This window comes from Xanthomonas sp. WHRI 6106 (assembly GCF_040202405.1).
GTDB classification, from domain to species: domain Bacteria; phylum Pseudomonadota; class Gammaproteobacteria; order Xanthomonadales; family Xanthomonadaceae; genus Xanthomonas; species Xanthomonas cannabis.
Genome location: NZ_JBEGFC010000005.1, coordinates 123,711 through 180,666, shown reverse-complemented (window position 1 = coordinate 180,666; position 56,956 = coordinate 123,711). Strand labels below are relative to the sequence as shown.

At 65.3% G+C, this 56,956-nt stretch carries 51 protein-coding genes and 2 tRNA genes (1 of these 53 running past the window's edge); 46 read left to right on the top strand and 7 right to left on the bottom strand.

Annotation, left to right across the window (positions count from 1 at the left end; genetic code table 11):
• Positions 1 to 968 carry the 5' portion of a hypothetical protein gene (locus ABQZ09_RS09855; RefSeq protein ID WP_349776777.1) on the bottom strand. Its footprint begins 304 nt before the window's first position, so only the first 968 of its 1,272 coding nucleotides appear in the window; the start codon lies at positions 966 to 968; the stop codon falls past the left edge of the window.
• A 224-nt stretch (positions 969 to 1,192) separates the two neighbouring features.
• Between ABQZ09_RS09855 and nudK the strand changes: the two genes are divergently transcribed.
• On the top strand, positions 1,193 to 1,792 hold the full coding sequence (nudK, locus tag ABQZ09_RS09850; protein WP_228314033.1) for a GDP-mannose pyrophosphatase NudK: 600 nt from the start codon (positions 1,193 to 1,195) through the stop codon (positions 1,790 to 1,792).
• A gap of 206 nt (positions 1,793 to 1,998) precedes the next feature.
• Here the strand turns inward: nudK and ABQZ09_RS09845 are convergent, their stop codons facing one another.
• Positions 1,999 to 2,520: a hypothetical protein gene (locus ABQZ09_RS09845; protein ID WP_349776776.1), complete on the bottom strand. Its 522-nt coding sequence runs from the start codon at positions 2,518 to 2,520 to the stop codon at positions 1,999 to 2,001.
• Positions 2,521 to 2,544: 24 nt separating this feature from the next.
• Entirely contained in the window at positions 2,545 to 4,050 is a 1,506-nt protein-coding gene (locus ABQZ09_RS09840) for a helicase HerA-like domain-containing protein (RefSeq protein ID WP_349776775.1), read from the bottom strand.
• Between the two features lie 283 nt (positions 4,051 to 4,333).
• Here ABQZ09_RS09840 and ABQZ09_RS09835 point away from each other — a divergent pair, with 283 nt between their 5' ends.
• Positions 4,334 to 5,917, top strand: coding sequence for a transglycosylase SLT domain-containing protein (locus ABQZ09_RS09835; RefSeq protein WP_039406173.1), 1,584 nt, complete (start codon positions 4,334 to 4,336; stop codon positions 5,915 to 5,917).
• 393 nt (positions 5,918 to 6,310) lie between these two features.
• On the opposite strand, the gene asd is transcribed toward ABQZ09_RS09835, so the two are convergent.
• Positions 6,311 to 7,153: an archaetidylserine decarboxylase gene (gene asd / locus ABQZ09_RS09830; RefSeq protein WP_349776774.1), complete on the bottom strand. Its 843-nt coding sequence runs from the start codon at positions 7,151 to 7,153 to the stop codon at positions 6,311 to 6,313.
• A complete protein-coding gene (locus ABQZ09_RS09825; RefSeq protein ID WP_349776773.1) occupies positions 7,150 to 7,800 on the bottom strand; it encodes an SCO family protein in 651 nt (216 codons plus the stop codon). The genes asd and ABQZ09_RS09825 overlap by 4 nt, the downstream gene beginning before the upstream one ends.
• 80 nt (positions 7,801 to 7,880) lie before the next feature.
• On the opposite strand from ABQZ09_RS09825, the gene prmB reads away from it, so the two are divergent.
• The 9 genes from prmB (at position 7,881) to ABQZ09_RS09780 (ending at position 16,837) form a co-directional block, all read left to right on the top strand.
• On the top strand, positions 7,881 to 8,807 hold the full coding sequence (gene prmB / locus ABQZ09_RS09820; RefSeq protein ID WP_228314029.1) for a 50S ribosomal protein L3 N(5)-glutamine methyltransferase: 927 nt from the start codon (positions 7,881 to 7,883) through the stop codon (positions 8,805 to 8,807).
• A complete protein-coding gene (locus ABQZ09_RS09815; protein ID WP_184555125.1) occupies positions 8,797 to 9,285 on the top strand; it encodes a hypothetical protein in 489 nt (162 codons plus the stop codon). Before prmB ends, ABQZ09_RS09815 begins: the two co-directional genes overlap by 11 nt.
• Positions 9,275 to 10,378 (top strand): chorismate synthase, encoded by a 1,104-nt coding sequence (gene aroC, locus ABQZ09_RS09810; protein ID WP_349776772.1) that lies wholly within the window; start codon positions 9,275 to 9,277, stop codon positions 10,376 to 10,378. Before ABQZ09_RS09815 ends, aroC begins: the two co-directional genes overlap by 11 nt.
• Entirely contained in the window at positions 10,371 to 11,444 is a 1,074-nt protein-coding gene (locus tag ABQZ09_RS09805) for a 2-hydroxyacid dehydrogenase (protein WP_349776771.1), read from the top strand. Before aroC ends, ABQZ09_RS09805 begins: the two co-directional genes overlap by 8 nt.
• A gap of 83 nt (positions 11,445 to 11,527) precedes the next feature.
• Entirely contained in the window at positions 11,528 to 12,553 is a 1,026-nt protein-coding gene (locus tag ABQZ09_RS09800; RefSeq protein ID WP_039566622.1) for an aspartate-semialdehyde dehydrogenase, read from the top strand.
• A gap of 276 nt (positions 12,554 to 12,829) precedes the next feature.
• The gene (locus ABQZ09_RS09795) at positions 12,830 to 14,830 is read left to right on the top strand and encodes a motility hub landmark protein FimV (RefSeq protein ID WP_503018847.1); all 2,001 of its coding nucleotides are present in this window, start codon (positions 12,830 to 12,832) and stop codon (positions 14,828 to 14,830) included.
• Entirely contained in the window at positions 14,827 to 15,219 is a 393-nt protein-coding gene (locus tag ABQZ09_RS09790; protein ID WP_349776770.1) for a VOC family protein, read from the top strand. Before ABQZ09_RS09795 ends, ABQZ09_RS09790 begins: the two co-directional genes overlap by 4 nt.
• 179 nt (positions 15,220 to 15,398) lie before the next feature.
• Positions 15,399 to 16,172, top strand: coding sequence for a tRNA pseudouridine(38-40) synthase TruA (gene truA, locus ABQZ09_RS09785; RefSeq protein WP_039406190.1), 774 nt, complete (start codon positions 15,399 to 15,401; stop codon positions 16,170 to 16,172).
• Positions 16,169 to 16,837: a phosphoribosylanthranilate isomerase gene (locus tag ABQZ09_RS09780; protein ID WP_184555109.1), complete on the top strand. Its 669-nt coding sequence runs from the start codon at positions 16,169 to 16,171 to the stop codon at positions 16,835 to 16,837. Before truA ends, ABQZ09_RS09780 begins: the two co-directional genes overlap by 4 nt.
• 350 nt (positions 16,838 to 17,187) lie before the next feature.
• Here the strand turns inward: ABQZ09_RS09780 and ABQZ09_RS09775 are convergent, their stop codons facing one another.
• Positions 17,188 to 18,114: a LysR family transcriptional regulator gene (locus ABQZ09_RS09775; protein WP_349776769.1), complete on the bottom strand. Its 927-nt coding sequence runs from the start codon at positions 18,112 to 18,114 to the stop codon at positions 17,188 to 17,190.
• A gap of 107 nt (positions 18,115 to 18,221) precedes the next feature.
• Between ABQZ09_RS09775 and trpB the strand changes: the two genes are divergently transcribed.
• The 10 genes from trpB (at position 18,222) to ABQZ09_RS09725 (ending at position 29,155) form a co-directional block, all read left to right on the top strand.
• Positions 18,222 to 19,439 (top strand): tryptophan synthase subunit beta, encoded by a 1,218-nt coding sequence (gene trpB, locus ABQZ09_RS09770; protein ID WP_349776768.1) that lies wholly within the window; start codon positions 18,222 to 18,224, stop codon positions 19,437 to 19,439.
• Positions 19,440 to 19,486: 47 nt separating this feature from the next.
• Positions 19,487 to 19,954, top strand: a complete 468-nt coding sequence (locus ABQZ09_RS09765; RefSeq protein WP_166745099.1) for a hypothetical protein — start codon at positions 19,487 to 19,489, stop codon at positions 19,952 to 19,954.
• Positions 19,951 to 20,769 (top strand): tryptophan synthase subunit alpha, encoded by an 819-nt coding sequence (gene trpA, locus ABQZ09_RS09760; protein ID WP_179454116.1) that lies wholly within the window; start codon positions 19,951 to 19,953, stop codon positions 20,767 to 20,769. The genes ABQZ09_RS09765 and trpA overlap by 4 nt, the downstream gene beginning before the upstream one ends.
• Positions 20,770 to 21,256: 487 nt before the next feature.
• Positions 21,257 to 22,144 (top strand): acetyl-CoA carboxylase, carboxyltransferase subunit beta, encoded by an 888-nt coding sequence (gene accD / locus ABQZ09_RS09755; RefSeq protein WP_039563622.1) that lies wholly within the window; start codon positions 21,257 to 21,259, stop codon positions 22,142 to 22,144.
• Positions 22,141 to 23,490, top strand: a complete 1,350-nt coding sequence (gene glmM / locus ABQZ09_RS09750; protein WP_184555100.1) for a phosphoglucosamine mutase — start codon at positions 22,141 to 22,143, stop codon at positions 23,488 to 23,490. Before accD ends, glmM begins: the two co-directional genes overlap by 4 nt.
• A 123-nt stretch (positions 23,491 to 23,613) precedes the next feature.
• Positions 23,614 to 24,552 (top strand): isopenicillin N synthase family dioxygenase, encoded by a 939-nt coding sequence (locus ABQZ09_RS09745; protein ID WP_184555097.1) that lies wholly within the window; start codon positions 23,614 to 23,616, stop codon positions 24,550 to 24,552.
• Positions 24,553 to 24,802: 250 nt separating this feature from the next.
• A complete protein-coding gene (locus tag ABQZ09_RS09740; RefSeq protein WP_184555094.1) occupies positions 24,803 to 25,486 on the top strand; it encodes a methylamine utilization protein in 684 nt (227 codons plus the stop codon).
• Complete coding sequence (locus ABQZ09_RS09735) at positions 25,483 to 27,858, top strand: putative bifunctional diguanylate cyclase/phosphodiesterase (protein ID WP_349776767.1); 2,376 nt, start codon at positions 25,483 to 25,485, stop codon at positions 27,856 to 27,858. The genes ABQZ09_RS09740 and ABQZ09_RS09735 overlap by 4 nt, the downstream gene beginning before the upstream one ends.
• Positions 27,855 to 28,727 carry a DUF3034 family protein gene (locus tag ABQZ09_RS09730; RefSeq protein WP_349776766.1) on the top strand — a complete coding sequence of 291 codons (873 nt, stop codon included), beginning with the start codon at positions 27,855 to 27,857 and terminating at the stop codon, positions 28,725 to 28,727. The genes ABQZ09_RS09735 and ABQZ09_RS09730 overlap by 4 nt, the downstream gene beginning before the upstream one ends.
• On the top strand, positions 28,727 to 29,155 hold the full coding sequence (locus ABQZ09_RS09725) for a group I truncated hemoglobin (protein WP_047693174.1): 429 nt from the start codon (positions 28,727 to 28,729) through the stop codon (positions 29,153 to 29,155). Before ABQZ09_RS09730 ends, ABQZ09_RS09725 begins: the two co-directional genes overlap by 1 nt.
• 206 nt (positions 29,156 to 29,361) lie before the next feature.
• On the opposite strand, the gene ABQZ09_RS09720 is transcribed toward ABQZ09_RS09725, so the two are convergent.
• On the bottom strand, positions 29,362 to 30,162 hold the full coding sequence (locus ABQZ09_RS09720) for an SDR family NAD(P)-dependent oxidoreductase (RefSeq protein ID WP_349776765.1): 801 nt from the start codon (positions 30,160 to 30,162) through the stop codon (positions 29,362 to 29,364).
• A gap of 112 nt (positions 30,163 to 30,274) precedes the next feature.
• Between ABQZ09_RS09720 and tpiA the strand changes: the two genes are divergently transcribed.
• The 25 genes from tpiA (at position 30,275) to pnp (ending at position 56,235) form a co-directional block, all read left to right on the top strand.
• Positions 30,275 to 31,030, top strand: a complete 756-nt coding sequence (tpiA, locus tag ABQZ09_RS09715) for a triose-phosphate isomerase (protein ID WP_349776838.1) — start codon at positions 30,275 to 30,277, stop codon at positions 31,028 to 31,030.
• Positions 31,031 to 31,063: 33 nt separating this feature from the next.
• Complete coding sequence (gene secG / locus ABQZ09_RS09710) at positions 31,064 to 31,537, top strand: preprotein translocase subunit SecG (protein ID WP_047693171.1); 474 nt, start codon at positions 31,064 to 31,066, stop codon at positions 31,535 to 31,537.
• A 49-nt stretch (positions 31,538 to 31,586) separates the two neighbouring features.
• Positions 31,587 to 31,671: transfer RNA gene (locus tag ABQZ09_RS09705), tRNA-Leu, on the top strand.
• A 102-nt stretch (positions 31,672 to 31,773) separates the two neighbouring features.
• Positions 31,774 to 32,130: an NADH-quinone oxidoreductase subunit A gene (locus ABQZ09_RS09700; protein ID WP_047693170.1), complete on the top strand. Its 357-nt coding sequence runs from the start codon at positions 31,774 to 31,776 to the stop codon at positions 32,128 to 32,130.
• Positions 32,121 to 32,675: a NuoB/complex I 20 kDa subunit family protein gene (locus ABQZ09_RS09695; RefSeq protein WP_010371165.1), complete on the top strand. Its 555-nt coding sequence runs from the start codon at positions 32,121 to 32,123 to the stop codon at positions 32,673 to 32,675. The genes ABQZ09_RS09700 and ABQZ09_RS09695 overlap by 10 nt, the downstream gene beginning before the upstream one ends.
• 36 nt (positions 32,676 to 32,711) lie before the next feature.
• On the top strand, positions 32,712 to 33,464 hold the full coding sequence (locus tag ABQZ09_RS09690; protein ID WP_039407413.1) for an NADH-quinone oxidoreductase subunit C: 753 nt from the start codon (positions 32,712 to 32,714) through the stop codon (positions 33,462 to 33,464).
• Entirely contained in the window at positions 33,461 to 34,768 is a 1,308-nt protein-coding gene (locus tag ABQZ09_RS09685) for an NADH-quinone oxidoreductase subunit D (RefSeq protein ID WP_349776764.1), read from the top strand. Before ABQZ09_RS09690 ends, ABQZ09_RS09685 begins: the two co-directional genes overlap by 4 nt.
• Positions 34,765 to 35,292 (top strand): NADH-quinone oxidoreductase subunit NuoE, encoded by a 528-nt coding sequence (gene nuoE / locus ABQZ09_RS09680; RefSeq protein WP_003485548.1) that lies wholly within the window; start codon positions 34,765 to 34,767, stop codon positions 35,290 to 35,292. The genes ABQZ09_RS09685 and nuoE overlap by 4 nt, the downstream gene beginning before the upstream one ends.
• A gap of 3 nt (positions 35,293 to 35,295) precedes the next feature.
• The gene (gene nuoF / locus ABQZ09_RS09675) at positions 35,296 to 36,630 is read left to right on the top strand and encodes an NADH-quinone oxidoreductase subunit NuoF (RefSeq protein WP_039407431.1); all 1,335 of its coding nucleotides are present in this window, start codon (positions 35,296 to 35,298) and stop codon (positions 36,628 to 36,630) included.
• Positions 36,627 to 38,861 carry an NADH-quinone oxidoreductase subunit NuoG gene (gene nuoG / locus ABQZ09_RS09670; protein WP_349776763.1) on the top strand — a complete coding sequence of 745 codons (2,235 nt, stop codon included), beginning with the start codon at positions 36,627 to 36,629 and terminating at the stop codon, positions 38,859 to 38,861. The genes nuoF and nuoG overlap by 4 nt, the downstream gene beginning before the upstream one ends.
• Positions 38,858 to 39,949 carry an NADH-quinone oxidoreductase subunit NuoH gene (gene nuoH / locus ABQZ09_RS09665; protein ID WP_184555076.1) on the top strand — a complete coding sequence of 364 codons (1,092 nt, stop codon included), beginning with the start codon at positions 38,858 to 38,860 and terminating at the stop codon, positions 39,947 to 39,949. The genes nuoG and nuoH overlap by 4 nt, the downstream gene beginning before the upstream one ends.
• Before the next feature lie 3 nt (positions 39,950 to 39,952).
• Positions 39,953 to 40,441 (top strand): NADH-quinone oxidoreductase subunit NuoI, encoded by a 489-nt coding sequence (nuoI, locus tag ABQZ09_RS09660; RefSeq protein ID WP_184555073.1) that lies wholly within the window; start codon positions 39,953 to 39,955, stop codon positions 40,439 to 40,441.
• 4 nt (positions 40,442 to 40,445) lie between these two features.
• Complete coding sequence (locus ABQZ09_RS09655) at positions 40,446 to 41,108, top strand: NADH-quinone oxidoreductase subunit J (RefSeq protein ID WP_184555456.1); 663 nt, start codon at positions 40,446 to 40,448, stop codon at positions 41,106 to 41,108.
• Positions 41,105 to 41,410: an NADH-quinone oxidoreductase subunit NuoK gene (gene nuoK / locus ABQZ09_RS09650; RefSeq protein ID WP_039407444.1), complete on the top strand. Its 306-nt coding sequence runs from the start codon at positions 41,105 to 41,107 to the stop codon at positions 41,408 to 41,410. Before ABQZ09_RS09655 ends, nuoK begins: the two co-directional genes overlap by 4 nt.
• 7 nt (positions 41,411 to 41,417) lie before the next feature.
• Complete coding sequence (nuoL, locus tag ABQZ09_RS09645) at positions 41,418 to 43,592, top strand: NADH-quinone oxidoreductase subunit L (protein ID WP_349776762.1); 2,175 nt, start codon at positions 41,418 to 41,420, stop codon at positions 43,590 to 43,592.
• A 20-nt stretch (positions 43,593 to 43,612) separates the two neighbouring features.
• Entirely contained in the window at positions 43,613 to 45,115 is a 1,503-nt protein-coding gene (locus ABQZ09_RS09640; RefSeq protein WP_039407449.1) for an NADH-quinone oxidoreductase subunit M, read from the top strand.
• Between the two features lie 35 nt (positions 45,116 to 45,150).
• Entirely contained in the window at positions 45,151 to 46,611 is a 1,461-nt protein-coding gene (gene nuoN / locus ABQZ09_RS09635) for an NADH-quinone oxidoreductase subunit NuoN (RefSeq protein ID WP_349776761.1), read from the top strand.
• A gap of 198 nt (positions 46,612 to 46,809) precedes the next feature.
• Positions 46,810 to 46,886, top strand: a tRNA-Met gene (locus ABQZ09_RS09630).
• 197 nt (positions 46,887 to 47,083) lie between these two features.
• Positions 47,084 to 47,674, top strand: coding sequence for a ribosome maturation factor RimP (gene rimP / locus ABQZ09_RS09625; RefSeq protein WP_047693160.1), 591 nt, complete (start codon positions 47,084 to 47,086; stop codon positions 47,672 to 47,674).
• Between the two features lie 4 nt (positions 47,675 to 47,678).
• Positions 47,679 to 49,190 (top strand): transcription termination factor NusA, encoded by a 1,512-nt coding sequence (gene nusA / locus ABQZ09_RS09620; protein ID WP_064508063.1) that lies wholly within the window; start codon positions 47,679 to 47,681, stop codon positions 49,188 to 49,190.
• Positions 49,191 to 49,285: 95 nt separating this feature from the next.
• Entirely contained in the window at positions 49,286 to 51,994 is a 2,709-nt protein-coding gene (gene infB, locus ABQZ09_RS09615; protein ID WP_039407458.1) for a translation initiation factor IF-2, read from the top strand.
• 142 nt (positions 51,995 to 52,136) lie between these two features.
• The gene (rbfA, locus tag ABQZ09_RS09610) at positions 52,137 to 52,529 is read left to right on the top strand and encodes a 30S ribosome-binding factor RbfA (protein ID WP_039407461.1); all 393 of its coding nucleotides are present in this window, start codon (positions 52,137 to 52,139) and stop codon (positions 52,527 to 52,529) included.
• Positions 52,530 to 52,606: 77 nt separating this feature from the next.
• Positions 52,607 to 53,533 carry a tRNA pseudouridine(55) synthase TruB gene (gene truB / locus ABQZ09_RS09605; protein ID WP_349776760.1) on the top strand — a complete coding sequence of 309 codons (927 nt, stop codon included), beginning with the start codon at positions 52,607 to 52,609 and terminating at the stop codon, positions 53,531 to 53,533.
• Between the two features lie 156 nt (positions 53,534 to 53,689).
• Entirely contained in the window at positions 53,690 to 53,950 is a 261-nt protein-coding gene (gene rpsO / locus ABQZ09_RS09600) for a 30S ribosomal protein S15 (protein WP_005991399.1), read from the top strand.
• Positions 53,951 to 54,120: 170 nt separating this feature from the next.
• Entirely contained in the window at positions 54,121 to 56,235 is a 2,115-nt protein-coding gene (gene pnp / locus ABQZ09_RS09595) for a polyribonucleotide nucleotidyltransferase (protein WP_039563613.1), read from the top strand.
• Positions 56,236 to 56,956 lie beyond the last annotated feature (721 nt).

The following is a 56,956-nucleotide window of genomic DNA, read 5'->3' as shown; positions in this document are numbered from 1 at the left end:
AGCGCTTCGCGCTGCAGTGCGAGCGCGCGGCGTTCCTGCTTTTCCTGCAGCAGGCGGTTGATGTAGTGCCGGGTGTGTTCGTGTAGTTCGTCGCTGCGATGGTGCTGTCGGAGCAGGCGCTGATACAGCTCGTGCACCGCCAGGCTCACCGCACGCGAGCGCACCGCACCACGCACTGCCTGAAAGGCCTCGTCTGTGTGACCCTCGCGCACATGGTGTTCGGCCTCATCGAGCAGGCGCTGATCCGGATCGGCACGTTCCTGCACGTCGCCGCCATTAGGGGTATAGCCCAGCGCTTCGTGGTACTGGTAGACCAGATACCCCATCAGATGGAAGCTGGCGAACAGGGCCCAGATGGAGGCCACCAGCGTGGTCGCCTCGCGCACGATGGGCGGTAGATATGTCAGTGCAATGAACGCCGCCGCCGTGCCGCTGCCCTGGATCACATACAGCAGCCCGTAGGCGGCCAGATACGGCCAGCCGATGCGCATCGCCATGTCGAGCGACACCGCAGGGTTCAACGCGCGCCGCAGGCTGCCGTCGATGGCAAGCGAAATGAGCATGCCGGGCAACAGCAGCAGGGTTGCCACATAGGCGATGGTCAGCCCGAACGGGCCCGCGACCACGGCGGCCGCGCCGATCACGATGCCCAGCGCGATGGCCAGCAGGATCAGGCGCAGCACCGCGCTGTCGAAGCTGTTGTATCCGAGCCGGGGCGCATCGGCTTGCCCATCGGCGGTGTGGCGCAGGATGTCGAAGGCGTAGGTGTAGGTCGCCATGCCCAGCACGCCCATGACCAGCAGCTTCAGAATGCCCGGCAACACCAGCAATGCACTGCATAGCGTCAGCGCGATCAGCGCATACAGCGCCGAGCCGCGCAGCGGGTAAGTGGCGATGGCGGGAATGCGGGTCCAGAACGGCGCAGGCGCGGCCTGCACGGCCTTGCGCGCGCGAAAACGGTCTTCCATGACGCTCCCCAAGCGTGTGATGTGAAGGGATTGTGCGACCATGCGCGGCCTCGTGCAATTGGGCGTTGACGCCTTCCGGCCACTGCGGTCAGGGCGGGTCAGCTGCTTGCGGCCTGCCGCTCGCTGTCGCCGGTTCGCCGCGTGGGGCCGCGCCCCCCCACATGCCATGCGCTTCCCGTGCCATCCCATGGCGCCTGTCCTTTTCCTATCGCAAGGAGCTCCGCGTGAATCCATCGACCCTGGACACCCCGCAGGTCCGTATTCGCAGCATCGATGTGCTGTCCGACAACTGGTATGTGCTCCGCAAGGTCACCTTCGACTTCCTGCGCAAGGACGGGCGTTGGCAGACCCTGTCGCGCGAGGCATACGACCGCGGCAACGGCGCCACTATCCTGCTCTTCAGCCGCGCCAGGCAGACGGTGATGTTGACCCGGCAATTTCGCCTGCCGACCCTGCTCAACGGCAATCCGGACGGCCTGTTGATCGAGGCCTGCGCCGGCCTGCTGGACCGCGACGATCCGCAGACCTGCATCCGCAAGGAAACCGAAGAGGAAACCGGCTACCGCATCGATCATGTGCGCAAGGTGTTCGAGGCCTTCATGAGTCCGGGCTCGGTCACCGAGCGGTTGTACTTCTTCGTCGGCGAATACTTCGACGGCGACAAGGTGAGCGACGGCGGCGGCGTCGAAGAGGACGGCGAGGAGATCGAGGTGCTTGAACTGTCACTCGACGATGCGCTGGCAATGATCGGCTCCGGCGAGATCGCCGATGCCAAGACCATCATGCTGCTGCAGTACGCCAAGCTGCACGGGGTGCTGGACTAGCTCGCGGATGAGCACCCGTGAGCGCAAGCGTTGCTAGGCGGCTTGTCGTGCGTTGGAACCGGCAAGACGACAAAGTCACGCGGCCTACGCGTGACAAGGCAGGTGAACCGCATCAGCAGAATCGTGACGGCCAGTCCACCAGGAGCCTGCTTGAAGTCGCTTGTCTCGCGGCAGAGGCCTTCGCGCGAAGATAGGGCGCGCCGCCGTCAGCGCGTTTTTCTCAGTACCTTGTCGTCGTATTCCGGTGATCTGCCGCTATGGCAGTTCTGCCCGTCTTGAACGAGGAGGTACTTGGGATGCTGGTCGTCGCTGGAGGGAAGATCCTCTTCGACGGCAAACCCGTAGATGTTCGGCCCTACCAGCGGATCGTCGACATCAATGAAGTTGAGCAAGAGACAGCTGCCGATCCGCTCGGCCATGTCCCAGAAACCTGTCATGGTCCGCGGCGCGTCATTTACGTGGCCGCCAGCGATACAGAAGGTTTTCAACGTATAGCGCTGCATCTTTCTGCTCGGAGTGGGCATCGAAAGCGAAAGCTCGGCACTGACCACCCGGCAGTCTTGCGCATAGGACTCGAGTTGCCCGGTGTAATGACCGGTCAGCAGTTGCTGACGCTCCAGGGGCCATGGATCGCTCCGGTTTGCCGGTTCGGCTGCGGCCGTACCGGCGGCGACGATCGCGATGGCCATCGTGCAGGCCAGTCGCGTGTTCTTTGCATCCTTGCTCATGGCATTCCTTGGTGGGCGTCGAGCTCAGCGCTTTCCGCCAAAAATACTTCCAAAAATACCGCGCACGATCTGCTGCCCGATCTTGCTGCCGATGGTGCGCGAGGTCTGCTTGGCCATCGTTTCCAGCATGCCCTGGCGGCGTCCGGTGCCGAACACGGCATCCTTGACCGCCTTGCCGAAGCCGCTGTCCTGCGCGTCCTCCTGCGCGCGGCTACGCGCGGGCGGGGCGGCAGTCTGCGTGGCCATCTGTTCCACGCGGCGTGCCAGCAGTTCGGCGGCCGATTCGCGATTGATCGCGGTGTCGTAGCGGGTACCAACCAGGCTGGCCGCGCGGACCTGCGCGCGTTCGGGCGCGCTGATGGCGCCCATGCGGCAACGCGGCGGCGCGATCAGCGTCTGCTGCACCGGCGCCGGCACGCCCTTGCCCTGCAATGGCGATACCAGGGCTTCGCCGGTGCCCAGTCTGGAAATGGCGCTGGCCACGTCGAGCTTGGGATTGGCCACGAAGGTTTGCGCGGCGGTCTTGACCGCCTTCTGGTCACGCGGGGTGTAGGCGCGCAACGCGTGCTGTACGCGGTTGCCGAGCTGGCCGAGGATGGTGTCCGGGATGTCGTCGGGAAACTGCGAGCAGAAATACACCCCGACGCCCTTGGAACGAATCAAGCGCACCACCTGTTCGATGCGCTGCACCAGCGCGGCCGGCGCATCGTCAAACAGCAGGTGCGCCTCGTCGAAGACGAACACCAGCTTGGGCTGGTCCAGGTCGCCCACTTCCGGCAAGCCCTCGAACAGTTCGGACAACAACCACAGCAGGAAGGTGGAATACAGCTTCGGCTTGAGCACCAGTTGATTGGCGGCCAGGATGCCGACCACGCCGCGGCCATCCGGGGCCACGCGCATCAGCTCGGCCAGTTCCAGCGCCGGTTCACCGAAGAATTGCTCGCCGCCGTCCTGCGCCAGCCGCAGCAGCGCGCGCTGGATCGCGGCCACCGACTGCGCCGACACCAGTCCGTAACTGGTGGACAGTTCCTTGCGCTCTTCCACCACCAGCGCCAGCAACGCGCGCAGGTCGTCCAGATCCAGCAGCAACAGGCCACGGTCGTCGGCGAGTTTGAACACGATGTCGAGTACGCCGGACTGGGTGTCGTTGAGTTCCAGGATGCGCGCAAGCAGGGTGGGGCCCATTTCGCTCACGGTGGTGCGCACCGGGTGGCCGAGCTGACCGAACAGGTCCCAGAACACCACCGGGCTGGCTGCCGGCGCATAGTCGGCGATGCCCACATCCGTGGCGCGCTGCAGCACAGCGGGCACGCCGTCGCCGGCCACGGCCAGCCCGGCGACGTCGCCCTTCACGTCGGCCAGGAACACCGGTACCCCCAACCGCGAAAAGCCTTCGGCCAGGGTCATCAGGGTCACGGTCTTGCCGGTGCCGGTGGCGCCGGCCACCAGGCCATGCCGATTGCCGAAGCGGCCTTCCAGGGTGACCGGGATGTCGTCGGTAACGCCTTTGCCGAGCAGGAACGAGGCCATTGCGCAGATCCGGTGGAAGAAAGGCAGGATTCTAGCGGGCAACCTCGCCTGTCCAGGCGGGCGATAACGACTTGGGGGTTGGCCCTGCGATCGGGTTGGCACGCCTGCGGCGCGGGGCGGTCGGCGCTGTGCCGCCCCGTCCCCGAACCGTCGTACCGATGCGATGTGGCTGCGTGTCGCCCGCTCGCCAAGCTAACGGGCCACTGACCCTGGCGTCCGCCGCGCCTTGCCCCGGTATCGCCCCGGCGGCTACCCTGCCTGCCTTTCCGCTGTACTGCCTACGATGCCGCTCGCTCATTTTGGTTTGCGCCCATGGCCTGTCCTGGCTGTGGTGGCGCTGATGTCTGTCGTCCCCGCCGCCCACGCGATCTCCAAACGCGACACGGAGAAGGCCGCCGCGCTCGATGCGCGCATGGCCGCCGCCGAAAAGCGCTACCGCGATGCGCTGGTGCTGGTGAACAACTCCGATCCGAAGGGCACCGCCGAGGGCGACGCTGCACTGGAGGACATGGAGGACGTCATCGACGCCTGCATCAAGCAGCGCGGTTGCCTGGTCGCCAATCAACTGGCCACCTACAAGCGCCTGCTCAAGGCGCGCGCCGACGCCGAAGCGCCGGCTGCCGAAGACCCGGAAGATGACGACACCCTGCTGCAGGCCGACCCCGACCATCTCGGCCCGGCTTCCAACGGCGTGCCCGAGGCGGCGCGGGCGGCGACGCTGCTCAACGACCAGCGCCACGAGTTCGACAAGATGGTCCAGTACAACCCGGCGGTGCAGGCCGGCATCCGGCGCTGGCTGACCGACATGCGCCCGGCGCTGATGACCAGCTACGACAACTACAGCAACCTGCGCGGGGTGATGTGGCCGGAATGGCAGAAGCGCGGGCTGCCGGAGGCGCTGCTGTTCGGCATCATGGCCAAGGAATCCAACGGCAAGGTGCACGCCAATTCGCGCGCCGGCGCGGCCGGACTGATGCAGTTCATGCCGGCCACCGGGCGCCGTTTCGGGCTGGGCCCGGACGGCACCGGCTTCGACACGCGCTTCGATGCACGCAGCGCCGCCGAAGCCAGCGCCGCCTATCTCAACGAGCGCATGGCCGGGCTCAATCGCAGCATCGAGCTGGCACTGGCGGCCTACAACGGTGGCGAAGGGCGCGCGGCACGCGTGTTTTCGCAATTTGGCGGGCGCGGCTTCTGGGAACAGGATGTCTATAACCAGTTCCCGGCCGAAACCAAGGACTACGTGCCGATGGTGATCGCGGCGGCGTGGATCTTCCTGCACCCGCGACAGTACGGCGTGGACTTCCCCAAGCTCGACGCGCAGCCGGCCACGCTCAAGCTGGCCAAGTCGACCACGATCTACGAACTCACCATCTGCCTGGGGGGCATGGGCGCGCGTGATGGCTACATGCGTGCGCTGCGCAACCTCAACCCGCGCTACGAATCCGATGGCTGGATTCCGGCCGGCACCGTCATCAACGCCACCAATCGCATCGCCAGCCTGTACACGCGTTACTGCGTGAGCGGCCCGCGTGCGGACCTGGCACGCACCCTGATCACGGCCGATCTCAACAACGCCATCGTGCGCAGCAGCGCATCGCCCGAGTACGTGCCAAGCGTGGCGGTCGGCGACGTGAGCCCGATGGCCGGCGTGCCGACCACCGTGGCCACCGGCCAGCCGGCGGTCGCCAAGCCCAAGGCCAGGCAGGCGCGCAGCTACACCATCGCCAAGGGCGACACGCTCGGCCGCGTCGCGAACAAGTACCGGTGCGAGATCAAGGAGCTGGCCAAGGCCAACGGCCTGAAGGCCCCGGCGTATGCGCTCAAGCCGGGGCAGAGCATTAAGCTGGCGGGCTGCGACCGCTGACTTGCGCGCGTGGTGCCGTGCTGATGGCCGCACCCTTTAGACGGCGGTGCGCATCGGCCTGAACCCGCTGGCGTGGGAGCAGGCCAGGCCGCGCGAACGCCGCTCCGTTAGCCCGGGTCTGGGCAGCGTGTTTTCAATCGAAGGTTTGGCAAACGGCGCGCGGGTGTGCGACGCCTTGTCGGGAATGTCTCGTCGCGGCCAGGTCCGCTCCTACGATGGCGGCGAGCGCACGACAAGGCTGCTTGCCGTAGGAGCGGACCTGGCCGCGACGAAGCCGTCCAGGTAGTCCTGTTGTGCGCAGTGTGTTGCGTTATCTGGGCTGGGCAAAACGGCGCGCGTAGGAGCGACGCATCGCCGCGACCAGGTCTGCTCCTGAGACGGTGTCATTGCAATTCACTGGCGACGCGCAAGCGCTTGCCCCAGCCGCACCGATGTCTCGGCAGCAAGTGCACCATCGAGCGTGGCCACACCCGGCGGCAGCAGCACGATCACGGTCGAGCCGTAGTTGAAGCGGGCCATCTCCGCAAACCGTTCCAGCACGATGCCGTTGCCGCGGTAATCCTTGCGGGTGATGCGGTCGCCATAGCGCGGAATCTCCACGCCGCTCCAGACCGTCTCCACGCCGGAGACCAGCAGCGCGCCCACCATCACCGACGCCATCGGGCCAAAGTCGGTGTCGAAGTGGCACACCAGGCGCTCGTTGCGCGCGAACAGGCGCGGCACATTGCGCACCGCGTCCGGGCCCACGCTGAACAGCCGGCCGGGCACGTGCACGGTTTCGCGCAGGGTGCCGGTCCACGGCATATGTACGCGGTGATAGTCCTTGGGCGACAGGTACACGGTGGCGAACAGGCCGTTGGTGAACGGCACTGCGGCCGCTTCGTCGCCAAGCAACTCGGCGGCGGTGAACGACTGCCCCTTGGCCTGGAAAATGCGGCCGTTCTCGATCGGACCGAGCTGGCTGATGCGGCCGTCGGCCGGCATCAGCAACGCGGCCGGGTCGGCATCCGGCACGCGCGCGCCGGGCTTCAAGGCGCGGGTAAAAAACGCGTTGAAGGTGGGGTAGGCGCGCGGGTCAGGCTCCTGCGCTTCGCTCAGGTCCACGCCGAATTTGCGCGTCACCGTGTCGATCAACCACTGCTTGGTGGACGGCGTCTGCGAGTAGGCCAGCGCGCGCGCCATGGACGACAGCAACCGGTGAGGCAGCACGTAGGTCAGGGAAGTGACGAAACTCACGGGGCGGTTACCTTGGTCAGCTGTTGGAGGTCGGCGGCAATCGCCTTGGGATCGAGCGGGGGACGGATCAGGCCGGCCAGGCGGCCCTGCGGGTCGAGCACGGCGATGCCGGCCGAATGATCCATGCTGTAGTCGTTGGGATTCTGCTCGAAGCCCTTGCCCGGCACCTTCTGGAACACGAAGCCCAGTCCCGTGGCAAAACGCTCCAGTGCCGGCACGTCCGCCGTGGCAGCCAGGGTGTCCTTGTGGAAGGCGTGCGCGTATTCGCCCAGCCCCGCGGGCGGGTCACGCTGCGGGTCCACCGAGACGAACAGCACGCGCGGGCGCAGGCCATCGGGAATGCTTTCCCACTGCTGCTGCGCCACCGCCAGATCGGTCAGCGTGGTCGGGCACACATCCGGGCAGAAGGTGAAGCCCAGAAACACCAGCGTCCAATGCCCCTTCAGTTCACCTGGCACCAGCTGGGTGCCGTCGGACTGGCGCAGGCTGAACTGCGGCAGCGGGCGCGGCTGCGGGTAAAAGGTGATGGTCTGGGTGGGTGGCCAGGGCGAGCCGGGCGCGCCGCCGAAGAACTTCTGCCCCAGCAAGAGCCCCAGGCCGGCGGCCAGCGCCACCAGCAGCACGATGCCGGTATTGCGATTGAACATGGCGGTTTCCAGTGCAACGGACGCTCATGATACCGATCCGACCTCTATAATCGGGGGCCGATTCCTCTTTAGTTGTTGCCATGACTGCCGCCGCGGCCGACGAACTGCACACCATCATCGACCTGATCCGCTACGGTACCAGCCGTTTCAATGCAGCCGGTCTGACCTTCGGCCACAGCTACGACAACGCGCTGGACGAAGCCACCCAGCTGGTGCTGCACAGCCTGCATCTGCCGCACGACCTGGGCCCGGCCTACGGCCAGGCGCGTCTGCTGCGCGAGGAAAAAGAGCGGGTGCTCGGCCTGTTCGAGCGTCGCATCACCGAGCGCGTCCCGGCGGCGTACCTGACCGGTGAAGCCTGGTTCGCCGGCCTGAGTTTCAAGAGCGACGCGCGTGCGCTGGTGCCGCGTTCGCCGATCGCCGAGCTCATCGAAGCCGGTTTCGAGCCCTGGCTGGGCGGCCGCGAAGTGACCCGCGCGCTGGACCTGTGCACCGGCTCGGGCTGCATCGCCATTGCCATGGGCCACTACAACCCGCACTGGGATGTGGATGGCGTGGACATCAGCGACGACGCGCTGGCACTGGCCGCCGACAACAAGGCGCGCCTGCATGCCGACAACGTCACCCTGCTCAAGTCGGATCTGTTCACTGGCCTGGCCGGGCGTCGGTACGACCTGATCGTCACCAACCCGCCGTACGTCACCAACGACGAAACCGATGCGCTGCCGCAGGAGTATTCCTACGAGCCCGAACTCGGCCTGCGTGCGGGCGACGATGGCCTGGATCTGGTGCTGAAGATCCTGCGCGATGCGCCGCAGCACCTGAGCGAAGACGGTCTGCTGATCTGCGAAGTGGGCGAGTCCGAGCAGCACCTGATCAAGCTGCTGCCGGAACTGGATCTGGCCTGGGTGGAATTCAAGGTCGGGCAGATGGGCATCTTCGCGGTGGAATGCCGCGAACTGATCGCACACAACGCGCGCATCGCCGAGTTGGCCGGTGCGCGCTGAGCCGCCCGCATCCCGCCCGCAGCTGAGCGATCTCATGCTGTTGGTGCCGGTATCCCTCTTCGGTATGTGCATTCCGCTGGGGTTGCTCGACGTGGTGTTTCGTTTGTTCAACCCGATGTACGGCGGCCCGGCACTGCAGCGCTGGTCGAGCGCTGCGGCGGAGATCGGGTTTGGCTTGACGGCGTTTTTCGGCCTGGTGTCGGCCTGGATCGTGGTGGCCAGTTCGGATGCGACCTTGCGCACGCATCGCCGGCGTACGGCGGTCGTGGCACTCGGCTTGCTCGGAGGGATCGGCGTGGCGGTGCATCTGCTGGCCGACTGGGTGCTCGGTGGCCGTGTCGAGTCGGGAATGTTTCTGGTAGTGGTCAGTGGTGTGTCGGCCGTGGCGCCGATGCTGGTGGCGGCTCGGCATGTGCCGCGCGTGTTGCGCGCGCTGCAGCCTGCCGCAATGTTGAGAGGATGCCGTCATGGGCAGTAACAGTTTCGGCCGATTGTTGACCGTCACCACCTTCGGCGAATCGCACGGGCCGGCCATCGGCTGCGTCGTCGATGGCTGCCCGCCCGGCCTTGAAATCGCACCGGAAGAATTCACCCACGACCTGCAGCGGCGCGCCACCGGCAAGAGCCGGCATACCTCCGCGCGCCGCGAGGCCGACGAGATCGAGATCCTGTCCGGCGTGTACGAAGGCCGCACCACCGGCACGCCGATCGGGCTGCTGATCCGCAACACCGATCAGCGCAGCAAGGACTACAGCAACATCGCCCAGCAGTTCCGTCCCGGCCATGCGGATTACACCTATTGGCAGAAGTACGGCATCCGCGACCCGCGCGGTGGCGGACGTTCGTCGGCGCGCGAAACCACCATGCGTGTGGCCGCCGGCGTCATCGCCAAGAAGTGGCTCAAGCAGCGCTACGGCGTGCTGGTGCGCGGATTTCTCTCGCAGCTGGGCGAAATCCGCCCAACCGGTTTCGACTGGGATGCGGTGGAAGACAACCCGTTCTTCTGGCCGCACGCCGCGCAGGTGCCGGAGCTGGAAAGCTACATGGATGCGCTGCGCAAGTCCGGCGATTCGGTCGGCGCGCGCGTGGACGTGGTGGCCGGCGGCGTGCCGGCAGGCTGGGGCGAGCCGATCTACGGCAAGCTCGATGCCGAACTGGCGGCTGCCTTGATGAGCATCAATGCGGTCAAGGGCGTGGAGATCGGCGACGGCTTCGCCAGCGCGGCGCAGAAGGGCACCGAACACCGCGACCTGATCACCCCGGAAGGCTTTCTCAGCAACCATGCCGGTGGCATTCTGGGCGGTATCTCCACCGGCCAGGCGGTCACCGCCTCGATGGTGCTCAAGCCCACCTCCAGCTTGCGCCTGCCCGGCGCCACGGTGGATGCCGAGGGCGGCGTGGTCGATGTGATCACCACCGGGCGGCACGACCCATGCGTGGGCATCCGCGCCACCCCGATTGCCGAGGCGATGATGGCGCTGGTGTTGATGGACCAGGCGCTGCGTCATCGCGCCCAATGCGGCGATGTCGGCGAGGTGTCGCCCCGCATTCCCGGTCAGGTCGATGTCTGATACGCGGCGCGCCAAGGTGTGGGTCAGCCAGCCGCTGTTCGACGATGTCGTCGCGCAGCTGGGTGAGCATTTCGAGCTGACCACCACCGAGCACGTCAGCGCGTATTCGCCGGCCGAGCTGGCCGCGCAACTGGCATCGCTGGACGGTGCCCTGATCACCCTCAACGAGCGCATCGGCGCGGCCGAAATCGCGGCGGCGCCGCAGCTGCGCGCCATCGCCAATGTCGGCGTGGGCTACAACAATCTCGACATCGAGGCGCTGAGTGCGGCCGGCATCCTGGCCAGCAATACGCCCGATGTGCTCACCGAAACCACCGCCGATCTCGGCTTCGCGTTGCTGATGGCCACCGCGCGTCGCATCACCGAAGCCGAGCGCTGGCTGCGTGACGGGCAGTGGGGGCAGTGGTCGTTCAAGACCATGCTCGGCGCCGATATCCACGGCAGCACGCTCGGCATCCTGGGCATGGGCCGGATCGGGCAGGGCATCGCACGGCGTGGCGCATACGGCTTTGGCATGCGTGTGCTGTATCACAACCGCAGCCAGCTGCCGGCCGACACCGAACAGGCGCTGGGCGCGCAGTACGTCGATTTCGAGACGTTGCTGGCGCAGTCCGATCACCTGCTGCTGGTGCTGCCGTATACCAAGGAGTCGCACCACATCATCGATGCGGCGGCGCTGGGCAAGATGCGCCCTACCGCCACGCTGGTGAATATCGCTCGCGGTGGCATCGTCGATGAGCTGGCGCTGGCCGATGCGCTGGCCAACGGGCGCCTGGCCGGTGCCGGCCTGGATGTCTACGAAGGCGAGCCGCGCGTGCGCCCGGAACTGCTCGCGCTGCGCAACGTGGTGCTCACCCCGCATATCGGCAGCGCCAGCCTGGCCACGCGCCGCGCCATGGTGCAACTGGCGGTGGACAACCTGATCGCGGCCCTGGGCAAAGGCCCCAATGCCGGCCATCCGCCGAGCGCGCTCAATGCCGATGCGGTTGCCGCTGCCCAACAGGGCGGCATCGGTGTGGACGCGAAAAAGACCGGCGTCACCGGCACGATTTCGACCAAACGATAGGGAACCTCCGCGGCCAGCTTTGGAGGTTCCCCGAACCCAGCGCGCAGTGCTTCCTCTTTCCCCTTTTCGATAAAGACAAACTCATGAGCAACGAAAACCGTCGTTTCAACGTCGCGGTCGTGGGCGCCACCGGCGCTGTCGGCGAGACCATGCTGAGCATCCTGGCCGAGCGTAATTTCCCGGTTGCCACCCTGTACGCGCTGGCTTCGTCGCGTTCGGCCGGCGGGCAGGTGGAATTCAACGGCGGCAAGGTCGATGTGCTGGACCTGGCCGAGTTCGACCCGACCGGAGTGGACATCGCCCTGTTCTCCGCAGGCGGCAGCGTGTCCAAGGAGTACGGCCCCAAGTTTGCCGCCGCCGGTGCGGTGGTGATCGATAATTCCTCCGCGTTCCGCTACGACGACGACGTGCCGCTAGTGGTCTCCGAAGTGAACCCGGAAGCACTCAAGCAGCGCCCGCGCGGCATCGTCGCCAACCCCAATTGCTCGACCATGCAGATGCTGGTGGCGCTGGGCCCGATCCACCGCGCCTACGGCATCGAGCGCATCAATGTGGCGACCTACCAGTCGGTGTCCGGCGGCGGGCGATCGGCGATGGAAGAACTGGGCAAGCAGACCAGCGAGCTGCTGAGCTTCCAGGACATCGACCCGCAGCGCTTTCCGGTGCAGATTGCCTTCAACCTGATCCCGCACATCGACGACTTCCAGGACAACGGCTACACCAAGGAAGAGATGAAGCTGGTCTGGGAGACCCGCAAGATCCTCGGCGACGACAGCATCCAGGTGAACCCGACGGCAGTGCGCGTGCCGGTGTTCTACGGCCACTCCGAAGCGGTGGCGATCGAAACCCGCGACAAGATCACCGTCGAGCAGGCGCGTGCCCTGCTGGCTGCATCGCCGGGCGTGGAAGTGGTGGACGAGCGCAAGCCGGGCGGCTACCCGACCCCGGTGACGCATGCCTCCGGCAAGGACGCGGTGTTCGTCGGTCGCATCCGCGAAGACTTCTCGCACCCGCGTGGCCTGAACCTGTGGATCGTCTCCGACAACATCCGCAAGGGCGCTGCGCTCAACGCGGTGCAGCTGGCCGAACTGGTCGCCCAGGAAGGCTGAGCCAGCCGGTCCACCCGTAGGAGCGCGCCCGAGCGCGACGGACGTTACCGATAACGCCTCATCGCGCTCAGGCGCGCCCCTGCGCCGGCATGCGCGCAATGCCGGTCGGCGTCGGAGTTGCGCCGCCGGCTCCACGCCGCGCTCCTATGCAGGGCACATCCTGGTCGGTCCTGTCGACAACATGCCGTTCGCGTGGGTGTCGCACGGCGGCGGCGGCGACTTTTTACTCATTCAGCGGCTATATTGATGCCCATGAAACATAGGGGCAGGGGCGCGATGCGTCCGATACACGGGTTGGGTGCGTTGCTGCTGATGGCCTGCAGTGGCGCAGCCATGGCATTGGGGCTTGGCGATATCCGGGTGCTGTCCAAGCCCGGGCAGCCGTTGGTGGCCGAAATTCCGGTCATCTCCAACGAGCCGGGCGAGCTCGACAACGCCCGCGTGGCACTGGCGTCGGCAACCACCTTCGCGCGCGTCGGACTGGAGCGGCCGCAGGGTCTGGTCAGCAGTCTGCAGTTCCAGTTCGCGCAGGATGCGCGCGGGCGGGCGGTGATCCGGGTGACCAGCAGTCAGCCGGTGGACCAACCGGCGATCAACTTCCTGATCGAAGTGGAGTGGGGCCAGGGCCGGCTGGTACGCGAGTACGCCGCCCTGGTCGATGCGCCCAACACCGCTGCCGCGATCGCCGAGCCCGCCATCGAAGCGCCGCGCGCCGGCGCCAGCAATACCATCGCCCGTGAGCCGGCGGCTGCGCAGGCGGCGGTCGAACGCGCTGCGCAGGGCGCCCCCAACGCCGCAGCGGCGCCCTCACGGCCCGCCCCGGCCAACGCCGCGGCGTCGCAGACCGGCGATGCGCTGCCGGCCGTGCGCTCGGGCCAGACCTTGTCGGAGATCGCGGCGCGCCTGGCACGTTCCAGCGGGCATTCGCTGGACCAGACCATGCTGGCGTTGCTACGCACCAATCCCGATGCCTTCGTCAACGGCAACATCAATCGACTGAAGCAGGGCGCAGTGCTGCGCACCCCGCAGGAAGACGCACTGGCGCAGGTCGGTGCGGCCGAAGCCACCGTGATGGTGCGCGAGCAGGCTGCCCAGTGGCGTCAGGCGCGGTCGGCCATTCCGCAACCGGCCGATGCCGGTGCCGCGGCAGCGACAGCCCCGGCTGCGGCGGCCGCGTCCACCGCGCCCGGTGCCGGCGCGCGGCTCGAAATCGCCCCGGCAGTGGCGAGTCAGACCAACACCGCCGGCGCCACGTCCGGCACCAGTGCCGAAGGCGAGGGCGAGATGGCGGCCAACCAACAGTTGCAACAGGCCAAGGAAGACATCGCCACCCGCGATGCGGAATTGCAGGACCTGCGCTCACGCGTGGCCGATCTGGAAAAGCTCAAGCAGCAGCAGCAAGCCTTGATCGCGATGAAGGACACCGACCTGGCCGCCGCGCAGAAGCGTCTTGCCGAGGCGCCGCAGGCAGCACCGCAAGGTGGTGGCTTCCCGCTGTGGCTGATCGGTGGGCTGGTGCTGATCGTGGCCGCGGTTGTCGCGTGGCTGGCCGCGCGCCGCCGCAAGCCTTCGCCGTTGCCGCCGTTGCCGCGGCGCCAGTTCGACTTTGTGCCACCGGTCGCGCCGGCCGATGGCGGCGAGCCGCAGGACGACGTGCACGCCATCGAGCCGAGCGAGCGCGATGTGGTGCACGAAACCGAATTCGAACAAGTCGACCTGCGCGAAGACGAGCGCACCCATGACGTGCAGCCGCCGTTGTCGGAGGTGCTGCGGCGCGAGCCGCTGCTGTCCGAGCCAGCCGCTGCGCCGCCGGTGGTCAACAGCGACGAGTGGCGTTCGCTGCGCGCCACCCGGGCGGCAACGTCGCCACCGATAGCCGCGTTCCAGGCCGCCGATTCCCCGTTCCCGTCTGACGCGTCGCAGGCGCCTGATCAGGCCGAGCCTGTCCAGCCCGTGCACGCGGAGCGCGCGCCCGACCTCGGCGCACCATCGGCGGCAGCGTCGGCTGCGCACGATGGCGTCCAGGACGGCTTCGACGTCAACCGCGCGGCCCAGGATGTCGTTCCGGCTCCTGCGACTCCGCTGGCAGCGGCTGCACCCGGCGCGGTGGGCCGCAGGGAAGTTGCCTCCGCAGGCCGTGATCGCCTGGAACTGGCGGTGGCGTACATGGACCTGGGCGACAAGGACACGGCGCGTGGCCTGCTGCTGGAAGTCGCGGCCACCGGCGATGATGCCACCCGCGCCGAAGCCGCCGAGCTGCTGGAACGCCTGGCATGAGCCCGGCCATGGACAGCCTTGCGGTACGCGAGCGACGGATCGACTACGTGGAGTTCGCATCCACCGATCCCGACGCCAGCCGGGCCTTCTTCGAAACCGTGTTCGGCTGGCAGTTCCAGGCCTACGGGCCGGATTACCTGGCCTTCAGCGACGGCCGCCTGGATGGCGGCTTCTACCGCGCCGGCACGCCTGCTCCGGCAGAAGGCGGCCCCTTGGTCGTGCTGTATGCCGACGACCTGGCGCCGATGCTCGATCGGGTGCGCGCCGCCGGCGGCGAGATCGTCAAGCCGGTCTTCGGCTTTCCGGGTGGCAGTCGGTTCCACTTCCGCGAGCCCGGCGGCACCACGCTGGCCGTGTGGTCCGAGCGCACGATCGCGTCAACCGACTGACCGCGCGCCTGTGTGAGCCGCGTGCTACCGCGGCTCGCCATCGGCCGATGCTATCGGACAACGCTGCTCGTACACTTCACCTTCTCCGCATAGCGGGGCTGTGCTGGCACCTGCCTGCGATGGCGGCGTCGGCATGACCGGCGTTCGGTTTCATCGATTCATTCATAGGGCAGGTGCCGATGCGTTACGCGCTGGGCGTGGAATATGACGGCAGCGAGTTTCAGGGCTGGCAGCAACTGGGCGAGCATGGCGGGCCGAGCGTGCAGGCCAGCCTGCAGACGGCGCTGTCGTCGGTGGCCGATGCCCCGATCCAGGTGGTCTGCGCAGGGCGAACCGACGCCGGCGTGCATGGCGAATGCCAGGTGGTGCACTTCGACAGCGATGCGCGACGTCAGCCGCGTGGCTGGATGCTGGGCACCACGGCGCGGCTGCCGGCTTCGATTGCGGTGCGCTGGTGCGTGCCCGTTGCCGACGACTTCCATGCGCGCTTTTCCGCGCGCGCCCGGCGGTATCGCTACCGCCTGCTGAATCGTCAGATCCGCCCGGCACTGTATCGGCAGACGCTGAGCTGGGAACGTCGGCCGCTCGATGCCCAGGCCATGCATGCTGCTGCCCAGGCCTTGCTGGGCGAAAACGACTTCAGCGCGTTTCGCAGCGTGCAATGCCAGGCCTTGCATGCGCGTCGCAACCTGCAGGCAATCAGCGTGCAGCGCATCGGTGACGTGGTGGAGGTACAGGTGCAGGCCAATGCATTCCTTCATCACATGGTGCGGAATATCGTGGGCTCGCTGATGTTGGTCGGAACCGGCGAACAGCCGGCCGACTGGATCGCGACGTTGCTCGCCGGGCGCGACCGCACGGTTGCCGGGCCGACAGCGCCGCCACAAGGTCTGGTGTTTATCGGGCCTCTGTATCCTGCAGAGTGGCTTCTGCCCGCCGAGGTGACCCAATGAATCGATCGCTGTACCGCACCCGTATCAAGTTCTGTGGCATGACCCGCGCCGGTGACATCCGACTGGCCGGGGAGCTGGGTGTGGACGCGGTAGGTTTCATCTTTGCCCACGGCAGCCCGCGCCGCGTGGCGCCGGCCGAGGCGCGCGCCATGCGCCAGGCCACCGCGCCGATGGTCGATGTGGTGGCCCTGTTCCGCAACAATTCCAAGGAAGAAGTGCGTGAGGTGGTCCGCACCGTGCGCCCGACCCTGCTGCAGTTCCACGGCGAGGAAGACGACGCGTTCTGCCGCAGTTTCAACCTGCCGTATCTGAAGGCCGTGCCGATGGGCAGCACCGGCGTGAACGGCGAAGACGCCAATGCACGCACGCTGCAGCTGGCCTATCCCAATACGGCCGGCTTCCTGTTCGATAGCCATGCGCCTGGCGCTGGCGGCGGCACCGGCAAGACCTTCGACTGGTCGCGACTCCCCACCGGCTTGCATCGCCCATTTCTTCTTGCCGGCGGCATCACCGCCGACAATGTGTTCGACGCGATCGTCGCGACGCTGCCCTGGGGCGTGGATGTCTCCAGTGGTGTGGAACTTGCGCCCGGCATCAAGGATGGCCACAAGATGCGCAAGTTTGTCGAAGAGGTGCGCCGCGCCGATTGTCACGAAATGGGGTGAGGGCGGGATTCGGGAGTCGGGATTCGGGATTCGTAACAGCGGTGGGTTGAGGCGATTGGTTGATGGGCAGACCTACCTGTTTGCGCGCTGGCAGGTTTCTGACTTCGATTCGTCGGCAGCTGCGCGCCCCGCGTTGTTGGTGTGCCGGCTGCGCCGAGGTGGGGCCTACCGCTAGAACGATTCAGTTAGTGACTGCATGCCGTCGCTTGCGAAGCTCAGACGTCTCGTTTCGCACCTTCTTGGTAGCGACATCGGTGCATGGTCTTGCGCCTGGTAATCGTGTCGTCGGTGCATGGTCGTAATCAGCCGTGCTGGCGCTGCGGTCGTGCGACGGCCGCCCGCGATGCGGCTCAGGTGGCTGCGGCATGCATGGCCGGCGAGGTGTGCTGATCGTTTGCCAGGGCGCTGCCTAGCCAATGCGCCAGCTGGGCGATGCGTGGGTCCGGGTTGCGCTTTGCGGCGCATAGCACCCAACGGCCGCGGGTGGCGGTAAATCCCCAGGGCGCCAGCAGGCGCCCGGCTGCCAGATCGGCCGCGACCAGGGCCTGCGGGGCGATCGCGATGCCCAGGCCCGCGGCGGCCGCCTCCAGCAGATAGACCAGATGTTCGAACTCGGTTCCCAGCCGTAACGCGTCGGGCGCCAGGTCGTGGGCCTGGGCCCATTCCGGCCATGCCTGTGGGCGCGAACGGGTGTGCAGCACGGCGTGATCGAGCAGGGCGGCCGGGTGGTTGCCAGCGAGCCGCAAGGACGAGGCAAGGTGCGGGCTGAGCACCGGCCCGATCCATTCCACGCCCAGGTCGTGCACCTGCCAGTTGCCGGGCCAGGGTGGGGTGTCCAGCAACAAGGCCGCGTCCAGGCCATCCAGATCCGCGCCGGGCGGTTGTTCGTTGGCCGACAGGTGCAGGCGCATGTCCGGAAGGTCGTGTTGCAACCGGCCCAGGCGCGGGATGACCCAGCGGGCAAGCAGGCTGCCGGAGCAGCCCAGCACCAATGGCGCCTCGGTGGCCGGGCGTCGCAGACCGGCCCAGGTGTCGGCAATCAGGGCGAACCCTTCTCCGGTGGCATCGCGCAAGCGCGCGCCGGCAGTGGTCAATACCAGGCCGCGGCCCTGGCGGACAAACAGGGCCGCACCCAGGGCGTGTTCCAGCGCACGGACGTGGCGGCTGATGGCGCCATGGGTCACGTGCAGCTCCTGCGCCGCGCGGCTGACGCTCTGCAGGCGCGCGGCGGCTTCGAAGGCGCGCAAGGCCGCCAGCGGTGGGAGTAGGCTGCTCATGTGTGAGTCCAGGTCACAGGTTGCAGCAATCTTATCGATTTATCGCCGCCCCGGGCTGGGGTAGAGTGACGGCCTCGCGTATGACCGCACCGTTGCAGAGGATTCCCATGTCGGCCCAGCCCATCAGTGACTTTTACGCCTATCCGGATGCTGCCGGCCATTTCGGCGAGTTCGGCGGCCGCTTCGTCGCCGAGACCCTGATCGGTCCATTGCAGGAGCTGTCCGCTGCCTATGACCAGGCGCGTCAGGATCCGAGCTTCATCGCCGAATACGACAAGGACCTCAAGCATTACGTCGGCCGGCCCAGCCCGATCTATCACGCCGAGCGGCTCAGTCGCGAAGTGGGCGGGGCACAGATCCTGCTCAAGCGCGAAGACCTGAACCACACCGGCGCGCACAAGATCAACAACACCATCGGCCAGGCGCTGCTGGCCAGCCGCATGGGCAAGACCCGCATCATCGCCGAGACCGGCGCCGGCCAGCATGGCGTGGCCAGCGCCACGGTCGCAGCGCGCCTGGGCCTGGAATGCGTGGTCTACATGGGCGCTACCGATATCGAGCGACAGAAGATCAACGTCTACCGCATGAAGCTGCTGGGCGCGACGGTGATTCCCGTGACCTCCGGCTCGGCCACGCTCAAGGACGCGCTCAACGAAGCGATGCGCGACTGGGTGACCAACGTGCGCGATACCTTCTACATCATCGGTACCGTTGCTGGCCCCGACCCGTATCCGCGCATGGTGCGCGACTTCAATGCCATCGTCGGCCGCGAAGCGCGCGAGCAGATGCTGCAGGACTACGGCCGGCTGCCGGATGCGATCAGCGCCTGCGTGGGCGGCGGCAGTAATGCGATCGGCCTGTTCCATGCCTTCCTCAACGACCCCGGCGTCAAGATCTATGGCGCCGAAGCGGCCGGCGACGGCATCGCTACCGGCCGCCACGCGGCATCGATCGCCGCCGGGCGCCCCGGCGTGCTGCACGGCAACCGCACCTACGTGATCTGCGACGATGACGGCCAGATCACCGAAACCCACTCGATCTCCGCCGGCCTGGATTACCCCGGTGTGGGTCCGGAGCATTCGTTCCTGTCCGACAGCGGCCGTGCGGTGTATCAGGGCATCACCGACGACGAGGCGATGGCCGCCTTCCACCTGCTGGCGCACACCGAGGGCATTCTGGCGGCGCTGGAGTCCAGCCATGCGGTGGCGCAGTCGATCAAGCTGGCGCGCGAGCTGCCCAAGGATGCGCTGGTGTTGTGCAACCTGTCCGGGCGTGGCGACAAGGACGTGCACACCATCGCCGCGCGCGAGGGTCTGGTGTTGTGAGGGCAGCCCGGCTGCAGCAGTGGGGCGGCGGTATCGCGCTGCTGTGCATGTCTACCCTGGCGGTGGCCGCGGTCGCGGGCTCCGCGCTGGATCGCAGCGGCGCGGTGCGGGTCGGTCAGCGATTCAGCGAGCTGGCGCCACAGGCGGCCTGGACGCCGCTCAACGCCGGCCCGATCGGACACTGCGACTATGTGCAGGCCGGTCTGTTGCCTGATGGAGTTGCGATGATGGTGGAAGACGACCGCGTCGTCCGCTTCGACATCAGCGACGCCGGTCCGGTGGGCCCGTTCGGCATCCGTGTCGGCGACAGCGAAGCCGCCGCACGTGCGCGTCTGCCAGCGGGCTACAGCGTCCAGCCCCATAAATATGGCAGGGACGGCGGGACCGATCTTTATCTGACTTGGCGCGACCCGCAAGGCGAGTTCGCCGTTCGCTACGAAACCGGAGAAGGCACTGTGACATCGATGTACTGGGGAAGCTGGGACGCCGTGCAACTGGTGGAGGGCTGCGCATGAGCCGCGCGCTAGGCCGTATCGCTATGCGTTTTGATGCCTTGCGTCAGACCGGCCGCAAGGCATTGATCCCCTTCATCACCGCCGGCGACCCATCGCTGGAAGCCACCGTCCCGGTGATGCACGCGCTGGTGCGCGCCGGTGCCGACGTCATCGAGCTGGGCGTGCCGTTCTCCGACCCCATGGCCGACGGCCCCACCATCCAGCGCAGCTCCGAACGCGCGCTGGCACGCGGCGCCGGCCTGGCCTATGTGCTGGAAGCGGTGCACGAGTTCCGTCGCGAAGATGCCACCACCCCGGTGGTGTTGATGGGCTACCTCAACCCGATCGAGATCCACGGCACGCGCCGGTTCGCCGAAGCCGCCGTCGCGGCGGGCGTCGACGGTCTGTTGCTGGTCGACCTGCCGCCGGAAGAGGCGGACGAAACCCGCCACATCTTCAGCGAGGTCGGGCTGGCACTGATTGCGCTGGCATCGCCGACCACCAGCGAGCAGCGCCTGGACATGTTGTGCAGCACGGCGCAGGGCTACCTGTACTACGTCAGCTTCGCTGGCGTCACCGGTGCCTCCAACCTGCTCGACACCCATGCCGCCAGCGACCGCCTGCGCCAGCTGCGGCAACGTGCCGGTGCGCCGGTGGTGGCCGGCTTCGGCATCAAGGACGCTGCCAGCGCCAAGGCCATGGCCGTGGATGCCGACGGCGTGGTGGTAGGCAGCGCCCTGGTCGCTGCCCTGGCCGACGCGGACGACGTCCGCAGTGCGCGCGAGCGCGCGGAGGCGTTCCTGGCACCGTTACGCCAGGCGCTGGATCACCCCTGAGACCAGGCCAAGGCCCCTCACACCTGGATGCGCGGCTGGGCCCGTGCCCTCATCCGCCCCTGCAGGGCACCTCCTCCCCCATGAAGAAGGACGATGTCCCGATGAGAGAGGAATCAAGGCCCCTCTCCTGCGGGAGAGCAGATGAGAGAAGGAATCAAAGCCCCTCTCCTGCGGGAGAGGGGTTGGGGTGAGGGTGCGGGCGAAGCCGCGCCGTGCTTAGCGAAGGTGTTGAGGGCAACGCGACAAACAGCGCGCCACAGCAAGCCAACCTGCTGCACATCGCCCGACAGCCTGCACCAAAGCGCGCCACAGCACGCCAACCTGCTGCACATCGCCCAACAGCCTGCACCACATCGCTGTGCCATAACGCTCCGCCACGACGGCAACCCGCCATGTCCGGCGCGCGCTGCACCACCCTGGGGCGCTGCGTTAGACTGTCGCCCCTCTGCGGCCCGCCAGGCCGCCCTGCATGGATTGTCATACACGCATGAGCTGGCTCAGCAAATTGATGCCCTCCGGCATCCGCACCGAGAACACCCCGGCCAAGAAGCGCAGCGTCCCCGAGGGGCTGTGGGAAAAGTGCAGCAACTGCGGTAGCGCACTGTACGGCCCGGAACTCGAAGAAAATCTCGAGGTGTGCCCGAAGTGCGACCATCACATGGCGATCCGCGCGCGCGCGCGTCTGAACTCGCTGTTCGACCCGGAAACTGCAACTACCGAGATCGCCGCCCAACTCGGCCCGGTCGACGTGCTCAAGTTCAAGGACCAGAAGCGCTACGGTGAGCGCATCAAGGCCAGCCAGAAGGCCAGCGGCGAATACGACGCGCTGATCGCCATGCGCGGCACGCTCAAGGGCAACCCGCTGGTCGCCGCCGCCTTCGACTTCGCCTTCATGGGCGGCTCGATGGGCTCGGTGGTCGGCGAGCGTTTTGCACGCGCTGCCGAAGTAGCGCTGGAAGTGGGCTGCCCGTTCGTGTGCTTCTCCGCCAGCGGCGGTGCGCGCATGCAGGAAGGCCTGTTCTCGCTGATGCAGATGGCCAAGACCTCCGCGGCACTCGGGCGCCTGCGCGAAGCCGGCCTGCCGTACATCTCGGTGCTGACCCATCCCACCACCGGTGGCGTGTCGGCGTCGTTCGCGATGCTGGGCGACATCAACATCGCCGAGCCGCATGCGCTGATCGGTTTCGCCGGCCCGCGCGTGATCGAGCAGACCGTGCGCGAGACGCTGCCGGAAGGCTTCCAGCGTTCGGAGTTCCTGCTCGACCACGGCGCCATCGACCAGATCTGCGACCGCCGCCAGATGCGTGACCGCATTGCCGAGCTTAGCGCGATGATGATGCGTCAGCCGCGTCCGCAGGACGCCGACGTCGCATGAGCGCCCGCAAATATTTCGGCACCGACGGCATTCGCGGTCGGGTCGGGCAGGGCGCGATCTCGGCCGATTTCGTGCTGCGTCTGGGCAATGCGCTCGGGCGCGTGCTGACGCAGGGCCGCAGCAAGCGGCCGCTGGTGTTGATCGGCAAGGACACGCGCATTTCCGGCTACATGTTCGAAGCGGCGCTGGAAGCCGGCCTGGTGGCGGCAGGTGCCGATGTGCAGATGATCGGCCCGATGCCGACGCCGGCTATCGCGTTTCTGACCAGCACCTTGCGTGCCGATGCCGGCGTGGTGATCAGCGCCTCGCACAATCCCCATTACGACAACGGCATCAAGTTCTTCTCTGCCGAAGGCGAAAAGCTCGACGATGCGACCGAGGCGGCCATCGAAGCCGCACTCGAAGAACCGTTCCATACCGTGGAATCCGAGCGCCTGGGCAAGGCGATCCGCACCCGCGATGCGATCGGTCGTTACATCGAGTTCTGCAAGGCCAGCGTGGCGCGCGGCTTCACCCTGCAGGGCCTGAAGATGGTGCTGGACTGCGCGCATGGCGCCACTTATCACATCGCCCCGATGCTGTTTCGCGAGCTGGGCGCCGAGGTGGTGGTGATCGGTGCCGCGCCGGACGGGCTCAACATCAACGACGGCGTCGGCTCCACGCATATCGACAATCTCGCCGCCAAGGTGCGCGAGAGCGGGGCGCAGCTGGGGATTGCCTTCGACGGCGACGGCGACCGCGTGCTGATGGCCGACGACCAGGGCAACCCGGTCGATGGCGACGACCTGCTGTATGTGCTTGCGCGCTCCTGGCAGGCCAGCGGCCGGCTCACCGGCACCGTGGTCGGCACCTTGATGACCAATTACGGGCTGGAGCCGGCGCTGGCGGCGCTGCGCATCCCGTTCCAGCGCGCCAAGGTGGGTGACCGCTATGTGCATCAGGCGCTGGTCGAAGGCGGCGGCACGCTGGGCGGAGAAACCTCCGGCCATCTGCTGTGCCTGGACCGCGCGAGCACCGGCGACGGCATCGTCAGTGCGCTGCAGGTGCTCGAAGCCCTCATCCGCGATGGTCACAGCCTGCGCGAGGCCTTGCGCGACCTGACCAAGGTGCCGCAAAAGACGGTCAACGTGCGGCTGGGTGGCGGCGCGGCAAACGCCATCGTCGAGGCGGCGAGCGTGCAGCAGGCGCTGCAGCAGGCGCAGGCGGCCGTGCAGGGCCGGGGGCGTGCATTCCTGCGTCCGTCCGGTACCGAGCCGGTGGTGCGCGTGACCGTGGAAGCCGACGACGCCGGCCTGATGCAGGACACGCTCGACCGACTCTCAGGTGCGGTGCGTGACGCGGCGTGAGTCGCTGATCATTGGCGTCTGCGTGATCGTGGCCAAGGCCGCGACGTTCTACCTGTTGTATCGCCTGCTGATCTGAGCCGCAGGCTCTCTCGACCTTTTCATACTTCCATTGCAGACACCCGTATGAGCGCCCGCATCCCCACCCTGGACATCACCCGCTTCGACAGCGACCGCGACGCCTTCGTCGCCGAACTCGGCGCAGCCTATCGGCAGTGGGGCTTTGCCGGCATCCGCAATCACGGCATCGCCCAGGCCGACATCGATGCCGCCTACGAGGTCTTCAAGGCGTTTTTCGCCTTGCCCGAGGAGGTGAAGCGGCGCTATCACGTGCCGGGCAGCGGCGGCGCACGCGGCTATACCGCCTTCGGTGTGGAAACCGCCAAGGATTCCAAGCACTTCGACCTGAAGGAGTTCTGGCATATCGGTCGCGAGATTCCGGACGATTCGCCGTATCGCGCGGTGATGCCGCCGAACCTGTGGCCGGAGGAAGTGCCGGAGTTCCGTGAGCGTGGCTATCAGCTGTACCAGCAGCTGGATCAACTCGGCTCGCGCGTGCTCTCCGCGCTGGCACTGCATATCGGTCTGCCGCAGGACTATTTCGTCGACAAGACCAACAACGGCAATTCGATCCTGCGGCCGATCCACTACCCGCCGATCACCAGCGACGACATCCCGAACGTGCGCGCCGGCGCGCATGGCGACATCAACTTCATCACCTTGCTGGTTGGTGCCAGTGCCGCCGGGCTGGAAGTACGTTCCAACGATGGCGAGTGGGTGCCGTTCACCGCCGACGCCGACACCATCGTGGTCAACATCGGCGACATGCTGCAGCGCCTGACCAACCACGTGTATCCATCCACGATCCATCGCGTGGTCAATCCGCCCGGTGAGGCCGCGCGCAAGCCGCGCTATTCGGTGCCGTTCTTCCTGCACCCCAACCCGGATTTCCTGATCGACGTGTTGCCCTCGTGCATCAGTGCCGACAACCCGAGCCGGTATCCCGAGCCGATCACAGCACACGGCTTCCTGGAAGAGCGTCTGCGCGAGATCAAGCTGAAGTAAGCAGTGTCGTCGTCGCTGGTGCTGTGCGTGGCAATGGCCGCGCCGCACGTGGGCGGCAGGCAGCGCGCACAGCCCGTAGTCGCGCTCGCAACATTGGCCATGACAGCGACCACAGTTCTGTTCATAAAATTGTGCTCGCGTCTGGTTAAAGCTTGCGTTCACCCGCGCCGATAATCCAGTCTGATCGCTAGCGCGACGTCGGACTCGCCTGGCGCCCGCTGGCGATTGCACGGTCAGGGGGCGCATGCGGATGCAGGGGATCAAACACATGGGGGCGGTGGGCTTGCTTGCGCTCTGCGGCGTGGCAGCGCCGCTGGCAGCAGCGCCGGTGAGCGTGGCGGTGGCCGATGCAAACGGCGTCCTGGTCGATGCGGTGGTCAGCCTGGAGTTGCCGCGGCCCGCTGCGGCCAGTGCCGGCAAGACCATGGAGATGGACCAGGTCAATTCGCAGTTCGTGCCTGCGGTGTTGGCTGTGCGCACCGGCACGTCGGTGCGGTTTCCGAACAACGATCAGATCCGCCATCAGGTGTATTCGTTCTCGCCGGCCAAACGCTTTGAACTGCCGCTGTTCCAGGGCACCACGGCCGCGCCGGTGCGCTTCGATCAGGCCGGTCTGGTGACGGTGGGCTGCAACATCCACGACTGGATGCTGGGCTATATCGTGGTGCTGGAGACCCCGTATTTCGGCAAGACCGGCAGCGACGGGCGCGTGCAGCTCGACGCGCCCGCCGGCAACTACACGCTGCGCGTGTGGCATCCACGCATCAGGGGCGCTGCCGTGACCGAGCCGCTGGTCGTCGCACGCGACCCGGTGCAGCGCCGCATCACCTTACAGACCACGGGCGCGGCACCGGTGGTGGCGCCACCGGATGCGCGCGTCCGCGCGTTGCAGGACAAATTTCGCCGCGCCGAGCCGAAGAAGACCCATCCATGAGGGCGATGCGACTGCATACCCGCATCGCGGTGCTGCTGGTGCTGGTTGTGCTCGCCACCCAGGCACTGACCTTCATTGCGGTGCAGCTGGCAACCGATCGCAGCGTCAAGGCGCAGCTGGGCGAAGAACTGCAGATCGGCGAGCGCGTCTGGCAGCGCATCAACCTGCGCCGCGACGAACAACTGCTGCAATCGGCCTCGGTGCTGGCCGATGATTTCGGCTTTCGTGCTGCGGTGGCCAGCGGCGATGTGCCCACCATGCAGTCGGCGCTACGCAATCATGCCGCGCGCATGTCCGCGCAGACTGCGGTGCTGCTCTCGCCGGATGGCGAATTTTTGACCGGCCTGGCCGATCTGCCCCAGGCCGAGCAATTGCGCGCGGTACAGGCCCTGTTGCAGCAGGCGCAGCGCGATGGTCGTGCGGTGGGGGTGGTTGCACTGAATCGGCAGATCGTGCGGCTGGCCGTGGTCCAGGTGCTGGCGCCGAGTCGCGTCGGCTGGATTGCGATCGGCAACGAATCCGGCGAGGGCCTGGCCCAGGATTTCCGCACGACCACCGGGTTGGATGCCACGTTCTTTACCGACGGCCCGCCTGTGCACGTGCTCGCGTCGACGTTGGAGCCGGCGGCGCGTGCCGAATTTGCGCAGCAGTTGCCCACCGCCGAGCGCACCCAGGCAACAGCGATTGCGCTGACGCTGGGCCAGGCGCGCTACCTGGTCAAGCTGCAACCGATTCAGGGCGACAGCCATGTGCGGGTCGCCTTGCAGGCGTCGCTGGACCGGGCGATCGCGCCGTATCGCATTCTCAAGTTGCGCATCCTGTTGCTGGCCGGTCTGGCCACGGCTGCGGCCTTGGGCGTGGCAATCTTTCTGGCGCGTAGTGTCAGCAAGCCGGTGGCGCAATTGGTGCAGGCCGCGCGGCGCATCCAGCGTGGCGATTACCAGACGGCAGTGGACGTGCCGCCGGGCCGCGAGCTGGCCGAGCTGGCCGACAGCTTCGGGCGGATGCAGCAGCAGATCGCCAGCCGTGAGCAGCACATCCTGCATCAGGCGCGGCACGACGCACTCACCGGCTTGCCTAATCGTTTGTGGCTGCTGGAGCGGTTGAAGGAGGTGGTCGAACACACCGTCGCTTCCGGTGGCACCGCGGCCGTGCTGATCCTGGATCTGGAGCGTTTCAAGGAGCTCAACGACAGCCTGGGCCATGATTTTGCCGACCAAGTGCTGGTCGAGGCCGGGCGGCGGCTTGCCGATGTAGTGCACGCGCCCAACCTGGTCGGGCGCCTGGGTAGCGACGAGTTCATGGTGGTGGTGGCGCAGGCCGATGCGAACAGCGTGCAGCTGGACGCACAACGGCTGCTGCTGCAATTGCGCCGCCCGCTGGCCTTGCCGCAGGCACGCATCCAGCTCGAAGCCAGCATCGGCATCGCGCTGATTCCCGAGCATGGCGCCGACCCGGACACCTTGCTGCGTCGCGCCGATATCGCACGGCGCCAGGTGGGCGATGTGACCACCATCGGCGCCATCGGCGCCAGCGTCTACCGCATGGGCCAGGACGAGCAGCATCTGCGCCGGCTGCGGCTCACCGGCGATCTGCGCCAGGCCATCGGCGGCAACGAGTTGACCTTGCGCTTCCAGCCCAAGATCTGCCTGCGGACCGACCGTGTCGAACAGGTCGAAGTGCTGGTGCGCTGGCATCACCCGACGCTGGGCCCGATCGGCCCGGACGAATTCATTCCGCTGGCCGAGCATTCCGGCGTGATCCACCCGTTGACCCGCTTCGTGCTGGACGAGGCACTGTGCTGCCAGGCGCACTGGCGCGCGCAAGGCCTGGAGCTGGGCATGGCGATCAACCTGTCGGCCCTGGATCTGTCCGATCCGGGTCTGCCCGACTACGTGCGTGCGCGGCTGGAGCAGCACGCCGTGCCGGCGCAGTCGGTCACGTTGGAGTTGACCGAAAGCGCGCTGATGCGCGATGTCGAATCTGCGCTGCACATGCTGCATCAGCTGCGTGGCGTGGGCGTGCGTCTGTCCATCGACGACTTCGGCACCGGCTATTCCTCGTTGGCCCAACTCAAGCGCATGCCGGTGAACGAATTGAAGATCGACAAGAGCTTCGTGATGCAGCTGGCCGAAGGCTCCGACGATGCATTCATCGTGCGCAGCACGATCGATCTGGGCCACAACCTCGGCCTGAGCGTGATCGCCGAAGGCGTCGAAAACACGACGGCCCTGGGCCTGCTACGCGGCTATGGCTGCGACATGGTGCAGGGCTACCTGTACGCGCCACCACTGGAAGAGGCCCCACTGGTGGCGTGGTGCATGCGCCAACTGGGCATGCCCTCGGCAGCCCATGCAGGCATGCAGCGATGAGCGCGTGTCTGCGTGTCGCCCTCATCGTGACGGTTGTTGCCTGTGCGTTCGCGCCATTGAAGGCAATGGCTGGCGATGGGCGCCTGCTCGCCACCGGTGGCGTGTCGATGATCGAAGGCAGCAGTGGTGGCGGCATCGTGCCGTGGGCCACGTTGTCGGGTTACGGCACGCGCGATGAGTTGGGCGCCGTGCTGTTTGCCACGCATGTGGACAGCGGCGATTACCGCCTCGACGTGCAGGGCGCGGCGCTTACGGTCGGTAATCGGCTGGAGCTGTCGCTTGCGCGCCAGCGTCTGGATCTGGGCACGCTGCAGGACCGGCTCGGCTTGCCGTGGAATGCGCTCGGCCAGGACGTGTTCGGTGCCAAGGTGCGATTGGCCGGCGACCTTGTCTACGGGCATGCACCGCAAGTCAGCCTGGGTGTGCAGTACAAGCGCTTGCGCGACGGGACCTTGCCCTTGGCGATCGGTGCGCGCGACGATCACGGCACGGACGTCTATCTCAGTGCAAGCCGCTTGTTGCTGCAGGGCGCTGGCGGGTACCAGCTGCTGCTCAACGGCACGGTGCGCGCCACCCGCGCCAACCAGACCGGCCTGCTCGGCTTCGGCGGCGACCGGCGTAACGGCTATCGTCTGGTGCCCGAGGCCAGCGCCGCCGTCGTGCTGTCGCCATCCTGGGCGGTGGGCATGGAATATCGCGACAAACCGAATAATCTGCGCTTCGCGCGCGAGCAGGCGTGGGCGGATGTGTTCGTCGCCTGGTTCCCCGGCAAGCACGTTTCGCTGACTGCCGCCTGGGCCGATCTGGGCAATGTCGCCACGCTGGCCGACCAGCGTGGTCCTTATCTCTCTTTGCAGGTGGCGTTCTGATGAACCTATGGCTGCGCTGGTGCCTGCTGTGCGTGCTGGGCCTGACCAGCGCCTGCGCCAGCACGCAACCGCGCCAGACGCTCTACGACGAGCTCGGCGGGCAAGCCGGCATCGAAGCGCTGGTGGAAACCATGCTCTCGCGTATCGCCGACGACCAGCGCATCGTCGACAAGTTCGCCCGCGTCAACATCGTCATGCTCAATGCACGCCTGGTGCAAAAGTTCTGCCACGTCGCCGACGGCCCCTGCCCGGACACGGCCAAGTCGATGCAGCAGGCGCACGCGCACCTGGCCATCCGCGAAGGCGACTTTAACGCACTGGTCGAAGACCTGAACTGGGCGATGGATCAGCAAAAGATCCCGCGCCGCACGCAAAATCGCCTGCTCGCGCGGCTGGCAGCCATGCATGGCGAGATCGTCAATCGCTGAGAGCGATGGGTGTCCTGCCGTCGTTCGTCGGACGTGCATGAGTCGGGGGCGCTGCGGCATGCGATAGGCCCGTGTTCGAGCGCTTGCATGTTCATCAACTGCGCGCTTGCGCGGTCATCGCGCATTGCCCAGCCGTTGCGCGTCGAAGCTCGGCACGCGGGCACCTGCACAGATGCGATGCCTTTCGCCGACCGTCCATAGCCGCCTCACTCCAGCGGCCGCACCCGGTGCGAGCCGCGTGCCATCAGCCGCAGGGCAAGCGCATGCGGCAGCAGGCGCAGGACAGCATGGACCAGCCGATAGCGCCAGCCCGGCACCGCCAGCACCTGGCCGCGCTCCAATGCCTGGATGCCGTACTCGGCCACGTCATCGGCCTGCAGCCAGGCCCAGCCGGGTAGGGTGGACATCGCCTCGCGCGTGCCGGTGACATCGTGGAATTCCGACCATGCAAAGCCGGGGCACAGGGCGCAGACCTTGACGCCGCAATCGGCGTTTTCCAGCGCCAGCGATTCGCTGAAGCGCAGCATGAAACTCTTGCTGGCCGCGTATAGCGTCTGCCCATCGGCACTGGGTGTCAGTGCCGCGAACGAGGCGACGTTGAGAATGCGGCCCTGGCCGCTGGCACGAATCATCGGCAACAGCCGCCAGGTCAGTTCGCACACTGCGCCCACCATCACCTGCAGAAAGCGCGCATGCGTGGTCCAGTCGTTGTGCAGGTAGCGGCCCGGCACACCGTAGCCGGCGTTGTTGACTAGGGTGCCCACCGTCCAGCCGTTGCGCTGGATTTGCGTCGCCAGTGCCTCTGCCGCAGCAGGGTCGGCCAGATCGGCCGGCAGCACTTCCACCCGCACTGCGCTGCGCAATTCATCCGCCAGCGCCTGCAGCCGGTCCACCCGCCGCGCGGTCAGGATCAACGGCACCCCGCGCCGGGCATAGGCCCGCGCAATCTCGCGGCCGATGCCGCTGGAGGCGCCGGTGATCAGCGCAAAGACAGGCGAAACGGACATGACGGGTTCCTGGTGGGGGAGGGATGGGACATGCAGCGGACAGAAGTGTGCCGGTTGCCGACAGGCCATGGGCTATTCTGTCGCCTGTCTTCAACTCAGGAACCTGCGCCTGATGCGTCGAAAGATCGTTGCCGGAAACTGGAAGCTGCATGGCAGCCGCACCTTTGCCACCGAACTGGTGGCAAAGGTCGCCGCACACATGCCCCTGGAGGGTGTCGATGTCGTCATCCTGCCACCACTGCCTTACCTCGGTGACCTGATCGAGGATTTCGAGGCACATCACCTGTCCTTTGGAGCCCAGGACGTCAGTAGCAACGAGAAAGGTGCCTACACCGGCGAAGTCTCGGCCACCATGTTGGTGGACGTGGGCGCCGGCTATGGCCTGGTCGGTCATTCCGAGCGGCGCCAGTACCATCAGGAGAGTAGCGAGCTGGTCGCGCGCAAGTTTGCCGCCGCCATCCACGCCGGGCTGATCCCGGTGCTGTGCGTGGGCGAATCGCTGGAACAGCGTGAGTCCGGTCAGACTGAGGCAATCCTACGTGCCCAGCTCGAACCGGTCCTGGCCCTGGTGGGCAGCGAAGGCTTTGCCCACGCGGTGCTGGCTTACGAGCCAATCTGGGCGATCGGCACCGGCCGCAACGCCAGCCCCGAGCAGGCCCAGGCCGTGCATGCCTTCCTGCGTGGCGAAGTCGCGAAGGCGGATGCTAGAATTGCGGATGGTCTGCCCATCCTGTACGGGGGCAGCGTCAAGCCCGACAACGCCGGCGAGCTGTTCGCACAGCCCGATGTCGATGGGGGGCTGGTCGGTGGCGCATCACTGGTTGCCGAAGATTTCCTGGCCATTGCACGTGCGGCGGCTGCTTGTTAACCCATTAAGTTTTGTCCGGGGACGGATTTCGAAATGCTGATGTTGATCCTCAATGTGGTCTACGTGCTGGTCGCGCTGGCGATGATTGCGCTGATCCTGATGCAGCGTGGCGCGGGTGCGGCGGCCGGTTCCGGCTTCGGTGCCGGCGCGTCGGGCACGGTGTTCGGTTCGCAGGGTGCGTCGAACTTCCTGTCCAAGTCGACCAAGTGGCTGGCCGTGGTGTTCTTCAGCATCAGCCTGTTCATGGCGTGGTACGCCACGCATGGGGCACGTCCAACGGACCAGAACCTGGGTGTGATGTCGCAGTCGGCAACGCCGGCTCCGGCCGCCGCAGGCGAACTCACCCAGCCGTTGCCGCAGGCTCCGGCTGCTGGTGCCGTGCCGACCGCTCCGTCGCAGCCGGCTCCTGCCGCTGCGCCGGCAGCAGCCCCGGTGCAGTCCGCCCCGGCACAGCCGGCGCCTGCAGCCGGCGAAGAAAACGCTTCAGAACCAGCACAAAAACGCTGAAGCCGGTTACAATACGCTGCGCACTGGGATGCCCAGCGGCGCAACGTATGCCCAGGTGGCGGAATTGGTAGACGCACTACCTTGAGGTGGTAGCGACTTAGGTCGTAGGGGTTCGAGTCCCCTCTTGGGCACCATTGTTTGGCTGCAGTTCCTGCGCATCGCTTGTCGCGCGCGGGGCCTGCCTATACCCCATGCCGGCACGCGGCGCGTGCGGGCAGAGGCAAGAGAGAATCGCTGTGCTGGCCGAATATTTGCCGAGTCTGCTGTTTCTGATCGTCGCCACCGGTATCGGCATCGTGCTGATGTTGGTCGGTCGATTCCTCGCTCCACGCACCCCGGACGCGCGCAAGCTCTCGCCTTACGAGTGTGGCTTCGAAGCTTTCGAAGACGCGCGCATGAAGTTCGATGTGCGCTACTACCTCATCGCGATCCAGTTCATCGTGTTCGACCTGGAAATCATCTTCATCGTGCCGTGGACGCAGGTATTCATGGAGATCGGCGCACGTTCGCTGGTCACCATGGGGCTGTTCGTCGGCATGTTGTTCCTCGGCTTTATCTACGTGTGGAAGAAGGGAGCGCTGGAATGGGAGTGATTCAGACCCTGGATCGTCTGATGACCAACCCGATGCCGGAAGGCCGGGTGGAAGACATCCTGCGCCCGGAAGGCGAAAACCCGTTGCTCGAAAAGGGCTACGTGACCACCAGCGTCGATGCGCTTCTGAACTGGGCGCGGACCGGTTCGATGTGGCCGATGACCTTCGGCCTGGCCTGCTGTGCGGTCGAGATGATGCACGCCGGCGCCTCGCGTCTGGACCTGGACCGTTACGGCGTGGTGTTCCGCCCGTCGCCGCGTCAGTCCGACGTGATGATCGTGGCCGGCACGCTGGTCAACAAGATGGCTCCGGCGCTGCGCAAGGTCTACGACCAGATGCCCGACCCGAAGTGGGTCATCTCGATGGGCAGCTGCGCCAACGGTGGCGGCTACTATCACTATTCGTATTCGGTGGTGCGCGGTTGCGATCGCATCGTGCCGGTGGACATCTATGTCCCGGGCTGCCCGCCGACCGCCGAGGCGCTGGTCTACGGCATCCTGCAGCTGCAGAAGAAGATCTGGCGCACCCAGACAATCGCACGCTGACACCCGTCTTCTCCTACCGAGAGCAGCCAAGCCCCCATGGCAGAGCAAGCATCTTCCTTCACTGACCGACTTGCGGCACGTTTCGCCGGTGCGCAGATCGCCGTGGCATTGCCGCGCGGCGAAGTGACGCTGGAAGTCGCTGCCGCCGATTGGCATGCCACCTGTCTGGCCCTGCGCGATGAGCTCGGTTTCGAGCAGCTCAGCGACCTGTGCGGCGTTGATTACCTGGGCTATGGCAGCGACGAGTGGGATACCGCCGACGTGTCATCGCAGGGTTTCAGCCGCGGCGTCGAAGGCAAGGCCGTCGGCCGTTTTGCCTGGGGCGAATTCCCCAGCCAGGAAAGCTCCGATGGTGCCCAGCCGCAGCAGCTGCCCAAGCAGCGTTTTGCGGTGGTCGCGCAACTGATTTCCTACCAACACAACCAGCGTCTGCGCGTGCGTTGCTACGCACCGGACGAGCAGGTGCCGGTGGTGGCGTCGGTCACCGATATCTGGCCGGGCGTGAACTGGTTCGAGCGCGAGGCGTTCGACCTGTTCGGCATCGTGTTCGATGGGCACCCGGATCTGCGCCGCATCCTGACCGACTACGGATTCGTCGGCCACCCGTTCCGCAAGGATTTCCCGCTGATCGGCAACGTCGAAGTGCGTTACGACGAAGAGCGCAAGCGCGTGGTGTACGAGCCGGTCACTTCGGTCGAGCCGCGCGTCGGCGTACCGCGCGTGATTCGCGACGATGCCCGTTATGAGACTGCCGCTGGTGAAGTGGGCAAGTCGGAGACTGCCAAGTGACTGAGTTCCGCCAGGCAACCGAAGCCTTCGCGAGCAATCCTGTGGAAAGCAAACAGGAAATCCGCAATTACACGATGAACTTCGGCCCGCAGCATCCTGCGGCGCACGGCGTGTTGCGCCTGATCCTGGAAATGGACGGCGAGACCGTGGTGCGTGCCGATCCGCATATCGGCCTGCTGCACCGTGGCACCGAGAAGCTGGCCGAGTCCAAGCCGTTCAACCAGTCGGTTCCGTACATGGATCGCCTGGACTACGTGTCGATGATGTGCAACGAGCACGCTTACGTGCGCGCGATCGAATCCCTGATGGGGATCGAGGCGCCCGAGCGTGCGCAGTACATCCGCACCATGTTCGACGAGATCACCCGCATCAAGAATCACCTGATGTGGGTCGGCTCCAACGCGCTCGATCTGGGAGCAATGGCGGTGATGCTGTATGCATTCCGCGAGCGCGAGGAATTGATGGATGTCTACGAGGCGGTCAGCGGCGCGCGCATGCACGCGGCCTACTACCGCCCCGGCGGCGTGTACCGTGATCTGCCCGACTTCATGCCCAAGTACAAGGAATCCCGTTGGCACAAGGGTGGGGCACTGAAGAAGCGTAACGCCGGTCGTGAAGGCACCATGCTGGACTTCCTGGAGGAGTTCACCAACACCTTCCCGGCGCGCGTGGACGAATACGAAACGCTGCTGACCGACAACCGTATCTGGAAGCAGCGCACCGTCGATGTCGGCATCATCAGCCCCGATCTGGCGCGTGCCTGGGGCATGACCGGCCCAATGCTGCGTGGTTCGGGAATCGAGTGGGATCTGCGCAAGAAGCAGCCTTACGCCAAGTACGACGCAGTGGATTTCGATATCCCGGTCGGCACCAACGGCGACTGCTACGACCGCTACCTGGTGCGCGTGGCTGAGATGCGCGAGTCCAATCGCATCATCAAGCAGTGCGTGAAGTGGCTCAAGGCCAATCCCGGTCCGGTCATGGTCACCAATTTCAAGGTCGCTCCGCCCAGCCGCGAAGGCATGAAGGACGACATGGAAGCGCTGATCCATCACTTCAAGCTGTTTAGTGAAGGCTATTGCGTGCCGGCCGGCGAAACCTATAGCGCGGTCGAAGCGCCCAAGGGCGAGTTCGGGTGCTATCTGATGTCCGACGGCGCCAACAAGCCGTTCCGCGTGCATCTGCGCGCGCCGGGCTTTGCGCATCTGTCGTCGATGGACGCGGTGGTGCGTGGCTATTTGCTGGCCGACGTCGTGGCGATGATCGGTACTTACGATTTGGTTTTCGGTGAGGTTGACCGATGAAGGCGACGGGTAATTTCGAAGCGGCGCGCGACGTCGATCCGCAGGTGGTGCTGAGCGACAAGACGCGTGCGCACATCGATCACTGGCTGACCAAGTTTCCGCCGGACCGCAAGCGGTCGGCGGTGCTGCAGGGTCTGCATGCTGCGCAGGAGCAGAACCAGGGTTGGCTGACCGACGAGTTGATCGTCGGCGTGGCCAAGTACCTGGAACTGCCGCCGGTGTGGGCCTACGAGGTCGCCAGCTTCTACTCGATGTTCGAGACCGAACGCGTCGGCCGCCACAACGTGGCGTTCTGCACCAACATCAGCTGCTGGCTCAATGGCGCCGAAGATCTGTTGGCGCATGCGGAAAAGAAACTGGGTTGCAAGCTGGGGCAGTCGACGGCCGATGGCCGCGTCTACCTCAAGCGCGAGGAAGAGTGCCTGGCGGCCTGCTCTGCAGCGCCGATGATGGTCATCAACGGCCATTACCACGAGCACCTGACGAAAGAGAAGGTCGACGCGCTGCTGGACGGGCTGGAGTAAGACATGGCACATCATCACGCACCTACCGGTCCGGTCGGCCCGGCGCCGTTGCCGCACCAGGTCGTCTACACGACGCTGCACTACGACACCCCGTGGTCGTATGAGAGCTATCTGAAGACCGGTGGCTACGCAGCGCTGCGCAAGATCCTCGAAGAGAAGATTCCGCCGGCCGACGTCATCGAAATGGTCAAGGCATCGAACCTGCGCGGCCGTGGCGGCGCGGGCTTCCCGACCGGGCTGAAGTGGTCGTTCATGCCCAAGGGCACGATGCAGAAGTACATCCTGTGCAATTCGGACGAATCCGAGCCGGGCACCTGCAAGGATCGCGACATCCTGCGTTACAACCCGCATTCGGTGGTGGAGGGCATGGCGATCGCCTGCTACGCCACCGGCTCGACGGTGGGCTACAACTACCTGCGCGGCGAGTTCCATCACGAGCCGTTCGAAAACTTCGAGCTGGCATTGGCTGATGCGTACGCCAATGGCTGGCTGGGCAAGAACATTCTCGGCAGTGGCGTGGATATCGATATCTACGGTGCGCTGGGCGCCGGCGCCTACATCTGCGGCGAAGAAACCGCGTTGATGGAGTCGCTGGAAGGCAAGAAGGGCCAGCCACGCTACAAGCCGCCGTTCCCGGCGAACTTCGGCCTGTACGGCAAGCCGACCACCATCAACAACACCGAAACCTATGCATCGGTGCCGGCGATCATTCGCAACGGTCCGGAGTGGTTCCTCGGGTTGAGCAAGACCAAGAACGGCGGCCCGAAAATCTTCTCGGTGTCCGGCTGCGTGCAGAAGGGCGGCAACTTCGAAGTGCCGCTTGGCACCACCTTCGACGAATTGCTGGAAATGGCCGGTGGCCTGCGCCCGGGTCGCAAGCTCAAGGGCGTGGTGCCCGGCGGCGTGTCGATGCCGGTATTGAAGGCCGACCAGGTCGCCGGTCTGCAGATGGATTACGACACTCTGCGTGCGCTGGGGACTGGTCTGGGTTCGGGCGCCATCGTGGTGCTGGACGACAGCGTCTGCTGCGTGCGTTTTGCCTGCCGCATCTCGCAGTTCTTCCACAAGGAATCCTGCGGCCAGTGCACCCCGTGCCGCGAAGGTACCGGCTGGATGCACCGCGTGCTGGAGCGCATCGTCGCCGGCAAGGCCACGATGGAAGACCTGCACCAGCTGCGCACGGTTGCCGGCCAGATCGAGGGGCACACCATCTGTGCGTTCGGCGAAGCGGCGGCATGGCCGATTCAGGGCTTCCTGCGCCAGTTCTGGGACGAGTTCGAGTACTACATCGTCAACGGTCGTTCGATCGTCGATACGCAAGTCGGAGTGGCTGCATGAGCGCCCAACCAGTGAACCCGAACGTGCCACCGGACCATGTCACCGTCGAGATCGACGGGCAGTCCCTGGTGGTGCCGAAGGGCTCGATGATCATCCAGGCGGCCGACAAGGCCGGTATCCCGATCCCGCGCTTCTGTTACCACGAGAAGCTGCCGATCGCGGCCAATTGCCGCATGTGCCTGGTCGATGTCGAAAAGTCGCCCAAGCCGTCGCCTGCTTGCGCCACGCCGGTGATGGATGGCATGAAGGTCACCACGCGTAGCGAAAAGGCGCTGAAGTACCAGCGCAGCGTGATGGAATTCCTGCTGATCAATCACCCGCTGGACTGCCCGATCTGCGATCAGGGCGGCGAGTGCGAGCTGCAGGACGTCTCGCTCGGCTATGGCCGTTCGGTGAGCCGCTTCAACGAGCGCAAGCGCGTGGTGCCGGACGAGGATATCGGTCCGCTTGTCGCCACCGAGATGACCCGCTGCATCCAGTGCACCCGCTGCGTGCGTTTCACTGCAGACATTGCCGGTACCTACGAGCTGGGCGGCATGTATCGCGGCGAGAACCTGCAGATCGGCACCTATGACGGCAAGCCGCTGACCACCGAAATTTCCGGCAACGTCATCGACGTCTGCCCGGTGGGCGCGCTGACCAACAAGGTGTTTCAGTTCCGCGCACGTCCGTGGGAACTGATGGCGCGCGAGTCGCTGGGCTACCACGATGCGATGGGTTCGAACCTGTTCCTGCATGTGCGCCGCGGCGAAGTGCTGCGCACCGTGCCGCGCGAGAACGAGGCGGTCAACGAATGCTGGCTGTCCGACCGCGACCGTTATTCGCATCAGGGCCTGTACGCCGAAGACCGTGCGGTCAAGCCGCTGAAGAAGGTCAACGGGCAGTGGACCGAAGTGAGCTGGACCGAAGGTCTGGCCGCAGCGACCCAGATCCTGCGCGAAAACGCGGGTGATGCGCTCGGCGTGCTGGTGCACCCGTCCACCTCGAACGAGGAGGGCGCGCTGCTGGCGCGTCTGGCCGAAGGGCTGGGCAGCGGCAATCTGGATCACCGTCTGCTCAATCGCGACTTTTCCGACGCTGCGGTGGCGCAAGCCTTCGCGACGCCGCTGGCCGAGATCGAGCAGGCCGATGTTGTCGTGCTGTTCGGCAGCAACGTGCGCCACGAGCTGCCGCTGCTGCATGCACGGTTGCGCAAGGCGCACATCCAGAACCGCACGCAGATCCACTCGGTCAATCCGGTCGATTTCGATTTTGCCTTCACCCAGGCCTCGCGCACCGTGGTCGCGCCGTCGCAGCTGGCTGCGGCGCTCGACGACACCGCGTTGCGTGATGCGGTCAAGGGCGCAACCCGCGCCGTGATCGTGGTCGGCGCGCTGGCCGAAAATTATCCGCAGGCTGCTGCACTGCGTGCTGCGGCACGTGATTTTGCCGCTGCAACCGGTGCGTCGCTGTGCCGCATTCCGCAGGGCGCCAACGCGGTGGGTCTGGTGTCGCAGGGCGTGTTGCCGACCGCGCGCGATGTCGCCGGCATGCTGGCTCAGCCGCGTCAGGCCTATGTGCTGTACGGCATCGAACCCGGCCTGGATTTTGCCGACGCCGCTGCCGCGCGCAGTGCGCTGGCCGGCGCCAAGGTCGTGGCGTTCAGTCAGTTCGCGTGCGCCTCGACGCGCGACGTGGCCGATGTGATCCTGCCGATTGGTGCGTTGCCGGAAATCGATGCGTCGCTGACCAATCTCGATGGCCGTGTACAGACCGCACGCGCCGCAGGGCGCCTGCCGGTCGAGGCACGCGAAGGCTGGCGGGTGCTGCGTGCACTTGGCGGCGAGCTGGGCCTGGCCGGTTTCGAATTCATCGATCTGGTCGGTCTGCGTGCGGGCATGCAGAACCGCAGCGTCAGTCCGGTCGCGTCTGCGCAGCCGGCCACGGCGAGCGACGGGCTGGAGGTTGCGGCAACCGCGGCGATCTATCGCACCGATGCTGTCGTACGCCGGGCCGCTGCGTTGCAGTCGCATCCGCTCAACATTGCGCCGTGTGTGGCAATGCACCCGGAGCAGGCGGCGCAGTTGCAGCTTGGCGCGGGTCAGATGGTCAAGGTCGGTACGGACGCGGGTAAGGCGACGTTGCCGGTGGTACTGGACAAGCGCGTTGCACCGGGCACGGTGTGGATCGAATCCGGCCATGGCGCAACTGCGCCGCTCGGCGCCGGTCGGGTAACGGTGGTGGCTGCATGAACGAATTGCTGTTGAACGTGGTCGACCCCCTCCACCAGTGGTTCCTCGGGCTGGGCGATGGCGGCGTGGTGCTCTGGACCGTACTGAAGATCCTGCTGATCGCCGTGCCGGTGATCGTGGCGGTGGCCTTCTACGTGGTGTGGGAGCGCAAGCTGATCGGCTGGATGCACGTGCGTCATGGGCCCATGTACGTGGGCATGGGCATCTTCCAGGCCTTCGCCGACGTGTTCAAACTCCTGTTCAAGGAGATCCTGCAGCCGAGCAGCTCGCACAAGGCGATGTTCATCATCGCGCCGCTGCTGACGCTGGCGCCGGCCTTCGCGGCTTGGTCGGTGGTGCCGTTCGATGCGCAGCTGGTGCTGTCCAACGCCAACGTCGGTCTGCTGTATCTGCTGGCAATGACCTCGCTGGGCGTGTACGGCATCATCCTCGCGGGCTGGGCGTCCAACTCCAAGTATGCGTTTCTGGGTGCGATGCGCTCGGCCGCACAGGTGGTCAGCTACGAAATTGCGATGGGCTTTGCGCTGGTCGGTGTGATGATCGCTTCCGGCAGTGTCAACCTCAGCCAGATCGTGTTTGCGCAGGCCGGCAACTCCGGCTTCTTCGACTGGTTCCTGATTCCGCTGTTCCCGCTGTTCATCGTGTACTGGGTGTCCGGCGTAGCCGAGACTAACCGCGCGCCGTTCGACGTGGTGGAAGGCGAGTCGGAAATCGTTGCCGGCCACATGGTGGAATACTCGGGCGGTGCATTTGCGCTGTTCTTCCTGGCCGAATACGCCAACATGATCCTGGTCAGCTTCCTGATCTCGATCTTCTTCCTCGGCGGCTGGCTGAGCCCGATCCAGGGTTGGGTCACAGCGGATATCTCGCCGTGGATCAATTGGGTGTGGACCGGCGGCTGGCCGTGGCTGCTGATGAAGGTGTTCTTCTTCGCCAGTGCCTACATATGGTTCCGTGCCAGCTTCCCGCGCTACCGCTACGACCAGATCATGCGGCTGGGCTGGAAGGTGTTCATTCCGCTCACGATCGTGTGGATCGCAGTGACGGCATTGATGGTGTTTTACGGCGTGATCCAGAAGGGCGTGTAATTGATGAACAAGATCACCCATTACTTCAAGAGCCTGCTCCTGCTCGAACTGCTAGGCGGCTTGTGGCTGACGTTGAAATACACGTTCAAGCCCAAGTACACCGTGCTGTATCCGATGGAGAAGTTCCCGCAGTCGCCGCGCTTCCGTGGCCTGCACGCGCTGCGTCGCTATCCAAACGGCGAAGAGCGCTGCATCGCCTGCAAGCTGTGCGAAGCGGTGTGCCCGGCGCTGGCGATCACCATCGACTCGGCCAAGCGCGAGGACGGCTCGCGCCGCACCACGCGCTACGACATCGACCTGTTCAAGTGCATCTTCTGCGGCTTTTGCGAGGAAAGCTGCCCGGTGGACTCGATCGTCGAGACGCACATCCTCGAGTACCACTTCGAGAAGCGTGGCGAGAACATTGTCAACAAGCCGCAGCTGCTGGCGATCGGAGACCGGTTAGAAACCGAGATCGCCGAGCGTCGCGCTGCCGATGCCGCCTTCCGTTGAGGTCATGATGGACTGGGTCTCTATTGCTTTCTACGCCTTCTCCGCCATCGCGGTGGTGTCCGCCGGTGCGGTGATCAGCGTGCGCAACCCGGTGTACGCCGTGTTGTGCCTGATCCTCACCTTCTTCTCGATGGCGTGTATCTGGCTGTTGGTGGGTGCCGAGTTTCTTGGCGTCACGTTGGTGCTGGTGTACGTCGGCGCGGTGATGGTGCTGTTCCTGTTCGTGGTGATGATGCTCGACATCGACACCAGCCGCCTGCGCGAGGGCTGGGTCAAGTACATGCCGTTGGGCGTCATCGTCGCGGTTGCGATGCTGGCGCAGATGGTGACCCTGATCGGCGTCAAGTCGCGCAGCGCCACGCCGTTTCCGGCCGACAATGCGGCCGCACAGGCTGCAGACGTGTCGAACCTGACCTGGTTGGCCAAGAGCCTTTACACCGAGTTCCTGCTGCCGTTCGAGTTTGCTGCGGTGATCCTGACCGTGGCGGTGGTGGCTGCTGTGATGCTCACCTTGCGCAAGCGCACCGGCATCAAGATCCAGGTCGCCAGCGAGCAGTCGCGCGTCAAGGCGACCGACCGCCTGCGCATCGTCAAGATGGCAGTGGAAAAACCCGCACAGGTTGCGCCGCGCATCGATGCGGCGGACGGACAGGAGGCGAAGTCTTGATTACCTTGGGCCACCTGCTGGGACTGGGCGCGGTGCTGTTCTGCATCTCGCTGGCCGGCATCTTCCTCAATCGCAAGAACGTCATCGTGCTGCTGATGTCGATCGAGTTGATGCTGCTGTCGGTCAACATCAACTTCATTGCATTCTCGCGCGAGCTCGGCGACACCGCCGGCCAGCTGTTCGTGTTCTTCATCCTGACCGTTGCCGCTGCGGAGGCCGCGATTGGCCTTGCGATCCTGGTGACTCTGTTCCGTACGCGCCGCACGATCAATGTGGCCGAAGTCGACACGTTGAAGGGCTGACCCGTAGATGGAAATCACTCTCTCCAAGAGTCTGCTGATCGCAGTGGTGCTTGCACCGCTGGTCGGCAGCATCATCGCCGGCTTGTTCGGTCGTCAGGTGGGGCGCAAGGGCGCGCAGTACGTCACCATCCTCGGCGTGGCGGTCAGCTGCGTGCTGTCGTGCCTGACGCTGTACCAACTGGTGGAGCAGGGCGCCAGCCCGTTCAACCAGAATCTGTATACCTTCTTCGACGTCGGCAACTACTCCGCGCATGTCGGCTTCATGGTCGATCGCCTGACCGCGATGATGATGGTGGTGGTCACCTTCGTGTCGCTGCTGGTGCACATCTACACCATCGGCTACATGGAAGAAGACCCGGGCTACCAGCGCTTCTTCAGCTATATCTCGTTGTTCACCTTCTCCATGCTCACGCTGGTGATGAGCAACAACTTCCTGCAGCTGTTCTTCGGCTGGGAAGCGGTGGGTCTGGTGTCCTACCTGCTGATCGGTTTCTGGTTCAAGCGACCGACTGCCGTGTTCGCCAACATGAAGGCGTTCCTGGTCAATCGCGTCGGCGACTTCGGCTTCATTCTGGGCATTGCCGGCGTGTTGCTGTGGTTCGGATCGCTGGATTACTCCACCGTGTTCGCCAACGCGACCACCATGGCTGGTGCCAAGGTGCAGTTGTTTGCCGGTCACGAATGGAGCGTGATGACGCTGATCTGCATTTGCCTGTTCATTGGCGCAATGGGCAAGTCTGCGCAGGTGCCGTTGCACGTGTGGCTGCCGGACTCGATGGAAGGCCCGACGCCGATCTCGGCGCTGATCCACGCCGCGACGATGGTGACCGCCGGCATCTTCATGGTTGCGCGCATGTCGCCGCTGTTCGAGCTGTCGGAAACCGCGCTGAACTTCATCCTGTTCATTGGTGCGACCACGGCCTTCTTCACCGGCCTGATCGGCATCGTGCAGAACGACATCAAGCGTGTGGTTGCATATTCGACGCTGTCCCAGCTCGGCTACATGACCGTGGCATTGGGCGTGTCGGCCTATTCGGCGGCCGTGTTCCACCTGATGACACATGCCTTCTTCAAGGCGCTGCTGTTCCTGGCGGCCGGCTCGGTCATCATCGGCATGCACCATGAGCAGGACATGCGCAAGATGGGCGGCCTGCGCAAGTACATGAAGGTGACGTACTGGACCAGCGTGATCGGCACCCTGGCGCTGGTGGGGACTCCGTTCTTCTCGGGTTTCTACTCGAAGGACACCATCATCGAAGCAGCGGCGCATCATGCGCACGAATCGCATAGCTGGATCGCGACCTACGGTTACTGGGCGGTCCTTGGTGGCGTACTGGTCACCAGCTTCTACAGCTTCCGTCTGCTGTTCCTGACCTTCCACGGCAAGGAGCGTTTCCGCGATGCCCATGCGCACGACGCGCATGCGCACCACGACAGCGCGCATACCGATGCCGAAGCACAGGTGCATGCGCATGACAGCCACGCGCATGACGCACACGCCCATGACAGCCACGGTCACGACGACCACGGCCATGGTCACCACGGTGCCCACGAGCCGCACGAGTCGAAGTGGGTAGTGACGTTGCCGTTGATCCTGCTGGCGATTCCGTCGGTGGCGATCGGCTTCTTCACCATCGGTCCGATGCTGTTCGGTACCGATTGGCAGGGGCACCATGCGGCGCACGCGCTCAAGGGCCAGGCCGTCTCGTTCTTCACCGGCATCGTCGATTTCTACGATCCGGCACGCGACACCGTCGGTGCGCTAGCGGAAGAATTTCATGGCCCGGTGGCATTTGCACTGCACGGCATGATGGCCGCCCCGTTCTTCCTGACGGTGGCCGGTCTGCTGCTCGCGGCGCTGTTCTATTTGTGGAAGCCGGACCTGGCCACCAAGTCGCGCAAGGCGTTCGCGCCCGTTGTGTGGCTGCTGGAGAACAAGTACGGCTTCGACAAGCTGTGGATCAATGGCTTCGCCGGTGGCGGTGTTGTCCTTGGCAAGGCGTCACGTGCCGTCGATACCCATGTGGTCGACGGTGTGGTCGTCAATGGTTCTGCCCGACTGATCGACCTGGCTGCCAATCTGCTGCGTCGCACGCAATCCGGTTTCCTCTATCACTACGCCTTCGCAATGATCATCGGTTTGATCGCCTTGTTGGCGGTACTGATGCATTTCTGGCGTTGACCTGTACGGAATAAGAAAACGTGTCGAACTGGCCTTTACTGTCTATCTTGATCTGGCTGCCGATTATCGGCGGCGCCCTGATCCTTGCGTTGCGCAACGCCGAGACTGCCCGCTGGGCGTCCCTGGCGGTGGCAGTGGCGACCTTTGTGCTGAGTCTGCCGCTGCTGGGCTACGACACGGCCAATGACGCCCTGCAGTTCATCGAGCTGCACGCCTGGATCCCGGCCTACAACATCGGCTACAACCTCGGCGTGGACGGCATCGCGGTCGCCTTGATCGTACTGACCACCTTGGTGACCGTGCTCTCGCTCATTGGCGCCTGGCGCTCGATCGACAAGCGCGTCAACCAGTACGTGGCTGCCTTCCTGATCCTGGAAGGCGTCACCGTCGGTATCTTCGCTGCCACAGACGCGATGCTGTTCTACGTGTTCTTCGAAGCGATGCTGATCCCGATGTTCCTGATCATCGGAGTCTGGGGCGGCCCGCGTCGCATCTACGCAGCGATGAAGTTCTTCCTCTACACCTTCCTCGGCTCGGTGCTGATGCTGGTGGGCCTGGTGTACCTGTACCTGAAGGGCGGCAGCTTCCAGCTGGCCGATCTGTATGCGCTGCAGCTGACTGCCAAGGAACAGACCTGGATCTTCTTCGCGTTCCTGATTGCATTCGCGGTCAAGGTCCCGATGTTTCCGGTGCACACCTGGTTGCCGGACGCACACGTCGAGGCACCAACCGCCGGTTCGGTGATCCTGGCCGCCATCGCCTTGAAGATCGGTGGCTACGGCTTCCTGCGCTTCAACCTGCCGATCGTGCCGGACGCCAGCCATGAGTTCGCCTGGCTGGTGATCGCCCTGTCGTTGATCGCCGTGATCTACGTCGGCTTGGTGGCGCTGGTGCAGGAAGACATGAAGAAGCTGGTGGCGTACTCGTCCATCGCGCACATGGGCTTCGTCACGCTCGGTACCTTCATCGCCTTCACGCTGGTGCGCGAATACGGCAGCACCGACGCCGCACGCCTCGGCCTGCAGGGTGCGATGGTGCAGATGATCTCGCATGGCTTCGTGTCCGGCGCGATGTTCTCCTGCATCGGCGTGTTGTACGACCGCATGCACACCCGCCGCATCGCCGACTACGGCGGCGTGGTCAACGTGATGCCGTGGTTCGCCACCTTCGCGATGCTGTTCTTCATGGCCAATGCCGGTCTGCCTGGCACCAGCGGCTTCGTCGGCGAGTTCATGGTGATTCTGGCCAGCTTCCAGAAGCATCCGCTGATCGCCTTTGCCGCTGCCACCACGCTGGTCATTACCGCCGCCTACACGCTGTGGCTCTACAAGCGCGTGTTCTTCGGCGAAGTGGCCAACGCACATGTGGCCGAGCTGAAGGACATCAATGGCCGCGAGGCGTTCGTGCTGGGGGTGTTCGCCGCTGGCGTGCTGGCCCTGGGCCTGTACCCGAAGCCGCTGACCGATCTGATGGAACCCTCGATCGCCAAGCTGGCGACCCAGATTGCCGCGACCAAGCTGTGACTGCTTGCCGTACGTTTTGACTCCAGGATTTGATGATGACCACGCCAACGCTCGCGCCGTTGACCACCGCTGACCTGGCTCCGCTCGTTCCGGAGCTGGTGCTGATCGGCGGCGCCTTCGCACTGCTGATGCTCGACCTGTTCGTGAGCCAGCGGAACAAGGTCTGGACCCACCTGTTTTCCGTCGCCGTTCTCGCCGTGGTGTTCGCACTGCTGGCGACCGGTACGGGCGGGCAGGGCGAGATCTTCCACGGCATGTTCGCGCGTGATACCGCGGCAGACGTCATGAAGACCGTCATCGTGCTGGTCAGCGGTCTGAGCCTGGTGTACGGCTGGACGTACCTGCGCGAGCGCAATCTGTATCAGGGCGAGATTCCGGTACTGGTGCTGTTCGCCACTGCCGGCATGATGCTGCTCGCCTCCGCCGGTAGCCTGTTGATGGTCTACCTCGGCCTGGAGCTGTTGGCGCTGTGCTCCTATGCCCTGGTGGCCTCCAACCGCGACAACGGTCTGGCTACCGAAGCGGCAATGAAATATTTCGTGCTCGGTTCGCTGGCGTCGGGTCTGCTGCTGTATGGCATGTCACTGGTCTATGGCGCCACGGGCACCTTGAGCCTGGCCGGCATCCATGACGCAATCGATGGCTCGGGCGAGCGCACGCTGCTGTTGACCGGCACCATCTTCATGATCGCCGGCGTCGCGTTCAAGCTGGGTGCGGCTCCGTTCCACATGTGGCTGCCCGACGTCTATCAGGGCGCACCGGCTCCCATCGCGCTGTTCATCAGCTCGGCGCCCAAGCTGGCGGCGTTCGGCATGGCGTACCGCCTGCTGGAAGTGGGCATGGGCCCGCTGTCGCCGCAATGGCACCTGCTGATCGGCGGCCTGTCGGCGGTGTCGCTGGTCATCGGCAACCTGATGGCCATCGCACAGAGCAATCTCAAGCGCATGCTCGCGTACTCGACGGTCTCGCATATCGGCTTCCTGCTGATGGGCGTGGCCGGTGGTGGAGAGGAGGGGTACGCCGCCGCGATGTTCTATGCGGTCAGCTACACCATCATGTCGACCGCCTCGTTCGGCGCCATCATCGCGCTGTCGCGCAATGGCTTTGAAGCCGAGAACATCGACGACTTCAAGGGGCTCAATGCGCGTAATCCCTGGATGGCAGGACTGGTGCTGTGCATCATGGCCTCGCTTGCAGGTATTCCGCCGTTTCTGGGCTTCTGGACCAAGCTGGCCGTGCTTGGCGCTGCGGTGAAGGGTGACATGCTGTGGCTGGCCTTGGTCGGCGTGATCTGTGCCGTGATCGGTGCGTACTACTACCTGCGTGTCATCAAGGTCATGTACTTCGACGAGCCGGTGGGCGAGCCTTTGCCGGCCAACAACGACCGCGTGCTGGGGACGGTGCTGGGCGTCAACGCACTGGCCCTGCTCGCGCTCGGCCTGGCCTGGAGCCCGATCATGGTGTGGTGCCAGCGCGCCTTCGCCGGTCTTGCGTAAGCAGGCTGCGTTGCGCCGCATGTACCGCGGCTCTCGCCAGGCGCGGCGGGAGATTGAAAGAAAGTCGTGATAAGTGTTTCGTTTTTGTTGCATTGCGGGTATCATTCGCCGCGACGTTAGACACCCGCCACGGTGTCCAACAGATGGAAAACTAGGGCTTGCAATTGCCGCTCAAGTTCTTCATAATTCCGCTTCTGCTGCGGGGTGGAGCAGTCTGGCAGCTCGTCGGGCTCATAACCCGAAGGTCGCAGGTTCAAATCCTGCCCCCGCTACCAAGTTTCGAATTGCTGCTTTACCGCAGCGATTCAACTTCTTGGATCGTAAGGACGCTTGTTCCCGTCTTTACGCCGACCCTGAGAGGTCGGGTTTTTTTCACGCAAGGGGCCCATCGGGCCCCTTGTTTTTTCCGGAACCGGAAAGTTAGCTGCCGGTTGCCGGGGTTCTACTGGCAATCATCTGATCAGGGCAGTCTGTGAGCGAAAAAGCGACCGAAATCGCGAATCTGCTGAGTCCAACGGTTGAGTCCCTGGGCTTGGAACTGCTGGGCGTGGAGTATCTTCCCGCTCCAGGTGGCGCCACATTGCGCCTCTATATCGATGTGCCGCTGGCCGAACAGCCCGAGCGCGTGATCAACGTCGACGACTGCGAGCGCGTGAGCCGCGAAGTGTCGGCCCAGCTCGATGTCGAAGACCCGATCAGCGGCAATTACACCCTCGAGGTGTCGTCGCCGGGTGTGGACCGTCCGTTGTTCACCCTCGAGCAGTTCGCGCGTCACGCCGGCGAGTCCGCCAAGATCGTGTTGAAGCTTGCGCAGGATGGTCGGCGCCGCTTCCAGGGCCAGATTCTGCGGATCGAGGCCGACGCCGATGCCGTGGTGTTTGCGGTGGACGGCAAGGACCTGCAGATCGGTTTCGACAATATCGACAAGGCGCGCATCGTGCCGGATTGGGTCGCTCTGGGCCTGGCACCGCAAAAACCGAATAAGCCCGGCCCGAAAAAACCCGGGCACGACAAGAAGAAACCATCCAACGAGTCGGCGGCTGGCAAGCCGCGCGCGGAGTGACGAAATGAGCAAGGAACTTTTGCTGGTAGTGGATGCGGTGGCCAACGAGAAGGGCGTGCCGCGCGAAGTGATCTTCGATGCGATCGAGGCCGCGTTGGCGTCCGCAGCGAAGAAGCGCTATCCCGACCAGGACGTGCTGACGCGCGTGACCATCGATCACAAGGACGGTAACTACGAGACTTTCCGCCGTTGGGAAGTGGTGGCCGACGATGTGGTGATGGAGTCGCCGGACCGCCAGGTGCGCCTGATGGATGCCGTCGACGAAGCCGACGGCGTGGATGTGGGCGACTACATCGAAGAACAGATCGAAAACCCGGATTTCGGCCGCATTGCCGCACAGGCTGCCAAGCAGGTGATCGTGCAGCGTGTGCGCGAGGCCGAGCGCCAGCAGGTCGTGGATGCATGGAAGGACCGCGTGGGCGAGTTGATTACCGGTGTGGTCAAGCGCGCCGAGCGCGGCAACATCTTTGTCGATCTGGGAGGGAATGCCGAAGCCTTCATTCCGAAGGACAAGGGCATTCCGCGCGACGTGCTGCGCCCGGGCGACCGTGTGCGCGGCTACCTGGCCGAGGTGCGTTCGGAGCCGCGTGGCCCGCAGCTGTTCATCAGCCGCGCTGCGCCGGAATTCATGATCGAGCTGTTCAAGCTCGAAGTGCCGGAAGTGGGCCAGGGCCTGGTCGAGATCAAGGCCTGCGCACGCGACCCGGGCGACCGCGCCAAGATCGCGGTGATTGCGCACGACACCCGCACCGATCCGATCGGCGCGTGCATCGGTATGCGCGGTTCGCGCGTGCAGGCGGTGTCCAACGAGCTCAATGGCGAGCGCGTGGATATCGTGTTGTGGAACGAGAATCCGGCCAACTTCGTGATCAACGCGATGGCGCCGGCCGAAGTGCAGTCGATCATCGTCGACGAAGAAAAGCATTCGATGGACCTGGCCGTGGCAGAAGACCGCCTGGCCCAGGCGATCGGCAAGGGCGGCCAGAACGTGCGTCTGGCCAGCCGCCTGACCGGTTGGCAGCTCAACGTGATGACCGCCGACCAAGTGGCTGCCAAGTCCGAGGCTGAACAGGCGTCGGCACGCCAGCTGTTCATGGACCGCCTGGAAGTGGACGAGGAAATCTCCGCGATCCTGGTGTCCGAAGGCTTCAACACGGTGGAAGAAATCGCCTACGTGCCGGTCGGCGAGCTGCTGGCGGTGGAAGGCTTCGACGAAGACATCGTCGAGGAGCTGCGTGCCCGTGCCCGCGACGCGCTGCTCAACGCTGCGCTGGCCGAGGAAGAAGGCCTGGAAGGGACTCAGCCCACCGAGGACCTGCTGGCGCTGGAGGGGATGGACGAGGAAACGGCCTTTGCTCTGGCCGAGCACGGCGTGCGCACCAGCGAGGACTTGTCCGACCTGGCTGCGGACGAGATCGTCGACTTCGGCATCGAGGGCATGACCCAGGAGCGCGCCGCGGCGCTGATCCTGGCGGCCCGCGCCGAGGAGATCGCCCGTTTGGAGCGCGGCGAATGAGCCGGCAATGAACCGCGCCCTGACCCCATCAGGGCTTAGAATCAGCGTATCCCTTGCTCTGGGCGAGGGGGCGCCAACCAGATCATAGGATCCGAATGTCGCAGCAAACCACCATCCGCAAGCTTGCCGAACTGGTCAATACGCCGGTCGATAAACTGCTGGTTCAACTGGCCGAGGCCGGAATGAAGTTCAGCGGTCCCGACCAGGTCGTGACCAGCACCGAGAAGATGAAACTGCTTGGCTTCCTGCGTCGCACGCATGGCAAGGCCGACGCGCCTGCCGATGCGGCCAGCGAAGCAGCCAAGAAGATCACGCTCAACCGGCGCAAGCTGCAGGAAGTCACGGTCAACGCCGGTCGCACCAAAACCACGGTCAACGTGGAAGTGCGGCAGAAGCGTACCTACGTGAAATCCGAGAACGAAGGCAGCGGCCGTGCCGCGCCGATGACGCCGGACGAAGAGCGCGCCGACATCCTGGCCAAGCTCGCCGCCTCGCGTCAGCGCAATCTCGACGAGCAGCAGGCGTTGGCCGAAAGCGACCGCGTGCGCGACGAAGCAATTCAGCGCAAGCGCGAGGAAGAGCAGGCGGCAAAGGACCGTGCAGAAGCCGAGCGCAAGGCTGCCGAGGAAGCCGCTGCGGCTGCCAGCGCGCCGGCCCCGGTTGCTGCTGCGCCGACGCCGTCGGCGCCTGCCGCACGGGCACCGTCCTCGCCGTCTTCCGCGCCGCGTCCGGCCCGTCCGGCTGGCGCCTCGCCCGCATCGCGCCCGGCGACGCCGGCCCGTCCGGACGACCGCAACAACGCGGCCAAGCACAAGACGCGCGGCTCGCACGTCATGGTGGCCGGCGTCGAAGACGACGATGCGACCAAGCGTTTTGCCGGGCAGTTGCATCTGTCCGCCGCCGACCGTGCGCGCCGTTCCAATGTGCGTGGCAAGCCGACCGGGCGTCCGGGTTCGTCGTCGTCGCGTCGCGGCAACGATGGTGGCCGTGGTGGCAACCAGGGCAACAGCGGCCCGCACGGGTTCGAGCGTCCCACCGCACCGGTGGTGCGTGAGGTGGCGATCGGCGAGACCATCACCGTGGCCGACCTGGCGCAGAAGCTCGCGCTCAAGGGCGGCGACGTGGTCAAGGCGTTGTTCAAGATGGGCGTCATGGCGACCATCACCCAGAGCATCGATCACGATACCGCCGCGCTGGTGACCGAGGAACTCGGCCACAAGGCCGTGCGTGCCGACAATGCCGACTTCGAGGATGCGCTGCTGGCGCACGCCGAAGATGCGCAGGGCGATGCCTCGCCGCGTCCGCCGGTGGTGACCATCATGGGGCACGTCGATCACGGCAAGACCTCGCTGCTGGACTATATCCGCCGCACCAAGATCGCCTCCGGCGAAGCCGGCGGCATCACCCAGCACATCGGTGCGTACCACGTCGAAACCGGTCGTGGCGTCATCAGCTTCCTGGATACGCCCGGCCATGCCGCGTTTACCTCGATGCGTGCGCGCGGCGCCAAGATCACCGACATCGTGGTGCTGGTGGTGGCTGCCGATGACGGCGTGATGCCGCAGACCAAGGAAGCGGTGGCGCATGCCAGGGCGGCCGGTGTGCCGCTGATCGTGGCAGTGAACAAGATCGACAAGGCCGGCGCGGATCCGTTGCGGGTCAAGAACGAATTGCTGGCCGAAAACGTGGTGGCCGAAGAGTTCGGCGGCGACACCCAGTTCATCGAAGTGTCGGCCAAGGTCGGTACCGGCGTGGACACGCTGCTGGATGCGATCTCGTTGCAGGCCGAAGTGCTGGAACTCAAGGCAGTGGCCGAAGGCCGCGCCAGCGGAACCGTCATCGAATCCTCGCTGGACAAGGGCCGTGGCCCGGTCGCGACGGTGCTGGTGCAGCAGGGCGCGCTGAAGCGTGGCGATTACCTGGTGTGCGGCATCCAGTACGGCCGCGTGCGTGCGCTGTTCGACGAGACCGGCCATCAGCCGGCCTCGGCGGGCCCGTCGATTCCGGTGCAGGTGCTCGGCCTGTCCGGCGTGCCGGAAGCCGGTGACGACTTCGTGGTCGTCGACGACGAGCGTCTGGCCAAGGACGTGGCGCAGCAGCGCGAGACCAAGCGTCGCGAATCGCGCCTGGTCGCCTCGGCCAGCAACCGCATGGAAGACATCCTGGCCCAGATGGGCAAGGGTGAAGGTCAGCAGGTGTTGAACCTGGTGATCAAGGCCGACGTACAGGGTTCGGTGGAGGCGCTGAAGCAGTCGCTGGTGGCGTTGTCCAACGACGACATCCGCATCAACGTGATCCACTCCGGCGTGGGTGGCATCACCGAGTCGGATGCGAATTCGGCAGCGGCTTCCAAGGCCACGATCATCGGCTTCAACGTGCGTGCGGACGCATCGGCGCGCAAGATCGTCGAGTCCAACGGTATCGACCTGCGTTACTTCTCGATCATCTATGACGTGATCGATCAGGTGAAGCAGGTGGCCTCCGGTCTGCTGGGTGTTGAAATCCGCGAAGAGATCATCGGTATTGCGCAGGTGCGCGATGTGTTCCGCAGCTCCAAGTTCGGCGCGGTTGCAGGCTGCATGATCGTCGAGGGCGTGGTGAAGCGCAGCAAGCCGATCCGCGTGCTCCGCGACAGCGTCGTGGTGTTCGAGGGCGAGCTGGAATCGCTGCGTCGCTTCAAGGAAAACGTCGAGGAAGTGCGCAACGGTACCGAGTGCGGTATCGGCGTGAAGGCCTACAACGACGTCAAGGCCGGCGACCAGATCGAGTGCTTCGAGCGTATCGAGGTTGCCCGCACGCTGTAATGGAGGCCGGGGCCTGCAGGCCCCGGTTCTCTACGCAGCCGATGCTGCGCGCAAGTTCTGCAAGGCGAGGGCGGCATGGCCGCCCACGTTCGTTTTTGGCTTCGGTGCCATCTGGCCCTCCGAATCAACCAGGTCCACGACCATGCCAACCAAATCATTCCATCGCACCGACCGCGTGTCTGCACAGGTGCGTCGCGACCTCGGCACGATCGTGCACGCGGCCGTGCGCGACCACGGCCTGCCGTCGGTCAGTGTTTCCGACGTCGAAATCAGCCGCGACCTGGCGCATGCCAAGGTGTTCGTCACCGCGTTGCAGCAAGAGCGCTCGGCCGAAGCAGTGAAAGGGCTCAAGGAGATTGCCGGCCAGCTGCGCTCGCAGTTGGCGCGCGCAATGAAATTGCGTCACGTGCCGGAGCTGCACTTCCACTACGACGACTCGGTCGATCGCGGCGAGCGCATCGACAATCTGTTGCGTGACCTGGACGACGTTGGCCCCGATGCCACGTCCAGCGACGAAGACGCCGAGCCGCGCTGAGCGCTGTCGGCTGGCGCCGCTGCTGCGCCCCTGATTTTCCGCGGGCGCGCACTGCGCCCGATTCGAGCATCGATCCTTTGAAACCCCGCATCGTCTATCGCCCGTTGCACGGCATCCTGTTGCTGGATAAACCGGCCGGGCTGAGTTCCAACAATGCTTTGCAAGCCGCGCGCCGGCTGCTGCGGGCGGAAAAGGGCGGCCATACCGGCAGCCTGGATCCGCTGGCAACCGGCCTGCTGCCGCTCTGCTTTGGCGAAGCCACCAAGATCGCTGGTCTGCTGCTCGGCTCGGCCAAGGCCTACGACGCCGAGATCGTGCTGGGCGTGACCACCGACACCGACGATGCCGATGGAGAGCCGTTGCGTGTACGTGCGGTGCCCGAGCTCGGCGAAGACGCGTTGCGTGCCGCATTGCTGCCGTTTGTCGGCCGCATCCAGCAGCAGGCACCGATCTATTCCGCGCTCAAGCAGGGCGGGGAGCCGCTGTACGCCAAGGCCCGGCGTGGCGACGTCATCGAGGCGCCGGTGCGCGAGGTCGAAGTGCAGGCGATCGAAATGCTGGGCTATGGCGCGCCGCGGCTGCAGCTGCGCGTGACCTGTGGCTCGGGCACCTACATCCGCAGCCTGGCCCGCGACCTGGGCGAGGTGCTCGGGTGCGGTGCGCATATCGCGTCGCTGCGCCGGCGCTGGGTGGAGCCGTTCCGCGCGCCGCAGATGATTACCCTGGACCAGCTGGCCGCCGCGCTGGAGACGGGCACGCAAGCGCGAGATCTGCTGCTGCCGATCCAGGCCGGGCTGGCGGATTTTGCGCAGATCATGCTCGATGAGGCGCATGCGACCCGGTTCCGGATGGGGCAGCGGCTGCGCGATCCGGCGTTCCCGGCGGGGCAGGTGGCCGTGTTCGGCCCGGACGGAAGCCCGTCGGGACTTGGCCTGGTGGACGCCGACGGACGTCTGTCGCCGCAGCGATTGTTCAACGGACTGAACCAGAAATTGACTTGTTAAGGTTTAGTCAACTTGTTACCCGGGCCGTGCGACGGTACAATTTCGCGGCCCCAATCGGGGCACCTCAGCGCCAAGCGCGCTCATCCCAAGCAAACGGCGAGTCCGGCGGTGCGTCACGCACGTTCCTGTCGACCACGCGTCTATCGAGAAAACATCATGTCCGTCGACACCCAGAAAGTTATTGAAGACAACAAGCGCAGCGCCCAGGACACCGGTTCGCCGGAAGTGCAGGTCGCCCTGCTGACCGCACGCATCGAGCTGCTGACCGGTCACTTCAAGACCCACAAGAAGGATCACCACAGCCGTCGTGGCCTGCTGCAGATGGTCAACCGTCGCCGCAGCCTGCTCGACTACCTGAAGAAGAAGGACAACGACCGCTACAAGTCGCTGATCGAGAAGCTCGGCCTGCGCCGCTGATCGAGTCCTACCACCGCGGCGCAGCGATGCGCCGCGGTTTTGTTTTGGTCCTTCGCAAAACGCGTCATCGCATCACCAAGTTCATGGGCCGGAGCCTCCCGGCCGCCCGTTCTCGGCATGGGTCGACGACGGTCCAACGCAGACAGCAACACCTAAGGGAAAAAACCTCCGTGGCAAAAATCACCAAAACCTTCCAGTACGGCAAGCACACCGTCACCCTTGAGACGGGCGAAATCGCTCGCCAGGCAGGCGGCGCCGTCATCGTCAAGTTCGACGACACCGTACTGCTGGTCACCGCCGTCGCCGCCAAGAGCGCGCGCGAAGGGCAGGACTTCTTCCCCCTGACGGTCGATTATCAGGAGAAGTTCTACGCCGGCGGCCGCATCCCGGGCGGCTTCTTCAAGCGCGAAGGACGCGCGACCGAGAAGGAAACGTTGATCTCGCGCCTGATCGATCGCCCGATCCGTCCGCTGTTCCCGGAGGACTACAAGAACGAAGTGCAGATCATCGCCACCGTGATGTCGATGAACCCGGACATCGACGGCGATATCGCCGCGCTGATCGGCGCATCGGCCGCGCTGTCGCTGGCCGGCACCCCGTTCAACGGCCCGATCGCTGCGGCGAAGGTCGGCTACAAGAATGGCGAATACATCCTCAACCCGACCGTGACCGAGCTGAAGGATTCGCAGCTGGAGCTGGTCGTGGCCGGTACCGCCAACGCGGTGCTGATGGTCGAGTCCGAAGCCGAGCTGCTGTCGGAAGAAGTGATGCTGGGTGCAGTAACCTTCGGTCATCGCGAGATGCAGAAGGTCATCAACATCATCAACGAGCTCACCGTCGAAGCCGGCACCAAGCCGTCCGACTGGGTGGCTCCGGCCAAGAACGACGGCATGATCGCCGCACTGAAGGAAGCGGTGGGCGAGCAGCTCGCGTCGGCTTTCCAGGTGCGCGACAAGCTGCAGCGCCGCGATGCGATTTCGGCGATCAAGAAGGACGTGCTGGGTTCGCTGGCGCCGCGTGCCACCGTCGAAGGCTGGGCTGCCGGCGATCTGGCCAAGGAATTCGGCGAACTGGAATACCAGACCATGCGTGGCTCGGTGCTGAGCACCAAGGTGCGCATCGACGGCCGTGCGCTGGATACCGTGCGTCCGATCAGCGCCAAGGCCGGCGTGTTGCCGCGTACCCATGGCTCGGCACTGTTCACCCGTGGCGAAACGCAGGCGATCGTGATCACCACGCTCGGCACCGCACGCGACGGTCAGGTCATCGACGCCGTTTCGGGCGAGTACAAAGAGAACTTCCTGTTCCACTACAACTTCCCTCCGTATTCGGTGGGCGAGTGCGGTCGTTTCGGCGCGCCGAAGCGCCGCGAAATCGGCCACGGCCGTCTGGCCAAGCGCGGCGTGCTGGCCGTGATGCCGAGCTTGGAAGAATTCCCGTACACCATCCGCGTTGTCTCGGAAATCACCGAGTCCAACGGTTCCTCGTCGATGGCATCGGTCTGCGGCAGCTCGCTGGCGCTGATGGACGCCGGTGTGCCGATCAAGGCGCCGGTCGCGGGTATCGCGATGGGTCTGGTCAAGGAAGGCAACGACTTCGTCGTGCTGTCGGACATCCTGGGTGACGAAGATCACCTGGGCGACATGGACTTCAAGGTGGCCGGTACTGCCGAAGGCGTGTCCGCGCTGCAGATGGACATCAAGATCGAAGGCATCACCGAAGAGATCATGAAGCAGGCATTGCAGCAGGCCAAGGCCGGCCGTCTGCACATCCTGGGCGAGATGGCGCATGCACTGACCGCCCCGCGTCAGGAGCTGAGCGACTACGCGCCGCGTCTGCTGACCATCAAGATCCACCCGGACAAGATCCGCGAAGTGATCGGCAAGGGTGGCTCGACCATCCAGGCGATCACCAAGGAAACCGGTACCCAGATCGACATCCAGGACGACGGCACGATCATCATCGCCTCGGTCAACGCCATTGCTGCGCAGGCTGCGAAGTCGCGCATCGAGCAGATCACCTCGGACGTGGAGCCGGGCCGCATCTACGAAGGCAAGGTCGCCAAGATCATGGACTTCGGTGCGTTCGTCACCATCCTGCCGGGCAAGGACGGCCTGGTGCACGTCTCGCAGATTTCCAGCGAGCGCGTGGAGAAGGTCGGCGACAAGCTGAAGGAAGGCGATCTGGTGCGCGTCAAGGTGCTGGAAGTGGACAAGCAGGGCCGTATCCGCCTGTCGATCAAGGCAGTGGAAGAAGGCGAGGGCGTGCCGGCTTCGGCCGAGTAAGCGCTGCTGGCTGATGCATCACGCGTGACGCGCGATGCATGACAAAAAAGCGGGCTTCGGCCCGCTTTTTTGTTGTTGGTTCGGAATAACTCGTGCGTTGTCTCTTTCCCAGCGGGAAAAGTGCCCTGCAGGGGTAACGAGGCTACGAGCGAAGCCGCGTGTAGTTTCAATGCTGCAACGGCTTCGCCCCATACCCTCACCCCAAACCCCTCTCCCGCCGGGAGAGGGGCTTTGACCCCTTCTCCTGCGGGAGAAGGTGCCCCGAAGGGCCGGATGAGGGTACGTGCAAAGCCTCGTGATATTCGGGATGTAAGTGGCTTCGCCCGTACCCTCACCCCAACCCCTCTCCCGCAGGAGAGGGGCTTTGACTCCTTCTCCCTTCGGGAGAAGGTGCCCCGAAGGGGCGGATGAGGGTACGTGCAAAGCCTCGTGATATTCGGAATGTAAATGGCTCCGCCCGTATCCTCACCCCAACCCCTCTCTCGCAGGAGAGGGGCCTTTGATTCCTTCTCCCTCCGGGAGAAGGTGCCCCGAAGGGGCGGATGAGGGTACGTGCAAAGCCTCGTGATATTCGGAATGTAAGTGGCTTCGCCCGTATCCTCACCCCAACCCCTCTCCTGCAGGAGAGGGGCCTCGATTCCTTATCCCTCCGGGAGAAGGTGCCCCGAAGGGGCGGATGAGGGTACGTGCAAAGCCTCGTGATATTCGGAATGTAAGTGGC

What these genes read in the sequence shown, in the direction of transcription:
- ABQZ09_RS09845 (WP_349776776.1), bottom strand. Translation starts at nt 2,520, where the DNA reads ATGAGCAAGGATGCAAAGAACACGCGACTGGCCTGCACGATGGCCATC.
- ABQZ09_RS09840 (WP_349776775.1), bottom strand. Translation starts at nt 4,050, where the DNA reads ATGGCCTCGTTCCTGCTCGGCAAAGGCGTTACCGACGACATCCCGGTC.
- ABQZ09_RS09835 (WP_039406173.1), top strand. Translation starts at nt 4,334, where the DNA reads ATGCCGCTCGCTCATTTTGGTTTGCGCCCATGGCCTGTCCTGGCTGTG.
- ABQZ09_RS09825 (WP_349776773.1), bottom strand. Translation starts at nt 7,800, where the DNA reads ATGTTCAATCGCAATACCGGCATCGTGCTGCTGGTGGCGCTGGCCGCC.
- prmB (WP_228314029.1), top strand. Translation starts at nt 7,881, where the DNA reads ATGACTGCCGCCGCGGCCGACGAACTGCACACCATCATCGACCTGATC.
- aroC (WP_349776772.1), top strand. Translation starts at nt 9,275, where the DNA reads ATGGGCAGTAACAGTTTCGGCCGATTGTTGACCGTCACCACCTTCGGC.
- ABQZ09_RS09805 (WP_349776771.1), top strand. Translation starts at nt 10,371, where the DNA reads ATGTCTGATACGCGGCGCGCCAAGGTGTGGGTCAGCCAGCCGCTGTTC.
- ABQZ09_RS09800 (WP_039566622.1), top strand. Translation starts at nt 11,528, where the DNA reads ATGAGCAACGAAAACCGTCGTTTCAACGTCGCGGTCGTGGGCGCCACC.
- ABQZ09_RS09795 (WP_503018847.1), top strand. Translation starts at nt 12,830, where the DNA reads ATGCGTCCGATACACGGGTTGGGTGCGTTGCTGCTGATGGCCTGCAGT.
- ABQZ09_RS09790 (WP_349776770.1), top strand. Translation starts at nt 14,827, where the DNA reads ATGAGCCCGGCCATGGACAGCCTTGCGGTACGCGAGCGACGGATCGAC.
- truA (WP_039406190.1), top strand. Translation starts at nt 15,399, where the DNA reads ATGCGTTACGCGCTGGGCGTGGAATATGACGGCAGCGAGTTTCAGGGC.
- ABQZ09_RS09780 (WP_184555109.1), top strand. Translation starts at nt 16,169, where the DNA reads ATGAATCGATCGCTGTACCGCACCCGTATCAAGTTCTGTGGCATGACC.
- ABQZ09_RS09775 (WP_349776769.1), bottom strand. Translation starts at nt 18,114, where the DNA reads ATGAGCAGCCTACTCCCACCGCTGGCGGCCTTGCGCGCCTTCGAAGCC.
- trpB (WP_349776768.1), top strand. Translation starts at nt 18,222, where the DNA reads ATGTCGGCCCAGCCCATCAGTGACTTTTACGCCTATCCGGATGCTGCC.
- ABQZ09_RS09765 (WP_166745099.1), top strand. Translation starts at nt 19,487, where the DNA reads ATGTCTACCCTGGCGGTGGCCGCGGTCGCGGGCTCCGCGCTGGATCGC.
- trpA (WP_179454116.1), top strand. Translation starts at nt 19,951, where the DNA reads ATGAGCCGCGCGCTAGGCCGTATCGCTATGCGTTTTGATGCCTTGCGT.
- accD (WP_039563622.1), top strand. Translation starts at nt 21,257, where the DNA reads ATGAGCTGGCTCAGCAAATTGATGCCCTCCGGCATCCGCACCGAGAAC.
- glmM (WP_184555100.1), top strand. Translation starts at nt 22,141, where the DNA reads ATGAGCGCCCGCAAATATTTCGGCACCGACGGCATTCGCGGTCGGGTC.
- ABQZ09_RS09745 (WP_184555097.1), top strand. Translation starts at nt 23,614, where the DNA reads ATGAGCGCCCGCATCCCCACCCTGGACATCACCCGCTTCGACAGCGAC.
- ABQZ09_RS09740 (WP_184555094.1), top strand. Translation starts at nt 24,803, where the DNA reads ATGCAGGGGATCAAACACATGGGGGCGGTGGGCTTGCTTGCGCTCTGC.
- ABQZ09_RS09735 (WP_349776767.1), top strand. Translation starts at nt 25,483, where the DNA reads ATGAGGGCGATGCGACTGCATACCCGCATCGCGGTGCTGCTGGTGCTG.
- ABQZ09_RS09730 (WP_349776766.1), top strand. Translation starts at nt 27,855, where the DNA reads ATGAGCGCGTGTCTGCGTGTCGCCCTCATCGTGACGGTTGTTGCCTGT.
- ABQZ09_RS09725 (WP_047693174.1), top strand. Translation starts at nt 28,727, where the DNA reads ATGAACCTATGGCTGCGCTGGTGCCTGCTGTGCGTGCTGGGCCTGACC.
- ABQZ09_RS09720 (WP_349776765.1), bottom strand. Translation starts at nt 30,162, where the DNA reads ATGTCCGTTTCGCCTGTCTTTGCGCTGATCACCGGCGCCTCCAGCGGC.
- tpiA (WP_349776838.1), top strand. Translation starts at nt 30,275, where the DNA reads ATGCGTCGAAAGATCGTTGCCGGAAACTGGAAGCTGCATGGCAGCCGC.
- secG (WP_047693171.1), top strand. Translation starts at nt 31,064, where the DNA reads ATGCTGATGTTGATCCTCAATGTGGTCTACGTGCTGGTCGCGCTGGCG.
- ABQZ09_RS09695 (WP_010371165.1), top strand. Translation starts at nt 32,121, where the DNA reads ATGGGAGTGATTCAGACCCTGGATCGTCTGATGACCAACCCGATGCCG.
- ABQZ09_RS09690 (WP_039407413.1), top strand. Translation starts at nt 32,712, where the DNA reads ATGGCAGAGCAAGCATCTTCCTTCACTGACCGACTTGCGGCACGTTTC.
- nuoE (WP_003485548.1), top strand. Translation starts at nt 34,765, where the DNA reads ATGAAGGCGACGGGTAATTTCGAAGCGGCGCGCGACGTCGATCCGCAG.
- nuoF (WP_039407431.1), top strand. Translation starts at nt 35,296, where the DNA reads ATGGCACATCATCACGCACCTACCGGTCCGGTCGGCCCGGCGCCGTTG.
- nuoG (WP_349776763.1), top strand. Translation starts at nt 36,627, where the DNA reads ATGAGCGCCCAACCAGTGAACCCGAACGTGCCACCGGACCATGTCACC.
- nuoH (WP_184555076.1), top strand. Translation starts at nt 38,858, where the DNA reads ATGAACGAATTGCTGTTGAACGTGGTCGACCCCCTCCACCAGTGGTTC.
- nuoI (WP_184555073.1), top strand. Translation starts at nt 39,953, where the DNA reads ATGAACAAGATCACCCATTACTTCAAGAGCCTGCTCCTGCTCGAACTG.
- ABQZ09_RS09655 (WP_184555456.1), top strand. Translation starts at nt 40,446, where the DNA reads ATGATGGACTGGGTCTCTATTGCTTTCTACGCCTTCTCCGCCATCGCG.
- nuoL (WP_349776762.1), top strand. Translation starts at nt 41,418, where the DNA reads ATGGAAATCACTCTCTCCAAGAGTCTGCTGATCGCAGTGGTGCTTGCA.
- nuoN (WP_349776761.1), top strand. Translation starts at nt 45,151, where the DNA reads ATGACCACGCCAACGCTCGCGCCGTTGACCACCGCTGACCTGGCTCCG.
- nusA (WP_064508063.1), top strand. Translation starts at nt 47,679, where the DNA reads ATGAGCAAGGAACTTTTGCTGGTAGTGGATGCGGTGGCCAACGAGAAG.
- infB (WP_039407458.1), top strand. Translation starts at nt 49,286, where the DNA reads ATGTCGCAGCAAACCACCATCCGCAAGCTTGCCGAACTGGTCAATACG.
- rbfA (WP_039407461.1), top strand. Translation starts at nt 52,137, where the DNA reads ATGCCAACCAAATCATTCCATCGCACCGACCGCGTGTCTGCACAGGTG.
- rpsO (WP_005991399.1), top strand. Translation starts at nt 53,690, where the DNA reads ATGTCCGTCGACACCCAGAAAGTTATTGAAGACAACAAGCGCAGCGCC.